The following is a 57,671-nucleotide window of genomic DNA, read 5'->3' on the forward strand; positions in this document are numbered from 1 at the left end:
GGAAGGGCATTTCCTTGGTGTTCAGTCGGTTGCTTTTTCGCTGGTGGGTAAGCGTCATTTCGAATCTGCCGCAAAAATTGCACGTCAAATTGTGCAACAGCATTTAGCGTCTCCGATTCCAACGAATCGGTTATTGAACGTAAACGTGCCTGACTTACCAGCAGAAAACCTGGGCGAAATCGAAGTCACGCGTTTAGGTGCGCGTCATCACGCAGAGAATATGATTAAGCAGAAAGATCCGAGAGGTCATGATATTTATTGGTTAGGGCCTCCAGGAAAAGAGCAAGATGCGGGTGAGGGCACCGACTTTTATGCGATTGAACATGGTCGAGTTTCAATGACGCCTCTGCAAGTTGATCTCACTGCTCATGAATCGCTGCGTGCAATGGATAGTTGGTTAAAGGAAGAGAAGTAATGAGTAACCCACATGCTGACAGGTTGATAGCGTTTCTTATCTCCAGTGGCATCAAAGACCAAAGAGTTCTGGATGCTATCCAACGCTTACCACGAGAAAGCTTTGTCTCTCAAGCGATGATGCACCAAGCCTACGATAACAATGCGTTACCGATTGGTCAGGGACAAACTATTTCTCAACCTTATATTGTTGCTCGTATGACCGAGTTACTCGAACTAGAGCCAACGAGTCACGTACTGGAAATCGGAACGGGTTCCGGTTATCAAACCGCAGTACTGGCGCAAATTGTTGAACATGTATACTCCGTTGAGCGAATTAAATCGTTGCAATGGGAAGCAAAACGCCGTCTGAAACAATTGGATATCTACAATGTTTCAACCAAGCATGCTGATGGGTGGCAAGGCTGGGAAGCTCGTGGTCCTTTCGATGCCATCATTGTTACCGCAGCCGCAGAAGTGATCCCCCAAGCACTTCTCGCACAATTAAAAGATGGCGGTAAGATGGTGATTCCTGTTGGAGATACGGAGCAACAGTTACTAAAAATTGAACGTAAGGGAGATGAATATCTCTCTACTGTTGTGGAAATGGTTCGATTTGTACCTCTGGTTGCGGGTGATTTAGCTTAAGGGTTAGGGATAGGTGAGTAAGTTATTACGTCATATTGGTATTAGCTTTGTGTTTGCTGCAGGACTAGTTGGTTGTGCAGCGCATTCTCCTGCACCTGTCTCTAGCTTAAAGAAAGACTATTCAAGCCTTGAAAGAGGAAGTTACAGAGGGAGTTATTATGAGGTAAAAAAAGGCGATACACTTTACTTCATAGCTTATGTCACAGATAAAGATGTAAATGATCTTGTCCGTTACAATGAGTTAACTCAGCCTTACACCATCTACCCTGGACAGAGGCTAAAACTTTGGGCTCCGAAATATGTCGCCCCTAAATATGGCCAAAAAGTTGAACCCGTTGTGGTTCCTGTTGTTACGACGCCACCAGCCCCAGTGACGAAAACATCAACAGCCTCTAAACCGAAAACTTCAAGTAAAAACTCTAGTCAAAAACCTACAGAGACCAAGCCTAAAGTCGTACAAAAACAGCCTCCAAAGAAGGTTGAACAATCGAAAACAAAGGAGTATGTTGGTTCAAAAGATAACCAAGAAGTGAAGCAAAAATCGCCAGTTACCACGGCGAAGAGTGATAAAGTTTCTAAGTGGTTGTGGCCAACAAAAGGGAGAGTAATCAAGAACTTTTCGGCGGGAGAACAGGGAAATAAAGGTATCGACATCGCAGGACAGCGTGGTCAACCTATCGTTTCAACCGCAGCCGGCACCGTTGTTTATTCAGGCAATGCGCTACGAGGTTATGGCAACTTAATTATAGTAAAGCATAACGACAATTATTTAAGCGCCTATGCACATAATGACAAACTGCTGGTATCAGAAGGACAAAGTGTAAAAAGCGGACAGAAAATCGCCACCATGGGTAGTTCCGGTGCTAAATCAGTCAAGCTACACTTTGAAATTCGCTATCAAGGTAAATCGGTGAATCCAAAACGCTATTTGCCTTAAAACTTTGAAAAACAACTTGCGACATCATTTAGCGACATATTGAGTTGTCATGTCTTGCTAACTCGCCAGGGGGAGGCGTTATGAGTATCAGCAACACAGTAACCAAAGTTGAAGAGTTTGCATTTGACAATGCGTCAGTGAAGACCATTGATAACGAACTCGAAAAATCATCATCCACAGAAAGCAAAACGGCTGCGCGTGAAGAATTTGACGCGAGCAGTAAAAGCTTAGACGCAACTCAGTTGTATCTAGGTGAAATTGGCTTCTCACCTCTACTTACTGCCGAAGAAGAAGTGCTTTATGCTCGACGAGCTCTGCGTGGCGACGAAGCGGCACGTAAACGTATGATCGAAAGTAACCTACGTTTGGTGGTCAAGATCTCTCGTCGATACAGTAATCGCGGCCTAGCACTACTCGATCTGATTGAAGAAGGTAACCTTGGTTTGATCCGTGCGGTCGAGAAGTTCGATCCAGAGCGTGGTTTCCGCTTCTCTACTTATGCGACCTGGTGGATCCGACAAACGATCGAACGTGCGTTGATGAACCAAACTCGTACGATCCGTCTACCTATTCATGTCGTGAAAGAGCTGAACATTTATCTGCGTACTGCGCGTGAACTTTCTCAGAAGCTCGATCACGAACCTACCGCAGAAGAAATTGCTGCTCAGTTAGATATTCCAGTCGAAGATGTAAGCAAAATGCTACGTCTCAATGAGCGTATCAGTTCTGTCGACACGCCAATCGGTGGTGCGGTGAAAAAGCGCTGTTGGATATTATTCCCGACGCAAACAACTCCGATCCAGAAGTCTCGACTCAAGATGACGATATCAAATCATCGCTGATTCATTGGTTAGAAGAGTTGAATCCAAAACAGAAAGAAGTACTTGCACGACGTTTTGGTCTTCTAGGCTATGAGCCTTCGACGCTTGAAGAAGTTGGTCGAGAGATTGGTTTGACACGTGAGCGTGTACGTCAAATCCAAGTAGAAGGTTTACGTCGTCTTCGTGAGGTTTTAATCAAGCAAGGTTTGAATATGGAAAACTTATTTAACGTCGAAGATGATTAAATAATCCGTACTTCAGTAGATATGCAAAAGGCTATGGTTATCCATAGCCTTTTTTCTTTTGTGCTCGCTTAAGTGAATCGATTTAAAGCATCTTCTTCAAACGATACAACTCTTCAAGTGCTTGGCGTGGAGTCAAATCATCAGGATCAATACCAGATAAGGCTTGTTCGATCTCGCTAGGTTCTGGAATTAGACTCAATTGGTTAGCCACATCTACTGCACTTGGACGTGGTGCGTCACTGTTTTGCCCTAGTTGCTCTAGCTGAGATAGTTTGTTACGCGCATTTTTGATGACCGTTTTTGGTACGCCGGCTAAGCCCGCAACAGCTAGGCCGTAAGACTTACTTGCCGCACCTTCTTGAACTGCGTGCATAAAGGCAATGCTGTCACCATGTTCTACGGCATCCAAGTGAACGTTCGCTAAGTTTGGCAGTTGGTTTGGCAACTCTGTCAATTCGAAGTAGTGAGTTGCAAATAGTGTCATCGCACCAATTTGCGTTGCGAGCCATTCCGCACTTGCCCAAGCTAAAGAGAGGCCATCGTAAGTACTGGTACCACGACCGATTTCATCCATTAGCACTAAACTGTTTTTAGTCGCATTATGCAGAATATTAGCGGTTTCCGTCATTTCTACCATGAAGGTTGAACGACCAGATGCAAGATCATCTGACGCGCCAATACGAGTAAATATACGATCTAAAGAACCAATTTGTGCAGATTCTGCAGGTACATAAGAGCCGATATGTGCCATCAATGCAATCAGCGCAGTTTGACGCATGTAGGTGGATTTACCACCCATGTTTGGACCGGTGATGATCAACATCTTACGAGCTGGGTTAAGCTCTATTGGGTTAGCAATGAACGGTTCTGTTGTTACTTGCTCTACGACTGGGTGACGACCCGCTTGAATGTGAATGCCAGCGTCTTTCACAAGCGTTGGTCGGCAGTAATCCAACGAATCTGCACGCTCTGCTAGGTTTTGTAGTACATCCAGTTGAGACAGAGCAGAAGCTAAATTCTGCAGCTTCTCCAGATTTGGCATCAATAGATCAAACAGTTCTTCCCACAGCTGTTTCTCAAGTGCTAACGCTTTAGATTTCGAATTAAGTACTTTGTCTTCGTGCTCTTTGAGCTCTGGGATGATATAGCGTTCGGCATTTTTGAGTGTTTGGCGACGCACATAGTGCGGTGGAACCAAATGGCTCTGGCCACGGCTCACTTGAATAAAGAAGCCATGTACGTTGTTGTAGCCGACTTTAAGCGTATCGATGCCGTGTCGTTCACGCTCATCTCGCTCAAGCTGCTCAAGGTATTCTGTTGCACCGTCTGCTAATTTGCGCCATTCATCGAGCTCGGCATTATAGCCTTCAGCGATCACACCACCATCACGAATAACAACCGGCGGATTTTCTTTAATTGCACGCTCTAACAGAGCACATACTTCGTCAATCGGAGCTGCGTATTGCGCCAGTTTTGCTAGATATGGATGGGTCAAAGAAGCGGTTACAGATTCTAGCTCTGGTAGCTGCTGCATGGCATTGCGAAGTCTAGCCATATCGCGAGGGCGAGCAGAGCGTAGTGCAAGGCGTGCTAAGATACGTTCAATATCACCAATTTGTTTTAACGTTGGTTGAAGATCGGCAAACAGCGCTTGTTCTTTAATCTCACCAATCGCATCAAGACGATTGTTTAACGTTTCAATGCAACGCATAGGCTGATGTAGCCAACGCTTCAGCATTCGGCTGCCCATCGGCGTCGCACAATGGTCGAGTACCGCAGCGAGTGTGTTATCGGTTCCACCTGCTAGATTTTGAGTAATTTCCAGGTTGCGTCGGGTAGCGGCATCAAGGATGACGGATTGGTCCTGATGATCAAACGTTAAAGAGCGAATATGAGGCAAAGCAGTGCGTTGCGTATCTTTCACATACTGGATCAAACAACCAGCAGCACATAACCCTAAGGACGCACGTTCTACGCCAAAACCAACCAGATCTTTAGTGCCAAACTGTTGATTGAGTTGTTGCTTAGCCGTATCAAGCTCAAATTCCCATACTGGGCGACGACGGTTACCGTTGCGGCTCGCCATTAAATGTACAGGTTCAAAATCTTCTGGGAATAGTAGCTCACGTGGTGCGGTACGCTGAAGCTCGGCTGTCATCGCTTCTTCGGTTTCTGGTTCTGTCAGTTGGAAGCGACCAGAAGTGACATCCAGCGTCGCATAACCGAACTTACCGTTGTGATGGTAAATGGCTGCGATTAAGTTATCGACACGCTCAGAAAGCAGTGCTTCATCCGTCACAGTACCTGGTGTCACGATACGCACAACTTTACGTTCTACCGGACCTTTGCTGGTGGCTGGATCACCAATTTGTTCGCAGATTGCGACTGATTCACCAAGCTGAACAAGTTTTGCTAGATAGCCTTCTACTGCGTGAAATGGCACTCCCGCCATAGGAATAGGCTCTCCAGCTGACGAACCGCGCTTAGTTAGCGAAATATCAAGCAGTTGGGACGCTCGCTTTGCATCATCGTAAAAGAGTTCGTAGAAATCGCCCATGCGGTAGAACAGCAAAATCTCAGGGTTCTCAGCTTTTAGCTTGAGGTATTGCTGCATCATCGGAGTGTGTTTTTGTTCAGCTTTCACAGGTAAGTTCTTTTGTTTATTTCCGTAGCGGCTTAGGATACGTGAATCCCTATCAAGTAAAAAGAGACAAAGGGCATTTTGGCTATGGAAAAAACAACAAAATTGAGCGCAGATTTAGGCGCATTATTGGCTAAACAAGGGCATGTTTTAACGACGGCAGAATCATGCACGGGTGGTGGTGTAGCAACCGCCATTACTGATATTGCAGGTAGCTCAGGTTGGTTAGATAGAGCTTTTGTCACTTACAGCAACGAAGCCAAAATGGAAATGCTGGGTGTGAGAGTGGAAACCTTAGAGCAACATGGTGCCGTGAGTGAGCCCGTTGTGATTGAAATGGTGCAAGGTGCGCTTCAACACTCGAATGCCACTATTGGGGTTTCCATCAGTGGTGTTGCTGGACCGGGAGGAGGCAGTGATGAAAAGCCGGTTGGAACCGTCTGCTTTGCTTTTGCGGATAAGCACGACTGGCTCTTTGTTGAGACCATGCATTTTTCTGGTTACAGGGCGGAAGTTCGTCAACAAGCGGTGATGCATGCATTGACTCGATTGCATCAACATTTAATTTAGAATTTCTTACACTGTCTTAGCCCAGAATTGATAAGGGTTAGAGCCAATCCTTAGAAGCAGTGAACTAAATTTTTTCTATACAGGTATAGACACTGTATGAATCAACAGTATAATAACTTTCATTGCTGAGCAGGTTAGCTGCTTAAGAAAAATGAATTACTATTCGTCGCCCAAAGAAGATGAATAAATCGGAGAAAGTAATGGACGAGAACAAACAGAAAGCGCTCGCCGCTGCGCTAGGTCAAATTGAAAAGCAATTCGGTAAAGGCTCTATCATGCGCCTTGGTGATAACCGAGCAATGGACGTAGAAACCATCTCAACAGGCTCTCTTTCTCTTGATATCGCTTTGGGTGCAGGTGGTCTGCCAATGGGTCGTATCGTAGAAGTCTACGGTCCAGAATCTTCAGGTAAAACAACACTAACGCTTGAGCTTATCGCTGCTGCGCAACGTGAAGGTAAAACTTGTGCGTTTATCGATGCAGAGCACGCTCTGGATCCTGTCTACGCGAAGAAACTTGGTGTTGATATCGATGCGCTCTTGGTTTCTCAGCCAGACACTGGTGAGCAAGCACTAGAGATTTGTGATGCACTAGCTCGCTCTGGCGCTATCGACGTAATGGTTGTTGACTCAGTTGCGGCGCTAACACCAAAAGCAGAAATTGAAGGCGAAATGGGCGACAGCCACATGGGTCTTCAAGCACGTATGCTTTCTCAAGCGATGCGTAAGCTAACAGGTAACCTAAAACAGTCTAACTGTATGTGTATCTTTATCAACCAAATCCGTATGAAGATTGGTGTGATGTTCGGTAACCCAGAAACGACCACGGGTGGTAACGCACTTAAATTCTACGCTTCTGTTCGTCTTGATATTCGTCGTACTGGCGCAATCAAAGAAGGTGACGAAGTCGTTGGTAACGAAACTCGCATCAAAGTGGTTAAGAACAAGATTGCTGCACCGTTTAAAGAAGCCAATACGCAAATCATGTACGGTCAAGGCTTTAACCGCGAAGGTGAGCTGGTAGATCTAGGTGTGAAGCACAAGCTGGTTGAAAAGGCTGGTGCTTGGTACAGCTACCAAGGCGATAAGATTGGTCAAGGTAAAGCGAACGCGTGCAACTACCTACGTGAGCATCCTGAAGTGGCTAAAACTATCGATACTAAATTGCGTGAAATGTTGTTAGCGCCAGCCCTTGCGGAAGCTCCTGAAGCAGGCGAGGCGCCTGAGCAAGCTGGAGAGTTTTAATCCCTTCACAGATTAAAAAGTGATAAAGCCCTGCAATGCGGGGCTTTGTTGTATCTATTGACATCAAAAATCGAATCATCACAAAGGCCATTGAGAGTCTGTACAGCAAAAATACCTTTAGGATCACCATGTACCAAAAGCGCCAGACACCAACATTATCGAGCAAAGAGGCGGCTATCCAACTGCTTAGCCGTCGCGATCATGGTCAGTATGAGCTGTACCAAAAACTGTCGATGAAAGGCTATGAAGCATCAGACATCGAAATCGCGATTAATTTTTGCTTAGACCATAACTATTTAGATGATTTACGTTATGCGAAGAGCCAAATTCGGCAGCATGTATACAAAGGACATGGAGAGCGTCGAATTCGCCAAGAGTTAAACCAGAAACGTGTTGCGGAATCGGTGATTGAGCAAGCCATGGCTGAAGAACCGCAAGACTGGTTTGAACTTGCTAAGCAGGCGGCAGAAAAGAAATTCAAAGGCGTCAAAGCCAAGGACCAAAAAGAATACGCAAAACAAGTCCGTTTTCTACAATACCGAGGCTACAGTTTCGACCAAATTAGCTATGCGCTTGCCTTTGAAGACCAAGATTAGCGTTGATCCAATTGCGCTGATTTTTGTTTTGCTTCAAATTTTTTCTTCTGCTCCCTCTTTTCCTCAAGAAAACTAGTCTCAGCTGTTTGCATGATCTACAATACGGCAAAATTCTAACTCGACTATTTTCAGGAAGAGCTGCATGTACATGAGCACTGACGAGGTTCGTAACGCGTTCCTCAAGTTCTTTGAAAGCAAAGGACACCAAATCGTAGAAAGTTCATCGTTAGTTCCACATAACGACCCAACCCTGCTGTTCACAAACGCAGGTATGAACCAATTTAAAGATTGTTTCTTAGGCTTAGAAAAACGAGCCTATACTCGAGCGACTACGGCTCAGCGTTGTGTACGTGCTGGTGGTAAACACAACGACCTGGAAAATGTTGGCTTTACCGCTCGTCACCACACATTCTTTGAAATGCTAGGCAACTTCAGCTTTGGCGACTACTTCAAAGAAGATGCGATTTCATTTGCTTGGGAATTCCTAACCGAAGTTCTTAAACTGCCTGCGGATCGTCTATTGGTAACCGTTTACGAAACCGATGACGAAGCATTCGACATCTGGAACAAAAAAGTTGGCGTGCCTGCTGATCGTATCGTGCGCATTGGTGACAAAGAAGGTGGCAAGCCTTACGAGTCTGATAACTTCTGGCAAATGGGCGACACTGGTCCTTGTGGTCCATGTACTGAAATCTTCTACGATCACGGTGAACACATCTGGGGTGGTCGTCCTGGCACGCCTGAAGAAGATGGTGACCGTTTCATCGAGATCTGGAACAACGTATTCATGCAGTTCAACCGTCACGCAGACGGCACTATGGAACCGCTACCAAAACCATCGGTAGATACTGGTATGGGTATCGAGCGTATCTCTGCAATCATGCAAGGCGTTCACTCAAACTACGAAATCGATGTATTCCAAACTCTTATCAAAGCAGCGGCTGAAGTCATTGGTTATGAAGATCTATCGAACCAATCGCTACGCGTTATTGCTGACCACATCCGTTCATGTTCATTCTTGATTGTTGATGGTGTGATGCCTTCAAACGAAGGTCGTGGTTACGTACTACGTCGTATCATTCGTCGTGCCGTACGTCATGGTAACAAGCTAGGTGCACAAGGTGCATTCTTCTATAAGCTTGTTGGCGTATTAGCAGAAGTAATGGGTACAGCAGGCGAAGAGCTGAAGCGTCAACAAGCAGTGGTTGAAAAAGTGCTGCGTATCGAAGAAGAAAACTTCGGTCGTACACTTGAGCGCGGTATGGTAATTCTTAACGAAGCATTAGATAACCTAGATGGCAAAGTGCTAGACGGCGAAACGGTATTCAAGCTTTACGATACTTACGGCTTCCCAGCAGACCTCACTAACGACGTTGCACGTGAGCGTGAGTTCGCGATCGACGAAGAGGGTTTCGAAAAAGCGATGGAAGAGCAGCGTCAACGTGCGCGTGAAGCTGGTCAATTCGGTACAGATTATAACGCAGCAATCAAAGTTGATACGCAAACAGAATTCTGTGGTTACACAGGTACTAAAGGTTCTAGTTCAGTCGCTGCGATGTTTGTTGAAGGCAACGAAGTAGATTCACTATCTGCAGGCGATAAAGCCATCATCGTGCTTGGTGAAACGCCATTCTACGCAGAGTCAGGCGGTCAGTGTGGTGACGCTGGTGAAATCCGTACTGAGTCTGGTGTATTCCGCGTTGAGGACACTCAAAAACTCGGTAACGCAATTGCACACCACGGTGTAATGGCAGAAGGCGTTCTAGCGAAAGGCGACGAAGTAGCAACTATCGTTGACGCAGAGCGTCGCGCAGCTATCTCTCTTAACCACTCAGCGACGCACTTGCTACACGCAGCACTACGCCAAGTTCTTGGTGAGCACGTAACGCAGAAAGGCTCATTGGTGAAGGCAGACAACCTACGTTTCGACTTCTCGCATCTAGAAGCCGTAACCGCAGCAGAGTTGAAAGAAGTTGAGCGCCTAGTTAACGCGCAAATCCGTCGTAACCACACGATTGAAACCAACGTGATGGATATTGAGTCTGCTAAGAAGAAAGGCGCAATGGCATTGTTTGGTGAGAAGTACGATGACGAAGTTCGCGTGCTATCTATGGGCGATTTCTCTACTGAGCTTTGTGGTGGTATTCACGCATCAAGCACGGGTGATATTGGTCTATTCAAAATCACATCAGAAAGCGGTATTGCAGCCGGTATTCGTCGTATTGAAGCGGTAACAGGCGAGGCGGCATTAGACGCTATTGAAGCTCAAAACGCGAAGTACGAAGAGAAACTGGTAGAGTCTGCACAGAAAGCAAAAGCACTAGAAAAAGAAGTGCAGAAGCTAAAAGATAAGATGGCAGCCGCAGAAAGCGCTAACATCATGGGCAAAGCGGTTGAAGTAAATGGCACAAAAGTTCTAGTTGCGGCCCTTGAAGGTGCTGATAGCAAGAACCTGCGTACCATGGTTGATGACATCAAGAATCAAATGGGTTCTGGTGTTGTACTGCTTGCAAACGTAACGGGTGACAAGGTTGGCTTGATTGCTGGTGTGACTAAAGATCTCACTGGTAAAGTAAAAGCAGGTGATCTGGTTAAAATGGTTGCAGAGCAAGTCGGTGGTAAGGGCGGTGGTCGTCCAGACATGGCTCAAGCCGGTGGTACTGATGTTTCAGCACTACCAGAGGCAATCAAAACAGTTCAGCCTTGGCTAGAAGAGCGTTTATAAGCTCTTAACTAATAAAATTACGCTCAATCAAGTTTCTTTGATTGAGCGTAATTTTTTTTAGCAACCAAGTGGTTTAATTGACCAAAAGTTAACCGAGTCATTTAAGCTGCTTGGTTTTTGTTGTAACTACTGCTTATATAATTTTTCTCAAAGGAAATATTTAAGATGTAAGCAGTTCTAAAGAGACTTCGGTCTTGGGAAGGTGAAGACTGGTGAAAAAGCCCCTTATCGTGCAAAAGTTTGGCGGAACCTCTGTGGGTTCAATTGAAAGAATCCACCAAGTCGCTGAACACATCATTAAGGCGAAAAATGATGGCAATCAAGTTGTTGTTGTCGTGTCTGCAATGTCAGGCGAAACAAACAGACTGATGGATCTCGCTAAACAGATAGATAGCGTACCTACAGCTCGAGAACTTGATGTTTTGCTCTCTGCTGGTGAGCAAGTGTCAATGGCACTGTTAGCCATGACTTTGAATAAAATGGGTCATGCTGCGCGCTCGCTTACCGGAGCACAGGCGAATATTGTGACGGATAATCAACACAATGACGCAACGATTAAACACATTGATACCACGACAATTATGGGATTGCTTGAGCAAGACCAAATCGTGATTGTTGCGGGCTTTCAAGGTGTGAATGAGAACGGGGATATCACCACATTAGGTCGAGGTGGCTCAGATACGAGCGCTGTGGCACTGGCGGGCGCATTGCGCGCTGACGAGTGTCAAATCTTTACCGACGTTGATGGTATTTATACTTGTGACCCACGTGTAGTGAAAAATGCGCGCAAATTGGCGGTTATCGATTTTCCTTCAATGGAAGCGATGGCAAGCCGAGGCGCAAAAGTATTACATTTACCTTCAGTGCAATTTGCATGGAAGAATAATGTGCCACTACGCGTGCTTTCGACATTTGATGTTAATGAAGGCAGTTTGGTAAAGGGGGAGTCAGGCAATCAAGCCGTCTCTGGTATAGCCATTCAACGTGACCTTGCCATTATCGAAGTCGATAAAGAACATTTATCTAGTGCTACAAAACAATGTCAGATGTTGGGTATAGACATTTGGAATGTGATCGAGGAAGCAGAACGGGCAGGTATCATGATAAAACAAGATGCATGTGCCAAGTTCGATCTGGTGTTCAGCGACAAAATCCGTAATAGTGAAGTGGTAAGCCTGTTGACCGCAGTGGGGCTTGAGGCCAATGGAATGGTAGAGCACGCATGCGATTTGTTGGCAAAGCGAGATATTGAGATCAATTTCAGCGCAACGAATGCACTCACTATGATGCTAGTTTTAGCACCCGAATGTGTGGATACAGCAGCAAACATTCTGCATGATGCTTACATTACGTCTAGTGAAGCATTAAACATTCAACAAAAACATGCCTTTTTAGGCTGATTTTCGCTAACAAGGTAGTTTACGAAAATATAACTTTTGTTGGATAATAGCTTTGTAGCAAGAAAATTTAGAGATTACTCAAGGAGCAAAGAATGCTAATTTTGACTCGCCGCGTAGGCGAAACACTGATGATTGGTGATGAAGTGACTGTAACTGTACTAGGTGTGAAAGGTAACCAAGTACGTATCGGCGTTAACGCTCCGAAAGAGGTTTCAGTTCACCGTGAAGAAATCTACATGCGCATTCAAGCTGAAAAAGGCAATGGCAACGTTGCTTCAGGTAACTACTAAGTCGCTCCTGTTTACAGAGCTTAGTTTGAATGAAAAAGGCTAACCGAAGGGTTGGCCTTTTTAGTCTTTAATGTTTTTGAAGATTTGCGGAAACCATTGTGTTGAGTGTGGCTGTGAATCCGTCAATATTGTTGAATCGCACACCAGGAAGTTGTTTGAAAATAAATGTCTTTTTTTCAGAGAAGACTCTCTTTTTTTCATCATAATAGAGTGGTAAAGTTCGTTTAATAGTCACTTTGATTAAATCAGCAACGGTTAAGTCAGTTTCGTGGATTTTTTCAAAGAAAGTGTTTGACATATTTTCGGTAAAACGTAATATGTGCCTCCGCAAGACGGTGAGGTGGCCGAGAGGCTGAAGGCGCTCCCCTGCTAAGGGAGTATACGGTTTATCCCGTATCGAGGGTTCGAATCCCTCCCTCACCGCCATTCTTGCAATGTTGAAAAATCAACAAAAAAGTGCGTCCTTAGCTCAGCTGGATAGAGTACCTGGCTACGAACCAGGCGGTCGGAGGTTCGAATCCTCCAGGACGCGCCATATCTCTTTTGAGATATAACAATGAAAACGGTGAGGTGGCCGAGAGGCTGAAGGCGCTCCCCTGCTAAGGGAGTATACGGTTTATCCCGTATCGAGGGTTCGAATCCCTCCTTCACCGCCATTCATTGACTGGCCCGATGGCCTTTTTTTTGTTTCGTAAGAAATGAATGTGATTTGCTTCACAACTTCCTAGCAAGAAGATCTGCGCGTCCTTAGCTCAGCTGGATAGAGTACCTGGCTACGAACCAGGCGGTCGGAGGTTCGAATCCTCCAGGACGCGCCACTTATTAAAGGGTATTGCCCTGATATTGACGAAAGTTGATGTCGAAAACTGCGCGTCCTTAGCTCAGCTGGATAGAGTACCTGGCTACGAACCAGGCGGTCGGAGGTTCGAATCCTCCAGGACGCGCCACTTATTAAAGGGTAATGCCCTGATGTTGACGAAAGTTGATATCAAAAACTGCGCGTCCTTAGCTCAGCTGGATAGAGTACCTGGCTACGAACCAGGCGGTCGGAGGTTCGAATCCTCCAGGACGCGCCACTTATTAAAGGGTAATGCCCTGATGTTGACGAAAGTTGATATCAAAAACTGCGCGTCCTTAGCTCAGCTGGATAGAGTACCTGGCTACGAACCAGGCGGTCGGAGGTTCGAATCCTCCAGGACGCGCCACTTATTAAAGGGTATTGCCCTGATATTGATGAAAGTTGATATCGAAAACTGCGCGTCCTTAGCTCAGCTGGATAGAGTACCTGGCTACGAACCAGGCGGTCGGAGGTTCGAATCCTCCAGGACGCGCCACTTATTAAAGGGTAATGCCCTGATGTTGACGAAAGTTGATATCGAAAACTGCGCGTCCTTAGCTCAGCTGGATAGAGTACCTGGCTACGAACCAGGCGGTCGGAGGTTCGAATCCTCCAGGACGCGCCACTTATTAAAGGGTATTGCCCTGATATTGATGAAAGTTGATATCGAAAACTGCGCGTCCTTAGCTCAGCTGGATAGAGTACCTGGCTACGAACCAGGCGGTCGGAGGTTCGAATCCTCCAGGACGCGCCATTTACTGAAAAAGCCTCGCAATTGCGAGGCTTTTTTGTATCTGGACATCAGGAACTATAGCCTAGAGTTGTTAGAGGCGAGGTCCTTCTTTTCCAAAAGCGAATATGTGCTTATCTAAGCAATTTGGAATAAAGTTTCTGCTGTAGTTTGTGAATCTATCCTTACTATCTCTCCTGTATATTGATTTCCGTTTCCTTCACTTCAATTGTTTAAATGTAACTTCTTTGTTTTTTATTTGTTTATTAATTGTTGTTTAATGACATCCTTTTGTTTCTATTAGCTTTTATGTGTAAATCTCGATTTGGTTTTGAAATCCAAATCGCAGTTTTTATTTATGTCCTCCTTTACTCTGTTCGTAAGGAGATAGCAGATTCGCAGTAATTATTTTGTCATGAACTGTGATCTGGGTAGTGAATAAATAATCATTTATCAGGATTATTACAAACCTTCCTTAAACAAAATTGACAAAATTTAACCAATCGAGATAATCCATTGGTCGGGATTTGACGCTATTAAAGTCCTGCACGTTGTCAGGATGACAAAGAAAGGAAGCAACATGACTAATATAGGAAGCCTGCTAGTAGATGCGGCCACCCTGATGCTAACGGGGATGGCGGTCGTATTTATTTTCCTCACTACTCTTGTTTATCTCGTTCGGCTAATGTCGAAATTGGTACCAGAAGAAGTACCAGAGCCGATCGCAGCACCAAAAACAAATACTAATATTCAATCAACCTCTTCAGCTGTTAGTCCACAAGTAGTGGCGGCGATCTCGGCTGCGATTCATAAACATCGCGCCTCATTCGCGAAGTAGCCGAACCAGGATTAAAAAGGAGTTTAAGAGCATGTCTAAACCACTAGCTATTACAGATGTGGTCCTTCGTGATGCCCATCAATCACTATTTGCCACGCGTATGCGTATTGAGGATATGCTGCCTATCGCAGCTGAGTTGGATAAGGTTGGTTACTGGTCTCTAGAGACTTGGGGTGGCGCAACGTTTGATTCTTGTATTCGATTCTTAGGGGAAGACCCTTGGGAGCGTTTGCGTGAGCTGAAAAAAGCGATGCCCAATACGCCAATGCAAATGCTACTGCGTGGTCAAAACCTTTTAGGATACCGCCATTATGCCGATGACGTAGTAGAGAAGTTCGTTGAACGCGCGCATGCTAATGGTATGGACGTGTTCCGTATCTTTGATGCAATGAATGACGTGCGAAACTTCCAGAAGGCCGTAAAAGCAACGGTCGATGTTGGCGCACATGCTCAAGGTACGCTGTCTTACACAACAAGCCCTGTACATAACGCAGACACTTGGGTTGACTTGGCAAAACGCCTAGAGGATTTAGGTTGTCATTCACTGTGTATTAAAGATATGTCTGGCTTACTCAAGCCTTATGAAGCGGAAGAGCTTATCACGCGTATCAAAGCGTCTTGTGATGTGCCATTAGCACTTCATTGTCACGCGACGACAGGCTTGTCTACTGCGACAGCGGTAAAAGCAGTTGAAGCTGGTATTGATATTCTCGATACAGCGATTTCTTCAATGAGTTGTACCTATGGTCACACACCGACTGAAACGGTAGTCGCGATGCTAGAAGGAACCGAGCGAGATACGAATTTGAAGCTCGAGCAACTAGAACCTATCGCCGCGTATTTCCGTGAAGTACGTAAGAAGTACGCGAAGTGGGAAGGTCAGTTGAAAGGTGTAGACTCTCGCATCCTGATTGCTCAAGTGCCTGGCGGCATGCTGACTAACATGGAAGGCCAGTTGAAAGAACAGGGCGCGGCGGATCGCATTGATGAAGTCTTAGAAGAGATTCCTCGTGTACGCGAAGATCTTGGTTTCATTCCATTGGTGACTCCAACTTCGCAGATCGTCGGAACGCAAGCGGTGATTAACGTGCTTACTGGCGAGCGCTATAAGAGCATTACTAAGGAAACCGCTGGTCTATTGAAAGGCGAATATGGTCAAGCGCCAGCCGAGTTAAATGCAGAGCTGCAAGCTCAAGTACTTGATGGCAAAGAGCCTATTACTTGTCGTCCTGCCGATTTGCTTGAGCCTGAAATGGAGACGCTTACTGTTGATCTGATGGAGAAAGCGAAATCAGAAGGTATTAAGCTAGCAAGTGAGCGTGTTGATGATGTACTTACTTATGCGCTTTTCCCTCAAGTTGGTCTCAAGTTCCTTAAGAATCGTGAAAACCCAGAAGCATTTGAACCTGCACCAACGCTAGAAGCCGCGAAGCCTGCCGTACCTGCGGCGCAACCAGCAACTGGCGGCGTAGAAACTTATAGCGTACGTGTTGACGGACAGGTGTATGAGGTGGAAGTTGGTCCTCAAGGCGAGCTAACCTCTGTCGCTCCTTCTGCGGCGCCTGCAAAATCGACGGCACCTAGCGCTCCTTCTAGCGCTTCTGCTGAAGCGGTGCCTGCTCCTCTTGCCGGTAACATCTTTAAAGTGAATGTTCAGCCTGGTGCTGAAGTGGCTGAAGGCGATGTACTACTGATTCTTGAAGCAATGAAGATGGAAACAGAAGTGCGTGCGGCGCGTGGTGGTGTGGTTCAAGAGTTGAACGTTAAAGAAGGCGATGCTGTCACAGTAGGTGCGCCTCTGCTGAGCCTGGCGTAAGGGAGTATCATGGACGGATTGTTAACCCTTTGGGCAGAAACTGGGATCGCTAACTTCGAGTTCGGCCAAATCTGTATGATGCTGGTTGGTTGTACCTTGCTGTTTTTGGCAATCAAAAAAGGCTTTGAACCTTTACTGTTATTGCCGATTGGTTTTGGTGCTATCTTGGCGAATATTCCAAATGCTGGCTTTACTGAGCCTGGCGGCTTGCTCTACTACGTTTACTACATTGGGATTGAATCGGGTGTGTTCCCGTTGTTGATCTTCATGGGGGTGGGTGCGATGACCGACTTTGGTGCTTTGATCGCAAACCCAAAAACGTTGTGGCTAGGTGCGGCAGCTCAGTTTGGTATTTTTGCGACGCTGTTTGGCGCTATTTTGCTCAACTATGTACCTGGCATGGAGTTCTCCATGGCGGATGCATCGTCTATCGCTATCATCGGTGGTGCGGATGGCCCAACGGCGATTTTCTTAGCAAGTAAGTTATCACCAGATTTGCTTGGTGCGATTGCTGTAGCCGCGTATAGCTACATGGCTTTAGTGCCAATCATTCAGCCGCCAATCATGAAGGCGCTAACCACTAAGGAAGAACGTGAGATTCAAATGGCGCAACTGCGTCACGTGGGTAAATGGGAAAAGGTATTGTTCCCGATGGCAGTATTACTCATGACGATTCTTTTCCTACCTTCAGCAACGCCTCTTGTCGGTATGTTCTGTCTTGGTAACTTAATGCGTGAAGCGGGTGTGGTCGATCGTCTATCGAAAACCGCACAAAATGAGCTGATCAACATCGTGACGATCTTCTTGGGCTTAGGGGTTGGCTCGAAGCTGCAAGCGGATCAATTCCTGAACTTAGAAACATTAGGCATTCTAGGGCTTGGTGCGGTTGCGTTTAGTATTGGCACGGGTGCTGGTGTGCTAATGGCTAAGTTGCTGAACAAGTTCTCAAAAGAAGACATCAACCCACTTATTGGTGCGGCCGGCGTTTCTGCGGTACCAATGGCCGCGCGTGTGGTGAACAAGGTCGGCTTACAAGCTAACCCGCAAAACTTCTTGTTGATGCATGCGATGGGACCAAACGTTGCAGGAGTATTGGGATCAGCGGTTGCAGCTGGTATCTTGCTAGCACTTGTCGGCTAGTCATTACCGAAAATGGAATGATCAACCAATTTACAAAATCACGATTAACTTCGGTTAACAAAATGGTTTATAGTCAAAGGGATGCTTTCGCATCCCTTTTTGTTTTCTTGCAGGGAATGGTTTATGGAACACAAACAGATCGTTATCACTGAATTTGGTGATGCCAACGTACTCGCGATTCAACATGCTTCTACACCATCACCACAGCCTGGTGAAGTCTTAGTAAAAGTCGCTTTTTCAGGCGTAAATCCTATTGATGTTAAAACTCGAGCCGGACTCGGTTGGGCAGCTGCGCAGAACAAGGATAATTTACCTTGGGTACCAGGTTACGACATCTCAGGAAAAGTCGTGTCCAGTGGAGAGGGGGCGTCGCGTTTTAATGATGGTGATGAGGTGGCTGGATTTATCGGTTTCCCAGTCCGAGGCGGTGGGTACAGTCAGTACGTATGTGTTCCAGAAGCTGAGTTAAGTCATGTTCCCAGTTCAGTTACTTTAGAGGCAGCAGCAGCATTACCGTTGGCTGGCCAAACTGCGGCACAAGCACTCAGCAAAGCCAATGTGACAGAAAACGATCGCGTACTTATCCTCGCTGGAGCCGGTGGCGTTGGACACCTAGCGGTACAAATCGCGATCGCGACTAAAGCGGAAGTCTTTACAACCTGCAGTGAACGAAATTTAGACTACCTGGCTACCCTTGGCGCTCATGCAGTGAACTATCAATTTGCACCAGTGTCAGAACGTGTTGAAGACGTTGATGTTTTGATTGATTTAGTAGGTGGAGATGCCGCGTTAGATGCGCTTAAATGCCTGAAAGACGGTGCGAGAGTCATCACCGTTCCAACCATCACGGCTGAGCTGATTTGTGAAAAAGCCAAACTCCTAGGCTTTGAAGCTAACGGCATGTTGGTTGAGCCAGATCCAGCGCAATTAGATACCTTGTTGTACATGGTTGGCGTTGGTTTACTGAAGACTGAAATTCAACAGGTTTATCCGATGAGCGATGTGATTGCTGCTCACCAGCAAGTTGAATCAGGAAGAACCAGAGGCAAGGTGTTGCTTGATATGACATGCTAGAAGCATTTAATACGAGCTTTGAAAGTTTAGCGCTTTGGTTTTCAGATTCAGCATTATGGGTGCTTTTCATGACCGGTTTTCTCAGTGCCACTTTGTTACCTGGTGGTTCTGAGGCGGGCTTAGTTGCCACTCTCTCATTAAATCAATATTCCGTTTCGTCAATTATTATGGTCGCCACTATCGGCAATACGCTTGGTGGCTTAACAAATTATTGGCTTGGCTTGTGGATTCCTAACAAAGCGCAAGAAGAAAAGCACGGTCATACCGCATTAAACTGGCTGTCTAAGTATGGCTATTGGGGATTGTTTTTTAGCTGGTTACCCATAATTGGAGACCCGCTGTGTTTAGCCGCAGGGTGGCTGAGAATGAAGTTTCTGCCTTGCGTGATTTTAATATTTTTAGGAAAGGCTGCCAGGTATAGCTTACTTGCGGCTATCTATCTCGGATTATTTTAAGGAAAGTACATGAAGATGTTTTGGGTTGGCGCGTGCTCACTGTTAGTGATCACGGGCTGTGCATCAAATACGCCAGTTTCATCACTGCCGGAAGGGGTAACTTTCGTCGAGTCATCGAAAGCGGAAGAAGGCAAAGTTAAGATTCCATACCAAAAGTATAAACTTGATAATGGCTTAACGGTGATCTTAGCTCCTGAAGATTCCGACCCATTGGTCCATGTGGATGTGACTTACCATGTTGGTTCGGCTCGTGAAGAAGTGGGTAAGTCTGGTTTTGCGCATTTCTTTGAGCACATGATGTTCCAAGGTTCAGAGAACGTTGGTGACCAAGAGCACTTCAGAATCATCACAGAGGCTGGCGGCACGTTAAATGGTACAACAAACCGCGATCGTACTAACTACTTTGAAACTGTCCCGGCTAACCAGCTAGAGAAAATGCTGTGGTTAGAGTCTGACCGTATGGGCTTTTTGCTGGATGCGGTTTCTCAACGCAAATTTGAAATTCAGCGTTCAACTGTAAAAAATGAGCGAGCTCAGCGTTACGATAATCGTCCTTATGGCTTAATTTGGGAGCGTATGTCTGAAGCGCTATATCCTGAAGGTCATCCGTATTCGTGGCAAACTATTGGTTATGTTGAAGATCTTGATCGTGTTGATGTGAACGATCTCAAAGCGTTTTTCTTACGTTGGTATGGCCCAAACAATGCGACTATCACTATCGGTGGGGACTTAGACGTTGAACAAACTCTTGAGTGGGTAAATAAGTACTTCGGTTCGATTCCTCGTGGGCCAGAGGTTGAAAATGCGCCGAAACAACCTGCAAAACTGCAAGAAGACAAATACATCACGCTAGAAGATCGCATTCAACAACCGATGGTGATGATCGCGTGGCCAACAACTTACAACGGCGAAGAAAGCCAAGCGTCTCTCGATACGCTATCTGAAGTGCTAGGTGGCGGTACAAACAGCGTGCTCTACCAAGACTTAGTCAAGACTCAAAAAGCCGTCGATGCGGGCTCATTCCATGACTGTGCAGAACTGGCGTGTAACTTTTACGTTTATGCAATGGGTGATTCAGGGGACAAAGGCGATCTATCAAAACTGTACGACGAGCTTTTACAGTCACTCAATCAGTTTGCTGAAAAAGGCGTGACAGAAGATCGCCTTGAACAATTGAAGGGTAAGGCGGAAGCGGATGCTATCTTTGCATTAGAAAGTGTTAAAGGCAAAGTAACGCAGTTGGCATCCAACGAGACATTCTTCGGCGATCCTGATCGTCTTGAGCAACAGCTTGAGCAGATCCGCGCAGTGACGCCTGCATCGGTAGAAAAAGCGTATACGGATTTTATCCAAGGTAAGAACAAAGTGACCCTAAGCGTGGTACCAAAAGGAAAAACTGACCTTGTCGTAAAACCAGCGACCTTTGTGACGCCAAAGCGTACGCTACCACAATACGAGAAGATCACTGATGATCAATTGGCGTATCGTCGTGCGACCGATAACTTCGATCGCTCTGTGCAACCGCCTGTAGGGGAGCCAGTGAAAGCGACGATGCCTGAGTTGTACGAGCTTCATTTTAATAATGGCTCGGAGCTGCTTGGCGCGGTTAGCGATGAAACACCAACGGTCATGATGCAGTTTAGTTTACCTGCGGGAACACGTTTTGTTGAAAAGGGCAAAGAAGGTCTTGCCCAATTGACCGCCGCAATGTTGCAAGAAGGCACAACGAAACGTAGTGTCGAAGAGATTCAAGCTGAGCTCGATAAACTAGGTAGTGTCATCTCCGTGAATGCAACGGGTTACACAACAAACATCAGCGTTTCTGCTTTAGAAAAGAACTTAGAGCCGACGTTGAAAATTGTCGAAGAGATGTTGTTGTCTCCTGCATTTAAGCAAGCAGACTTTGAGCGTGTGAAGATGCAAGCTCTAGAAGGTCTTGTGTATGAGCATCAAAACCCAAGTTGGATGGCATCACAAGCGACTCGCCAAGTGCTCTATGGGGATTCGGTCTTTGCTCGACCAAAAGACGGCACGCAAGCAGGTGTCAGTGCACTAACGTTGGATGATGTCCGTGAATTCTACTCGAAGCATTACACGCCACAAAGTGCGCAAATCGTCGTTGTTGGTGACATTGAACAACAGGAAATTGAACAGCAACTGACGTTCTGGAAAAACTGGCAGGATGAAGCTGCGCCATTGTATGCACCGCAAAGCATCGCTGCATTAGGTGAGCAAAAGATCCATCTTGTTGATAAACCAGGTGCACCACAAAGTGTGGTCATGATGGTTCGTCAGGGTATGCCTTACGATGCAACGGGCGATTTTTACCTAAGCCAACTGGCAAACTTCAACTTAGCTGGAAACTTCAATAGCCGCATTAACCAAAACCTACGTGAAGACAAGGGTTACACATACGGCGCTTACGGCTACTTCTCTGGAAATCCAGAAACTGGCTCGGTTGTTTTCACCGCGCAAGTACGAGCGGATGCAACGGTTGCTTCTATCATTGAGATGGAAAATGAGCTAAATGAATACTCGCAGTCAGGAATTACTGATGAAGAGATGAAATTTATGCGTCAAGCGGTCGGTCAAAAAGATGCACTGAAATATGAAACGCCAACACAAAAAGCGGAACTCATCAGTGATATTCTTAAGTACAACCTCGATCAAGATTACTTGCAGCAAAGAAACGCTATCGTAGAAAAAGTCGATAAGCAGACTTTGAATGCACTGGCTCAAAAGTGGTTTGATCCAAATGACTATCAAATTATCGTCGTTGGTGATGCTAAATCACTGCGTCCTCAATTAGAAAAGTTGGGGAAAGACGTAGAAGAGCTTGAAATCATTCGATAGAGTACACATTTAATAGCGGAGAAACGTTTCTCCGCTATTCATCTAGATAAGCGACTTTTCGTGGGTTATTTATCTAGATGCATTAAATATCAATAACTTAGCTTACGCTTGTCCTTTGTGATAAGTGTCCTGCTCCCAATATAAGCGAACCTCATTTTGACTGATTTTGCTGCGCGACTAAAAAAAGTTGCATCAAACCCCGAAGTATTTAAGCAGTTTGGACGCGGTGTTGAGCGAGAAACTTTGCGCTATCGTCAGGATGGACATCTAGCAACAACACCTCATCCAGAGGGGTTAGGCTCAGCGTTCACAAACCAATGGATCACGACTGATTTTTCTGAATCATTGTTAGAGTTCATTACTCCTGTGTCACATGAAATTCCAGAACTGATGGCACAACTGAAAGATATCCATCACTTCACGCAGACAAAAATGGGTGAAGAAAAGATGTGGCCTCTTTCTATGCCATGTTATGTTGGCTCGGAAGAGGATATTCAGCTTGCTCAGTACGGCTCTTCGAATGCAGCAAAAATGAAAACCCTGTACCGAGAAGGCCTAAAACGCCGCTATGGCAGCCTGATGCAAATCATTTCAGGTGTGCATTTTAACTTCTCGTTCCCTGAGACATTTTGGGATGCGCTATACGGCGAGCAAGATGAACAAGCCCGCCAAGATGCTAAGTCTGATGCCTACTTTGCGCTGATCCGTAACTATTACCGTTTTGGTTGGATGATTCCGTATTTCTTCGGTGCATCGCCAGCGTTATGCGGCTCTTTTATTCAAGGTCGTGAAACCGATCTGCCATTCGAAAAAATTGGCGGCACTTTGTATTTGCCGAAATCGACGTCTTTGCGTTTGAGCGATCTGGGCTACACCAATAGTGCGCAAAGTGTACTGAAAATTGGCTTTAACAGCATTGATCAGTATCTGGATGGTTTGAGCGATGCGATTCGTCACCCATCAGAAGAGTTTGCGAAAATAGGCGTCAAAGTGGACGGTGAATACCGCCAGCTTAATTCCAATATTTTACAAATTGAGAACGAGCTATACGCTCCAATTCGCCCGAAACGCGTGTCGAAAAGTGGTGAGAAGCCTTCAGATGCGTTACGACGCGGTGGGGTTGAGTACATTGAAGTTCGCTCTCTAGACGTTAACCCATTCAGCGCAGTGGGGTTGGATGAAGAGCAAGTACGATTCCTTGATCTCTTCCTGACTTGGGCGGCCTTGTCAGACTCGGATCCAATGGACAACTGTGAATTAGAGTGTTGGCGCGACAACTGGAACAAAGTCATTGTTTCTGGTCGTGAAAAAGGGCTAATGCTTCAAATTGGTTGCCAAGGTGAACGTCTATCTCTGCAAGATTGGGCGCATCGAGTGTTTGTCGAGCTGCGTCAGATAGCACAGCAAATGGATATGGCTGCTGGTGGCAGTGCATACCAAGATGTGTGTAATAAACTCGAGACATGGATTGATAACCCAGAACTAACGATTTCAGGTCAACTATTAGAGCTGACGAAAGAGCTTGGTGGGTTAGGTAAAGTCGGCTGTGCGCTTGGCATGAAGTACCGCGAGGAAAATCTAGCTCACGGTTATCAGTACTACTCGCAAGATACGATGGAAACGGAAGTGGCGTCGTCAGTAGAAAAGCAAAAGCGAGCGGAACAAAGTGACACGCTATCTTTTGATGATTTTTTGGAAGATTACTTTGCTTATCTGAAGCAGTAGTGAATAGGTAAAGGTTGGGTGGGATTGAACATTAAACCGTTAGTAGTATCGGTACTCGGAAGCATGTTACTTGCAGGTTGTGCCACGGCACCGCCAAAGCAGCAGAATAATTTATGTGAGATATTTCGAGAGAAATCCGGCTGGTATGATGATGCCAAAGATATGGAAGAAAAGTGGGGAACCCCCATTCATGTCGCTATGGCTATCATTAAACAAGAAAGCAGCTTTCGGCACGATGCGAAACCACCCAAAGACTATTTATTGGGATTTATCCCTTGGGGACGAGTTAGCAGTGCGTATGGTTACGCTCAAGCTCAAGATCCTGCTTGGGAAGATTTCCAAGATGCGACGGGGCAGGGCGGTTCTCGTACCAACTTTGATGATTCAATGATGTTTGTCGGTTGGTATACTCACGAAACGAGGCGCCAACTAGGGATTTCGTTATGGGACCCATACAGTCAATATCTGGCTTATCATGAAGGTCGAGGTGGGTACAAGCGAGGTACTTATAAGCGAAAGCCTAGTTTGATCAAAGTCGCTCGACGTGTTGAACAAACTGCAAAAACTTATGGCTGGCAGCTGAAGCAATGTCGTCAGGAATTGGAAGACAACAGCAGCTGGTTCTTTTAACCCACAGCCTGTTTATGTGCTGTAGGGATGAATGACATTTATCCAGTACCGAGAGGTATTGGAGTTACAATCAGGAGAGATGTAATGCCTTTACTCGATAGTTTTACCGTGGACCACACTCGCATGAATGCACCGGCAGTGCGAGTGGCGAAGACCATGCAGACCCCAAAAGGGGACACGATTACTGTCTTCGATTTACGCTTTACCGCGCCAAACAAAGACATCCTTTCTGAAAAAGGTATCCATACACTAGAGCACCTTTATGCAGGTTTTATGCGCAATCACCTAAACAGCGATTCTGTTGAGATCATCGATATTTCGCCTATGGGTTGCCGCACGGGCTTTTACATGAGCCTGATTGGCACTCCATCAGAGCAGCAAGTAGCGGATGCTTGGATTGCGGCCATGGAAGACGTACTAAAGGTAGAAAGCCAGAACAAGATCCCTGAACTCAACGAATACCAATGTGGCACGGCAGCGATGCACTCTTTAGAAGAAGCACAACAGATCGCGAAGAGCATTTTGGATGCTGGTGTATCGGTGAACAAAAATGATGAACTTGCTTTGCCTGAATCGATGCTAAAAGAGCTGCGCATCGACTAGTTGCTAAAAAACTTATCAAGAAGCATATTTATCCAGAACTAAAAAGAGCCTGACATGATCAGGCTCTTTTCTTTTTATTTCTTATCGTGAGTTGTAGATAGAGGCTATTTTTTCTTTTTAGGATAAACACGAACGAGCTTGATGCGGTTTTCTTCAATCTCAACAAGCTCCATTGGATGACCAGCCACTCTCACGCTTAAATGGCTCTCTGGAATATCTTCCAGGTGCTCCAAAATAAGACCGTTTAACGTTCTTGGGCCATCCGTTGGTAAATCCCATTTCAGGCCTTTATTGATATCTCGGATATTGGTGCTGCCTTCAATGAGGAAGCTTCCGTCACCTTGAGGACTGATTTCATCAGAAAGGCTTGGAGAAATCGAGGTCGTGAATTCGCCAATGATCTCTTCCAGAATATCTTCCAATGTCACCAAGCCAATAATGTCGCCATACTCATCAACAATCAGACCAATACGCTGTTTGTTGCGTTGGAACTTTAACATTTGCACGTTCAGTGGCGTGCCTTCCGGGATGTAATAGACTTCATCCGCAGCACGTAATAGCGTCTCTTTATTGAACTCGTTTTTTTCCAGCATCAGGCGGTAAGCTTCACGCAGGCGCAGCATGCCAACCACTTCATCAATTTGGTCACGATAAAAAACAATGCGTCCATGTGGTGAGTGGGTAAGCTGACGAACGATGGATTTCCAGTCATCATTAATATCGATACCGGTAATCTCATTGCGTGGCACCATGATGTCGTTCACAGTGACGTGTTCAAGATCCAAAATAGACACCAACATGTCTTGGTGTCGGCGAGGGATCAATCCGCCAGCTTCGTTTACTACGGTACGCAGCTCATCGGAACTAAGATGGTCTTCTACCGAGTGATCGGCTTTTACGCCAAGTAAACGAATAAAGCCATTCGTAATAAAGTTAACGAGCATCACCAAAGGCGATAGTAACTTCATCAATATGGTCAGTAGTATACTGCTCGCGTAAGACACGCGTTCAGGGTACAGCGCTGCAATTGTTTTTGGGGTAACTTCAGCAAAAACCAATACAACCATAGTCAGTGCACCGGTTGCGATGGCGACACCTAAATCACCATACAAACGCATACCAATAATGGTCGCGATAGCGGACGCGAGAATATTAACGAGGTTGTTGCCGATAAGAATAAGACCAATCAAACGATCTGGACGGTCTAATAGCCTTTCGACTCGCTTAGCGCCTTTATGCCCATTTTTGGCTAAGTGCTTTAAGCGATAACGGTTCAGAGACATCATCCCTGTTTCTGAGCCGGAAAAGTAACCTGATATGACGATAAGACACGCGAGTAGCGCAAACAAGATACCCGTAGAGATGTCGTCCAAAACGTTGCTGTTCCTTGTAAGTATTGGGTTATATAACGGTTGAGTAAGTCCGTTAAGTCAAAGGGTTAAGGCGTACTGTATTTTATCTAGCCTAAAATATAAAGGATAGGAGCCCTAGAGCTCCTTAATTCAAGATGATTTCTTTCACAAAGCGACTGCCAAAATACGCCAGAGTTAACAGCGTTGCCCCTGCGACAGCGAACCAAGTAACTTTTCTACCACGCCAACCTTTTTGATAATGACCCCAAAGCAGTATTGAGTACACAACCCAAGCGATGAAAGAAAGAATGCCTTTATGCGCTTTACCTTGAGCAAACATATCCTGCACAAAGACAAAGCCAGTAATGAGCGTGCCAGTTAACAATAAATTACCGATCAAAATAATTTTGAATAGCTGACGCTCTACCATTAATAAAGGCGGCAGGTTTGGGTTAATCGCCAAAGATTTTTTTGTTTTCAGTTTGTGATCTAACCAAGCCAGCTGAAGTGCGTAGAGTGCACCGATAGTTAAAGTTGCGTATGAGAACAGCGCAAAAGAAATGTGAATGAGTAGCTTAGGGTCATTCTCTAGGTGCTTGATAAACGTGCTTGGCAAAAATGTGGCAGCAGATAAATTGATGGCAGCAAAGCTATAAACGACAGGCAATAAAAACCACAACCGATTTTTCAACATAGCAAGGCTCATGACCAGAGAAATAATAAAACTGATCAAAGAGGCTACGTTGAGAATACTAAGGTTTTGACCTGCACCATCAAAAATCAGATCACTCAAAATCCACGCATGAAAAACAAGCGCACAGGCAGCACTAGCAAACACTGTTTTTGCTTTGATTCCTGACTGCTGTGAGAGTCCGGGTATGATGGTCGCAATCGCCAAAACATAAAGTATGGCGGCCGCGATGGCTATTAAGCTATCCATGAATCCTAAATATTATTGTGCACAATGAGGAAATTATACCTTGCATTACACTTTGGGGCTACGTTATATCCGACATCAATCGTGAGAGATGAGATATTGAAATTAATAAGTTACCGCACCATATAGAAATAGAGACAAGAATAGAGCAGCGGTACGGGTATGACTCAGACCTTGGCTAATGTATACTCACACTAATTAATCGCCATTTTAGCGAAGAGACAAAGATGTTTGAGAATTTAACGGATCGATTATCCAAAACGCTGAAAAATATCAGTGGCAAAGGTCGTCTGACCGAAGACAACATTAAAGAGACCCTACGTGAAGTACGAATGGCCTTACTTGAAGCTGACGTTGCGCTTCCGGTTGTTCGTGAATTTGTTAACCGCGTTAAAGAAAAAGCGGTAGGTGTAGAAGTTTCTAAATCTCTGACTCCTGGTCAGGAATTTATCAAGATCGTTCAAACAGAACTTGAAGCCGTAATGGGTGAGTCGAATGAGGCTCTAAACCTTGCCGCTCAACCACCTGCTGTGCTTCTTATGGCGGGTCTACAAGGTGCGGGTAAAACCACATCGGTAGGTAAGCTATCTAAGCTTTTAAAAGAACGTGACAAGAAGAAAGTCTTGGTTGTGTCTGCCGACGTTTACCGCCCTGCGGCAATCAAGCAGCTTGAAACGCTGGCATCAGACATCGGTGTTGACTTCTTCCCATCATCACCAGATCAGAAGCCTATTGATATCGCCAATGCAGCGATTGACCATGCGAAGAAAAAATTCTACGACGTATTGATTGTCGATACCGCAGGTCGCTTGGCGATTGATGAAGAGATGATGGGGGAGATCAAAGATCTTCACGCAGCTATCAACCCAGTAGAAACGCTATTTGTTGTTGACGCTATGACGGGTCAAGACGCAGCAAATACAGCAAAAGCCTTTGGCGATGCGCTACCTCTTACCGGTGTGGTTCTAACTAAAGTTGATGGTGATGCTCGTGGTGGTGCGGCACTGTCAGTACGCCATGTAACGGGCAAACCAATCAAATTCTTGGGTGTCGGTGAAAAAACTGACGCGCTAGAACCGTTCCATCCAGATCGTGTTGCTTCACGTATTCTTGGTATGGGTGACGTTCTGTCTTTAATTGAAGACCTACAACGCAACGTTGACCAAGAAAAAGCAGAAAAGCTGGCGAAGAAGTTCAAAGAGAAGAAAGGTTTCGACCTTGAAGATTTCCGTGAACAGCTAGGCCAGATGCAAAACATGGGCGGCATGATGGGCATGATGGATAAGCTTCCTGGCATGTCTCAGCTACCAGACAATGTGAAAGACAAAGTCGATGACAAGATGTTCAAACAGATGGAAGCGATCATCAGCTCCATGACAATGAAAGAACGTCAACGCCCAGAGATTATCAAAGGCTCGCGCAAGAAGCGTATTGCGGCTGGTTCTGGTGTGCAGGTTCAAGACGTAAACCGCTTACTAAAACAGTTCACCCAAATGCAGAAGATGATGAAAAAGATGCAAAAAGGTGGCATGAAAGGCATGATGCGCAACATGCAAGGCATGATGGGCGGCATGGGTGGAGGCGGTGGTTTCAACCCATTTGGTCGTTAATTAATCGATCACGCATAGATTCAGGGTGTTAGGTACGTCACAAACTTTAAATTCAATTTATGTTGGTGAAAAAGTAACTAAAGTCCTTGCATTGCTCCGGGAGAAGAGTAAAATTCCGGAGCTTTATTTTGGCACGAGACCCCAAACTATTTAATTTCTTGAATGGTTTTTGGGGTTAATTTTATTTTTGAGAAAGCAAAGAGGACGACATGGTAACCATTCGTTTGGCACGTCACGGCGCTAAAAAGCGTCCATTTTATCAAATCGTAGTAGCGGACAGCCGCAACGCTGCAACTGGCCGTTTCATCGAGAAAGTTGGTTTCTTCAACCCAACTGCTAAAGGTCAAGAAGAAGGTCTACGTCTAGACCTAGACCGCGTTAACCACTGGGTTGGTCAAGGCGCTTCTGTATCTGACCGCGTTGCTAAGCTAGTTAAAGACGCTCAAAAAGCGGCTTAATTTTTTACTTGAAAAGTAGAAACTAGTTTATGTCGATGAAAGGTAAAGAAACAATGAGCAACGAAAAGATTGTTGTAGGCAAGTTTGGTGCTACTTACGGCATTCGAGGTTGGCTTAAGGTTTTTTCCTACACAGACAATGCTGAAAGCATTTTCGATTACAGCCCTTGGTATATTAACCAAAAGGGCAAGTGGGTTGAGTACAAAGTAGAAAGCTGGAAGCGCCATAACAAAGGTATGGTGGCTAAGCTGGAAGGCATGGATGTTCGTGAAGACGCGCATCTAATGACGAACTTTGAAATTGCTATTGACCCTGCGGTACTTCCTGAATTGTCAGAAGATGAGTTCTACTGGCGCGAATTGTTTGGGATGCAAGTTGTAACCACTAAAGGTTACGATCTAGGTGTCGTTACTGACATGCTAGAAACTGGCTCAAACGATGTTCTGGTTGTTAAAGCAAATCTTAAAGATGCTTTCGGGCAGAAGGAACGATTAATCCCGTTCCTTGAAGAGCAAGTGATCATTAATGTTGATCGCGAAGCTCAACGGATCGAAGTTGACTGGGATCCTGGATTCTAATTTCCAAAATTACAGAGCGAGATAAACATGTGGGTTGGCGTTATTAGCCTTTTTCCAGAAATGTTCCGTTCTGTTACTGATTTTGGAGTAACAGGTCAAGCGGTTAAAAAAGGTCTTTTGTCGATTGAGACTTGGAATCCTAGAGATTTTACTCACGACAAACATCGCACTGTCGATGACCGACCTTACGGTGGTGGCCCTGGTATGTTAATGATGGTTCAGCCTTTGCGCGATGCCATTCATACCGCGAAAGCAGCCTCACCGGGCAAGACGAAAGTCATCTACCTTTCTCCTCAAGGTCGCAAGCTCGACCAGAAAGGAGTGGAAGAACTGGCAACGAATGAGAACTTGCTTCTGATTTGTGGTCGTTATGAAGGGGTAGATGAGCGCATCATTCAATCTGAAGTCGACGAAGAATGGTCGATTGGTGATTTTGTGATGACGGGTGGTGAGATACCAGCCATGACGTTAATCGACTCTGTCTCTCGGTTTGTTCCGGGTGTACTAGGGGATTTCGCGTCAGCAGAAGAAGACTCTTTTGCAAATGGCTTGTTAGATTGCCCTCACTATACGCGTCCAGAAGTATTGGATGACAAAGAGGTACCAGCGGTACTGATGTCAGGCAATCACAAGGACATTCGTCAATGGCGACTAAAACAGTCGCTGGGCCGAACTTGGCTAAGAAGACCAGAGCTCCTGGAAAACCTAGCTCTGACTGACGAACAGGAACAATTACTTGCTGAGTTCATTAGTGAACATAACGCAAAGTAACCTAATTTATTTAGTATCAGTTTATTCTAGGAATTTAAAAAATGAGTAACATCATCAAAGCTCTTGAAGAAGAGCAAATGAAATCAGACCTACCTAAATTTGCACCAGGTGACACTGTTGTAGTTCAAGTTAAGGTAAAAGAAGGTGACCGTGAGCGTCTACAGGCTTTCGAAGGCGTTGTAATCGCAATCCGTAACCGTGGTCTACACTCTGCTTTCACTGTACGTAAAATCTCTAACGGTGAAGGTGTTGAGCGTACGTTCCAAACACACTCTCCAATCGTTGATAGCATCGAAGTTAAACGCCGTGGTGCAGTACGTCGTGCCAAGTTGTACTACCTACGTGAGCGTTCTGGTAAGTCTGCTCGTATCAAAGAGAAACTTGCTAAGAAGTAATGCTATAACTAGCGTTCTCATCTTAAACGGAGTCCTTTTAGGGCTCCGTTTTTTTATTTGTGTAATTAGCTTGCTCGTTTTCTTTTCATCCGACCTGAACTGCCGATGCTCATGCACTGGCATATACTCCGCGCCTCTGCCTTGCTCGAATAAAAATAGCTTTGCTAGGTCATCAAAATAGTCAGAGTTGAAAAGGGGTGAATGAATACCGATTGCAGACCGCAATGGTTAAAATTCATCATTCTGGATAGCGAAGAAGTAGCGGGATTCAGAATCTACTAGCCGAAAGCACTAGTGTTTAAGTCGTCAACTTCAGAAGTGTCCTTACTGTGAGTGGATTCCTGATGTCGCTATGGTTCCTCGGAATGATGGCAAATGATGACCAAAGATTACAGGGCTCTGCGGTTAAAATTCGTCACTCTGGACAGCGACGAAGGAGCGTGATTCAGATTCCCCAAGAAGGAGCCTAGGATATTCCCTTACCCTAGGCCTCAATTTAATACTGGTCTTCAGACCAGCCATCACTGTCGGACATATCGGGGGCGCCTGGGATGGTGTTTTCTTCATCTGCCCATTCACCAAAATCAATCATTTGGCATTGTTTACTGCAGAAAGGGCGATGAGGACTTTGTTCTCCCCATTCTACGTCGGCGCCACATTGTGGGCATTGAACGATGGTAATTTTAGACATAGTTGAGCGTCCCATTACTAATTGGTGTTAAAGGGTAGTATACCTAAATGAATTCAAGATGGCTTATTCAACGCGCTATTGCTGCTACGAAATTTTATCCAATATAAGCGCAATAAAGCGTTGAATTTTAGATTGTGGGGGGTGAGGCTTAGTGTCGCCTTAGCTGCACACAGCAAGTTCAAACTCAATATCTTGTGTGCACGCTTGACCGTTTTCAAACGACATAAACTTGATCGCAAAGCGGTTTTTATGGCCAGAAATCATAGGATAAACGCCATATTCCATTGGGATGTGAAGTCTTAGAATATTAGCTTCATCAGCGTCACTTTGGAAGAAACCCGCACGACCGATTTGAGCTTTAAAATGTCCGGTCTCTCTAGTGAGCTTTAACCACAATGAAAGCGCATCAGACAAGGGCCTTAAGCTTGCTTGCCACTGCTGCGCATCATGCTTTTTGCGTTCAATAGGTAGGTGAAGCCAGTAATGTAACGCTGGCAAATCAAAACAGCATGAACCACCCGGTAGATTAAAGCGTTGGCGGATAGAGCTTAAGAAGCGATCTTCTTTTAGTGCTTGACCAAAACGCTCTGCACCCATCAGTTGGCTATGAACGACATCTATCTCTTGTAGTAGGGTATTTAATGCGTCTTGATCGACGCCATCAACATTTAGCCAATGGCGGTACGACAGCCGTTGTTTCTCTAGATCTTTGGCCAGTTCACTTTTCAACTGGATCTGTTCGAAGATTTCAACCATATCGAATAACGCACGGAAAAACAGTTGGTACTGGTGATTTTCGCTAAACCCAGAGGCCAAGTGAGCCTGACGCAGCAGAGACTCCACTCTTAGATAAATACGAGTTTTCTCATTTAACGGATGTTCAAATTTGTGCGTGGTCATCGACATAAGCCTTTGTGAGTTTCGTTCCTATTTTCGCAGATTTTTCTTACACATGGCTAGGTACTTTTCGTGCAAATCTGTGATTTGAAGCAAAAGATCTGGGTCACTTGGATTATTCTTAACCACATCGTCTGCAAGCGTGAGTCTTTGCTCTCTTGATGCTTGAGAGGCAAGGATAGCGCGAGCTTGTTCTTCACTCACATTGTCTCGTTTCATCGTGCGAGATATCTGTGTATTCGGTTCTACATCGACGACAAGAACTCGATCACACAAACTGTCTAGCTTGTTTTCTACGAGCAACGGCACCACAAGTAACGCATACTCTGAGGTGACTTGCTGCAAATCTTCGATCATCTTTTCACGAATTATCGGGTGCAACAGTGCGTTGAGCCATGCTTTTTCATCTGAGTTTGAAAAGATTTTCTCTCTCAGCTTTGCGCGATCTAAAGTTTGGTCTTCACGAACGATATCGTGACCAAAATGTTCAATAATCGCGTTTAGGCCGGGAGTACCTGGCTCGACAACTTCTCTTGCTACAATGTCGGCATCGACGATATCGATTTTAAATTGTTGTTTGAACAGATTCGCGACGGTTGTTTTTCCACTAGCGATACCACCTGTTAAACCAATAACCAAAGCCATTTACACTCCTAGAACTGAAGTAAAGTACCAGTTTAAAATCTGCTCGCCCCAAATTAAGCTTATCCAACCAGCAATTGCTAAGTAAGGACCGAAAGGAAAAGCTTTTTCAATTCCCTGTTTTTGCAAGCGTAGTTGAATGATGCCAAATACGATGCCAACCACAGAAGAAAGTAGAATGATCATCGGCAGTGACTGCCAGCCCAGCCAAGCCCCTAGTGCTGCGAGTAGTTTAAAATCACCATATCCCATTCCTTCTTTACCAGTAAGTAGCTTAAAGCCCCAGTAAACGGACCAGAGACATAGGTAACCAGCAATAGCACCAATGACAGAATCTTGTAGAGTAACAGGACTTATTTCGACTAATGCTAAGGCAATGCCAGCCCAAGTTAATGGTAATGTTAATTGGTCAGGTAACAACATCGTATCGAGATCGATAAATGTTGCGGCGATTAAGATAAAAGTGAAAAAGAGTAGGGCAACGGTAAAGTAACTAAAACCAAAGTGGTAAGCGACAAAGCCTGAGCAGAACGCAGTGAGCAGTTCAATCAGTGGATAGCGTGCGCTAATGGCTGTCTGACAGTTGTGGCATTTGCCTTTTAAAAGCAGCCAGCTAATCACAGGGACGTTGTCTCGAATACGTATCGGCGTTGCGCACTTCTGACAGGAGGAGCGTGGGACGCTCAAGGTCAGCACTTCTTTAGGAGGTTCTATTTTGTATTCAGGAAATGACTCGGCACATTCGTGTCGCCATTCTAGTTCCATGATTTTAGGTAGTCGATAAATAACCACATTGAGGAAGCTACCCACGATCAGACCGAAGATGGTGGCAAACACAACGAATAGCCAAGGGTAGTACTGGAATACTTCCATATTTGTCTCTTGAGCGATGAGTGAAATCAGCAAGATGCTGTTTTAAAGGAGTTAACAACTCATTCTAGCCCAATACACTCATTAAGTTAAAGATTGGCAAGTACATTGCTGTCACTAATCCGCCAACAACGATGCCTAAAAAAACGATAATTAGCGGCTCTAGAATTTTACTAAGGTTGTCGACGGTGTTATCGACTTCAAACTCGTAGATCGTTGCAACTTTATTGAGCATATCGTCAAGTCGACCAGACTCTTCACCGATCATGACCATTTGTAACACTAATTCAGGGAACACATTACAGTTACGCATGGCAACATACATTGGCATACCTGCGGCGGTATCACGGTAAACTTCTTCTATGGCGAGTTGATAGTGTAAGTTTCCTGAGGTTTTTGATGTGGTTTTTAAACTGGTTAGAATTGGAATACCCGCTGTAAAGCTTGTGGCGAGTGTTCGACTAAATTTGGCGATAGCGGCTTTTGATAATACAGGGCCCAGAACAGGAAATTTAAGCACAGAGCGGTTGAGCATTAAGCGAAAAGAATCTGAACGCTTAGAGAGGATTCTCGCCGAGATGAATAGACTGATAGAGCCTAGTGCTATAAAGGGGCTCCAGTTTTGTGTCCAGGCGGAAAGATCCAACACTTGCCTGGTAAACCAAGGTAAGTCAGCACCAAAACCAACAAACATTTTTTCGAACTCGGGAATGACTTTGGTGAGCATGATAAACGACACGCCTAACGCTACTAGCACTACCATGGCTGGGTAAATCAGTGCTTTGATCACTTTCGCACGAAGCTGCTCATTTTTTTCTCGGTAGGTGGCTAAGCGCTCGAACACTTCCGCTAAGTTACCGGATTGCTCACCTGTTGCGATAAGGTCGGTATAGAGTGGGTCAAAGTGTTCACTTGCAGTGCGCATGGCTTTTGACATGGGCGTACCGGCTTCAACGGCGCGTGTCACGCTCATCAAAATGGATTTCATCTCTGCTTTTTTATGGTTTTCTGAGACCAATTTTAAAGCCTGAACTAAGGGCACACCAGTTATCAACATCGTCGAAATCTGACGGGTGAACACCGTGATGTCTCTGCCTTTCACGCGATGGCTGAGTTTAGTGAGAAACGAGATACTGCTTTTCTTTAACTTCTTGATCTTGATGTGCTGTGCGTCTAGACGCTCGCGTACTTCAATTTCTGTCATCGCGAGAGTTTGTCCAGACGTCTTTTTGCCTGAACTGTTGATGCCTTTCCAGCGGAAGTTTTTAAGTTGTGGTGTAGTGGTTTTCATAGAGGAGACTGCTGATTAAAGGATTAAAAATAAAGTACGCGCTGTAGTTCACTAAAACTTGTGATCCCTTGTTTGAGTTTTTCTATGCCCGACATTTGTAACGTGCTCATACCATTTGCGATGGCGAGTTTTTCTAGTTCATGTACCGACGCGCCTTTAATAAGCGCTTCGGAAAGAAATTCATCAAAGCGCATCACTTCATAAATCCCCGTTCGGCCGGAATAACCATGGGTACACTCATTGCATCCATCGGGATTGGCTTTAAAAATGTTGTCGCTTGCTTGAATTCCGAGATGTTGTAGCTGAACGGTAAGCTCTTGTGATTGTTTGCAGTGCGAGCACAGTTTACGGGCTAAGCGCTGGGCAATAATCAAACTAAGAGATGAGGCCAAGTTAAAGCTTTCTACGCCCATGTTTGATAAACGAATAACCGTTTCAGCCGCAGAATTGGTATGCAAGGTTGAAAGTACTAAGTGACCGGTTTGCGATGCTTTTATGGCGATTTCCGCAGTGTCTAAGTCACGAATCTCACCGACCATGACCACATCGGGGTCTTGACGAAGAAAAGAGCGTAACGCCTCTGCGAAGCCAAAGCCGATCTTGGGTTGTACTTGTACTTGGTTAATGCCCGATAAGTTAATTTCTACCGGGTCTTCTGCTGTGGAAATGTTGATTTCTGGCTTATTGAGAATACTCAATCCAGTGTACAGAGAAACGGTTTTTCCGCTCCCGGTTGGCCCTGTCATCAGAATCATGCCTTGTGGGCGACGCAGCGCATCCAAGTACAATTGTTTTTGTTGTTTGCTATAACCAAGCTTGTCGATATCCAATGACGCAGAGCTGCTGTCGAGCAGTCGTAGTACAATTTTCTCTCCAAATAGAGTAGGTAGCGTGGATACACGCATATCAATTGCGGTGTCTTGATTCAACTTGAGCTTAATACGCCCATCTTGTGGTAAACGTCGCTCTGCAATATCAAGTTTAGAGAGGATTTTGATACGAGCGGATAAGCGGCGACTTAAGTGGCTTGGTGGCTGCTGTGTTTCAATTAAGATGCCATCACAGCGTAGGCGAACGCGGTACATCTTTTCATAAGGCTCAAAGTGGATATCGGATGCGCCTTTGCGCACAGCGTCCAACAGAATTTGGTTTATGTAACGGCTAACAGGAGACTCATCTTGGCTCAAGTCTTCAATGTTGTCGATTTCATCTGCGCCCACGTCAACCAGACTGGCTAACTCTTCTTGGTTGATCTCTTTTAATCCAGACTTTTCTTGCCCAAGTGCTCGGCCATATAAGCGCCGAATCGCAGCGGTCAGCTCGCGAAAATCAGCGAGAACAAGCTCTACTTGCAACCCTGTCGCAAAACGAAAGTCATCTTCTGCTTGTTGGTTCGTCGGGTCGGCAACGGCTAATAACAAAGTTGAAGGCGTGCGCTGGAGTGGGAGTGCGTTATGTCGAGTGATTAATTCACGTAGACCGAGTTGTTGACAAAGCGAAGCGTACTCATACTGAGATAACTCGGGCTGACTCAAACCAAAGAGAGAACTTAAGTGATCAGCTAGCTCGCTTGATGTTAATAATCCAGAACTGAGTAAAGCTTCCGGCATTGAAATGCCAGAAGCTTTGACTTGCTCAAGCAACGATTCTTCTTGGGAAAAGGTCAGTATTCCTGCTTGGCGAAGAACGGTTGAGAGGTTTCTAGACATAATACCTAGACTTAAGGTGTTCCAACATTTCGTTCACAGCCCTTTAAATCATCAGCTAGCATAGTTACCGGTATATCATGCTCACACTTCCACCCTGCACCTGTTCTTGTATACGTAACAACTTGCCCGTTCAAAGTAGCTTCAGCACCGTAAGTAAACGTCGTTGTGCCCTCAGTTTGTACATCACCATCCTTAACAAACGCCAGCGTACCCATCGCACTCATATCTGTAGCGGCACCAAAATCAGCCGCTTGGCCGTCCTCAGGAAATGAGCCTTCTTCTTGAATATACATATCAATATTGGTGAGAAGAGCTCTCGGAATACTCACCCCTGCGTTAGCTTCTGTTTTTATTACATAGCTCTTATATGCAGGTACTGCCAAAGCGCTTAGAATTCCAATAATCCCAACCACAATCATTAATTCAATCAGGGTGAAACCCTGTTGTTTTTTTTGTTTACTGTTTTTCATTTTTAACCCTTAATTAATAATGCTCTTGCATTAGCGAAAGATTATGGAGAGTTAAGGCGAGTTGAAAATGGGGAAGAGATGGGCTCTCGAGTGAGATAAAACTCTTTGGTAGAAAGTTGCATATTGCATGCAGAGTTTTGCGAGTAGTACTATTTTTTAATGGATAAAAAGAAAGGGCCTATTGGCCCTTTTTAATGATGAGTTACTCACAACTCACTGAGTTAGTTGAAGTAATTTGAGATTTGTTGCTTTTATTATTTGAAGCGCATCGAAAGATCCATCGCTTTTAAATGCTTAGTCAACGCGCCTACCGAAATGTAATCGACACCGGTTTCTGCGTATTCTGCGATGGTCTCTAGCGTAATGTTCCCTGAGTTCTCTAAAGCGGCACGACCTGCGTTAATCGCTACGGCTTCACGCATCATTTCTTTCGTGAAGTTATCTAGCATGATGATGTCGGCACCGGCGTCTATCGCTTGTTTCAACTCTTCTAAGCTTTCCGTTTCTACTTCTACTGGCTTGCCCGGGTTAAGCTCTTTCGCTTTTTGGATGGCTTGAGTGATGCCACCACAAGCAATAATGTGGTTTTCTTTAATGAGGTAAGCATCGAACACGCCGATGCGATGGTTAAAGCCACCACCGCATGTCACGGCGTATTTTAGTGCGCTACGCAGACCAGGAATGGTTTTGCGTGTGTCTAGTAGACGACACTCAGTATGCGCGATTTTTTCAGCGTACTCTGCGGTAACTGTTGCGCAGCCAGACAGCGTTTGGATGAAGTTCATTGCGTTACGCTCACCAGTTAACAAGTCACGAGCAGGGCCTGTCAGCGTACAAAGGGTTTGGTTAGGTTCGACTTTATCGCCGTCCTTTACGTGCCATTCAATGCTGACCTTACCACCGAGCTGTTTAAAAACTTCATCAGCCCATGCTTGACCACAGAACACACCATGCTCACGAGTAATAATCGTTGCGGTATTAACCGCCTCGGCAGGGATCAAAGATGCAGTAATGTCGTTATCTGCGTCGACACTGCCACCTAGATCTTCTTTTAAGGTATCAGCGACAGAGCGAGTGATCTCTAAAGGGAGTTGTTGTTTAAGGTATTCTAGGCGTTCTTGAATGTTGTGTGTGTTCTTCATCGCAAATCTTGTCTTGAAAGGGAGATGGCAACGGATGATACTCTCCGGTGTCAATAATTTCAGCAGTTAATTTGCAAAGAAGAGAGGTTGATATGCGCCCAATTATCGAGAATGGCTGGCTGACACAGGCAAAGCATGTTCCGTCACCATTTTTTGATGCCCGCTCTGATATAAACGACATCTCTCTGCTGGTGGTACACAACATCAGTTTGCCTCCTGGGCAGTTTGGTGGACCATATATAGAAGACTTCTTCACTGGCAAGCTAGACCCAAACGCACATCCATTTTTTGAAGTTATTCACAAAATGGGCGTTTCTGCACATTGCTTGATTAAGAGAAACGGCGAGGTTGTTCAATTTGTTTCTTTTCTCGATAGAGCATGGCATGCCGGTCAATCCAGTTTCGCGGGCAGGGAGCGTTGTAATGACTATTCCATTGGTATCGAGCTTGAAGGGACAGAATTTACTGCCTACACAGAAGCGCAATATCAATCACTTGCAAAGATCACTGAGGTAATTATGCAGTCTTATCCCCACATCACCCTGCCACGAATTACCGGTCATCAATATATTGCGCCCTTGAGAAAAAGCGATCCTGGTCTAAGCTTTGATTGGGTGAAATATAGACAGCTTATACAGCGTTGATTTGTAGCGAAAGTGTAAATTCAAAAAAGCGAAATAAATAAGGCATACGATCAGGTATGCCTTTTTTTGATACCAGAAATATTAATGATTGTTAAAAGTTAACTACACTTTTACGCTCGTATACGCCGTTTTGGTGAAGAAATAGACTGATAATTTTGTCATTTTCTGTATTTCTTTTCCAAAATTGCTAGCACGTCGACTTCCCATTTGTATGCTTTATGTAATTGGTCATACCAATTCTATTGCTGTTTTAACAGTCGATTGTTATCAGAGTGTTGGAAGTAAGCTCGTTCTATGATTTAGGTCAATTTTCGGCTGGACAGTGGCGTTTTAATTATGTTAATTTCTGCACCAACTTAAAATTGGTATTACCAATTACCTGCAAGAGTAGAAGAACAATAAATTATGGCTTATCAAAGGATTCGTCAGCCAAAACTCTCTGATGTTATCGAACAAGAGTTAGAAAGGTTGATAGTGGAAGGAACATTGTCTCCGGGGCAACAACTGCCTCCAGAGCGTGAACTGGCAAGACAGTTCGATGTGTCTCGTCCTTCAGTCCGAGAAGCCATTCAACGCTTAGAAGCGAAGCGTTTGTTAACTCGTCGCCAAGGTGGCGGAACATTCGTAAGTGAGAATATCTGGAAGAGCTTTTCAGATCCCTTGTTGAATTTGTTGTCTAGTCATTCTGAAACCCAGCTTGATGTGCTTGAGTCTCGTCATGCAATGGAAGGAATTTCAGCTTACTTTGCAGCTTTACGTGGTACCGAAGAAGATTTTGCGCGTATTCAAGGTTGCCTTGAACGCATTAGCCAAGAGCAAGCAAACAACGATATCGAAGCTGAATCTGCGGAAGTAATGCAATTTTTGATCGCTTTGACCGAAGCCGCGCACAACGTGGTTTTGTTGCACATTGTTCGAAGCTTAGCACCTTTGCTTGAGCAAAATATTCTACAAAATTTTAAATTACTACGTCGCCGCCCAGAAGCGGTCGAGAAAGTCAGTAAACACCGAGCCAATATCGTGGATGCGATTGTTTCTGGTCAGCCTGAAAAGGCGCGAGAAATGTCCCACTCGCACTTGGCTTACATCGAAGAAACATTGTTGGATTTGACTCGAGAAGAGTCTCGACGAGAGCGTTCTCTGCGTCGAATTCAGCAGGGTAACGACTCGTAAGAGCGTTACTTAAATAAGTAGATCCAACCAACAGAAGGATAGATCGCCATGTCTGATATGAAGCATGACGTAGATGCACTGGAAACTCAAGAATGGCTACAAGCGCTTGAGTCAGTTGTACGTGAAGAAGGTCTAGAGCGTGCTCAATTCCTATTAGAGCAAGTTCTAGACAAAGCACGTCTAGACGGTGTTGATATGCCAACAGGTATCACAACTAACTACATCAACACGATTCCTGCAGACCAAGAACCAGCATACCCAGGTGACACAACACTTGAGCGTCGTATTCGCTCAATTATTCGTTGGAACGCTATCATGATCGTTCTACGTGCATCTAAGAAAGACCTAGAGCTAGGCGGCCACATGGCGTCTTTCCAGTCTTCTGCTGCGTTCTACGAAACATGTTTCAACCACTTCTTCCGTGCGCCGAACGAGAAGGACGGTGGCGACCTAGTTTACTACCAAGGTCACATTTCACCAGGTATCTACTCACGTGCATTCGTTGAAGGTCGTCTAACTGAAGAGCAGCTAGACAACTTCCGTCAAGAAGTAGACGGCAAAGGTATTCCTTCATACCCGCACCCTAAACTGATGCCTGAATTCTGGCAGTTCCCGACAGTATCGATGGGCCTAGGTCCAATCGCTTCTATCTACCAAGCTCGTTTCCTTAAGTACCTAGAAGGCCGTGGTCTGAAAGATACTTCAGAGCAGCGCGTTTACGCGTTCCTAGGTGACGGTGAGATGGATGAACCAGAATCACGTGGTGCTATCTCTTTCGCTGCGCGTGAGAAACTAGACAACCTATGTTTCCTAATCAACTGTAACCTACAGCGTCTAGATGGCCCTGTAATGGGTAACGGTAAGATCATTCAAGAACTTGAAGGTCTGTTCAAAGGTGCTGGTTGGAACGTAGTGAAGGTAATCTGGGGTAACAACTGGGATTCACTACTAGCTAAAGATACTTCTGGTAAGCTTCTACAGCTTATGAACGAAACGATCGATGGCGACTACCAAACATTCAAATCAAAAGATGGCGCGTACGTACGTGAGCACTTCTTTGGTAAGTACCCAGAGACAGCGGCACTTGTTGCTGACATGACTGATGACGAAATCTTCGCACTTAAGCGTGGTGGTCACGAGTCTTCTAAGCTATACGCGGCATACAAAAACGCGGCAGAAACTAAAGGTCGTCCAACAGTAATCCTAGCTAAGACTGTTAAAGGTTACGGCATGGGTGAAGCGGCTGAAGGTAAGAACATCGCGCACCAAGTTAAGAAGATGGACATGACTCACGTACTACACCTACGTGATCGTCTAGGTCTACAAGACATCCTAACTGACGAAGCTGTGAAAGAACTTCCGTACCTGAAACTTGAAGAAGGTTCAAAAGAGTACGAATACCTACACGCTCGTCGTAAAGCGCTACACGGCTACACACCACAGCGTCTACCAAAATTCACTCAAGAATTCATCGTTCCTGAGCTAGAAGAATTCAAGCCACTACTAGAAGAACAGAAGCGTGATATCTCTTCTACTATGGCATTCGTACGTGCGCTAAACGTTCTACTTAAGAACAAGAACATTGGTAAGAATATCGTTCCTATCATTGCTGACGAAGCGCGTACATTCGGTATGGAAGGTCTGTTCCGTCAAATCGGTATCTACAACCCGCACGGCCAAACTTACACACCGGAAGACCGTGGCGTTGTTTCTTACTACAAAGAAGCGACTTCAGGTCAGGTTCTACAAGAAGGTATCAACGAGCTAGGTGCTATGTCTTCATGGGTTGCTGCTGCGACTTCATACTCGACAAACGACCTACCAATGATCCCGTTCTACATCTACTACTCAATGTTCGGCTTCCAACGTGTTGGCGACATGGCGTGGATGGCTGGTGACCAACAAGCACGTGGTTTCCTACTAGGTGCAACTGCGGGTCGTACAACGTTGAACGGTGAAGGTCTACAGCACGAAGACGGTCACTCGCACATTTTGGCGGGTACGGTTCCTAACTGTATTTCTTACGACCCAACATTCGCGTACGAAGTAGCAGTAATCATGCAAGACGGTATCCGTCGCATGTACGGTCCAGAACAAGAAAACGTGTTCTACTACCTAACGCTAATGAACGAAAACTACGCAATGCCAGCAATGCCAGAAGGCGCTGAAGAAGGCATCCGTAAAGGTATCTACAAGCTAGAAACTTACACTGGCGACAAAGCGAAAGTTCAGCTAATGAGCTCTGGTACTATCATGAATGAAGTACGTAAAGCAGCTCAAATCCTAAGCGAAGATTACGGTGTTGCTTCTGATGTTTACTCTGTAACGTCATTCAACGAACTAACTCGCGATGGTCAAGATGCAGAGCGTTTCAACATGCTTCACCCAGAAGCGGAAGCGAAAGTACCTTACATCCAAACAGTAATGGGTACTGAGCCTGCAATCGCAGCAACTGACTACATGAAGAACTACGCAGAGCAGGTTCGTGCATACATTCCTGCTGAGTCTTTCAAAGTTCTTGGTACTGATGGCTTCGGTCGTTCAGACAGCCGTGAAAACCTACGTCGTCACTTCGAAGTGAACGCAGGTTACGTAGTAGTAGCAGCGCTAACTGAACTAGCGAAACGTGGCGAAGTTGAGAAATCTGTAGTTGCAGAAGCAATTAAGAAATTCGACATCGACACAGAGAAAACAAACCCGCTATACGCTTAATTAAGAAGGTAGATAAGAAATGGCAATCGAAATTAATGTACCAGACATCGGTGCGGATGAGGTTGAAGTTACTGAGATTCTTGTAAGCGTTGGCGACAAGGTTGAAGAAGAGCAGTCTCTGATCACAGTTGAAGGCGATAAAGCTTCTATGGAAGTTCCTGCTTCTCAAGCGGGTATCGTTAAAGAAATCAAAGTTGCAGAAGGCGACAAGGTTTCTACTGGTTCTCTAATCATGATTTTCGAAGCCGAGGGTGCAGCTGGAGCTGCACCTGCTCCTGCGGCAGAAGCAGCTCCAGCAGCAGCTCCAGCTCCAGCAGCAGCGGCAGCAGAACTAAAAGAAGTTCACGTACCAGACATCGGTGGTGATGAAGTAGAAGTTACTGAAATCATGGTTGCCGTTGGTGACAGCATCGAAGAAGAGCAATCTCTTCTAACTGTTGAAGGCGACAAAGCTTCTATGGAAGTTCCAGCGCCATTCGCAGGTACGCTAAAAGAGATCAAAGTTGCAGCTGGCGATAAAGTATCGACTGGCTCACTTATCATGGTATTCGAAACAGCAGGTTCAGGCGCTCCAGTAGCACCAGCGGCAGCTGAAGCTCCTGCGGCAGCAGCTCCAGCAGCGTCTGCGGCAAAAGAAGTGAACGTTCCAGATATCGGCGGCGACGAAGTTGAAGTTACTGAGATCATGGTTGCCGTTGGCGACACAGTGGAAGAAGAGCAATCTCTAATCACTGTTGAAGGTGACAAAGCTTCTATGGAAGTTCCTGCACCATTTGCTGGTACGGTTAAAGAAATCAAGATTGCAGCTGGCGACAAAGTGTCTACTGGCTCACTAATCATGGTATTCGAAGTGGCGGGCGCAGCTCCAGCTCCAGCAGCGGCTCCAGCTCCAGCAGCGGCTCCAGCTCAAGCAGCAGCACCTGCCGCTCCGGCTCCTAAAGCAGAAGCTCCAGCGGCAGCAGCTCCAGCAGCGACTGGCGATTTCAAAGAAAACGACGAGTACGCTCACGCGTCTCCAGTTGTTCGTCGTCTAGCGCGTGAATTTGGCGTTAACCTATCTAAGGTTAAGGGTTCTGGTCGTAAGAGCCGTATCCTAAAAGAAGACGTTCAAGCTTACGTGAAAGATGCACTTAAGCGTCTTGAGTCTGGTGCAGGTGCAGCAGCATCTGGCAAAGGCGACGGCGCGGCTCTTGGTCTACTACCATGGCCAAAAGTGGACTTCAGCAAGTTTGGTGAGACAGAAGTTCAACCGCTATCTCGCATTAAGAAGATCTCTGGTGCAAACCTACACCGTAACTGGGTAATGATCCCGCACGTTACACAGTGGGATAACGCAGACATCACGGCTCTTGAAGCATTCCGTAAAGAGCAAAACGCGATTGAAGCGAAGAAAGACACTGGCATGAAGATCACGCCACTTGTGTTCATCATGAAAGCGGTAGCTAAAGCGCTTGAAGCGTTCCCAGCGTTCAACTCTTCTCTATCAGAAGACGGTGAGAGCCTAATTCTGAAGAAATACGTGAATGTTGGTATCGCGGTAGATACACCAAATGGTCTAGTTGTTCCTGTATTTAAAGACGTGAACAAGAAAGGCATCTACGAGCTATCTGAAGAGCTAATGGCGGTTTCTAAGAAAGCACGTGCTGGTAAGCTAACTGCGGCTGACATGCAAGGTGGCTGTTTCACTATCTCTAGCCTAGGTGGTATCGGCGGTACTGCGTTTACTCCAATCGTAAACGCGCCAGAAGTTGGTATCCTAGGTGTGTCTAAGTCAGAGATGAAACCGGTATGGAACGGTAAAGAGTTTGAACCGCGTCTACAACTTCCACTATCTCTATCATACGACCACCGTGTGATCGATGGTGCTGAAGGTGCGCGCTTCATCACTTACCTAAACTCATGTCTATCTGACATTCGTCGTCTAGTTCTGTAATAGAAATTAGATGAATGAGAGGCGGCAACTTAGCCGCCTCTGCTAATCATAATTACCGACAATTTGGTTATCAGCCTTGCTTCGTTCAGGGTTTTCACAATCGAATTGTTGTCTAGCTCACAGGCTAAATTGATTTACTTTTCACACCATTAACATCTCTGTAAACTGTTAGCGGTCTGAAAATAACTGTTTAAAACAAATCTCTCTTAAACATAAAAAATCGATACCCACTCAGCCTGTTAGGGATAATGACTACAAGAGGTCAAAATGAGCAAAGAAATTAAAGCCCAAGTTGTTGTACTTGGTTCTGGTCCTGCTGGTTACTCCGCTGCATTCCGTTGTGCGGATTTAGGTCTTGAAACTGTACTAGTTGAACGTTACAGCACGCTTGGCGGTGTATGTCTGAACGTGGGTTGTATCCCATCTAAAGCACTGCTTCACGTTTCTAAAGTAATTGAAGAAGCGAAAGCGATGGCTGACCACGGCGTTGTGTTCGGTGAGCCTCAAACAGACATCAGCAAAATCCGCATCTGGAAAGAAAAAGTTGTTAACCAACTAACTGGCGGCCTAAGCGGCATGGCTAAGATGCGTAACGTAACAGTAGTTAACGGTTACGGTAAGTTCACTGGCCCTAACTCTATCCTTGTAGAAGGCGAAGGTGAGCCAACAGTTGTTAACTTTGACAACGCAATCGTTGCGGCTGGTTCTCGTCCAATCAAACTGCCATTTATCCCGCATGAAGACCCACGTATTTGGGACTCTACTGACGCTCTTGAACTAAAAGAAGTGCCAGAAAAACTGCTTATCATGGGTGGTGGTATCATCGGTCTAGAAATGGGTACGGTTTACCACTCTCTAGGTTCTAAAGTTGAAGTTGTTGAAATGTTTGACCAGGTAATTCCTGCAGCAGACAAAGATATCGTGAAAGTATTTACTAAGCGTATCAAAGACAAGTTCAAGCTAATGCTAGAAACGAAAGTAACAGCAGTTGAAGCAAAAGAAGACGGTATCTACGTTTCAATGGAAGGCAAGAAAGCGCCAGCTGAAGCTGAGCGTTACGATGCGGTTCTAGTAGCTATCGGTCGTGTACCAAATGGTAAGCTAATCGACGGTGAAAAAGCGGGTCTAGAAATTGACGAGCGTGGCTTCATCAACGTTGATAAGCAAATGCGTACTAACGTTCCTCACATCTTCGCGATCGGTGATATCGTTGGTCAACCAATGCTTGCTCACAAAGGTGTGCATGAAGGTCACGTAGCTGCTGAAGTTATCTCTGGTAAGAAGCACTACTTCGACCCTAAAGTTATCCCTTCAATTGCGTACACTGAGCCAGAAGTAGCTTGGGTTGGTAAGACTGAAAAAGAAGCGAAAGAAGAAGGCATCAAGTACGAAGTGGCGACATTCCCATGGGCAGCATCAGGTCGTGCAATCGCATCTGACTGTGCAGACGGTATGACTAAGCTAATCTTCGACAAAGAAACTCACCGCGTAATCGGTGGTGCTATCGTTGGTACTAACGGTGGTGAACTACTTGGTGAAATCGGCCTTGCAATTGAGATGGGCTGTGATGCAGAAGATATCGCTCTGACTATCCACGCTCACCCAACTCTACACGAGTCTGTAGGTCTAGCTGCTGAAGTATTTGAAGGTTCAATCACTGACCTGCCAAACAAAAAAGCAGTTAAGAAGAAGTAAGCTTTTTCTGACTTAATGATAGAAACCGCTGCATTGCAGCGGTTTTTTTATGTTTGTTAGGTAGGAATATAAACTTGTGCTCGGCTGACAGCAGACAATAAAAAGCCCACCAAACGGTGGGCTGACATATATTGCGAGTTAAGCTTTAGTGTTCACGGTTGTAAATGCAAAGCATGTCTAAGTATGAACTAACAAGGTGCTTAAGTTCCGCTTCACTTTTTGCACGGTTCGCTTGGACAAACAGTGAGTAACAAATACCGTGGAACAAGTTTGCCAAGTGTTCTGAATCGTGCTGATCACACACTTCGCCACGTTCAATCGCTTTAATGAACATGTTTTGTACCAGCAACTGGTTAGTACGGTTAGTTGAAACAAACAATGGCCATACTTCGTCACGTGTTGAAGCACTCCACTCGAACCAAACTTTTAGCCAGTGACAATCTTGGCTGACAAGCTCGATCATCGCATTAGTAATATTGGCGATGTTTTCACGCGCGTGTAGGTCTAAGTCAATGTTATCCGATAGGAAGTTCGAGAACTGACGTACGACGTGATTGAGTACTTCATCCACTAAGTCTTCACGAGTCGGGAAGTAGTTAAAAACGGTCGCCACAGAAACTTGAGCAATTTCTGCGATATCTGCATGACCACCACGACCGATGCCGCGGCGCGCAAACACTTCCAATGCGATTTCCATTAACTGTTGCTTACGCTTAATCGGGGAAAGCCTAGTTCTAGGTCTCTTTGCAATTGAGTCCATATCCATTTTCCTTGCCATTTGAGTTGATATTGGGGGTAACCCCCTAATTGATTATTTTAATAGTTGCTTAAAGCAGTGATGAGTGTAATGGTGCATATCAACAAGGTCAACATCTGTAGAACAATTTATATACAGTAATGTCATTATTATTGATAAAATTAGCTATGAACTTTATAAAACTAAGACCTTCTTCCAAGATTTTTTGGCAACAGGATGTGACTTTCAACCCAATGAACGTGGTGATACACTACACGCCGTAAGATTAGGTGATCGTTTGCGTGCGACTTACCTCAACCCACAAATTAGATTGAGCACAGTATGAAACATACAATAGAAGTCATGATTTCTGAGCAAGAAGTTCAGGAACGAGTTCGTGAATTAGGCAAACAAATTACAGAGCGTTATCAAGGTAGTGAAGATCTTGTGTTGGTAGGCTTATTGCGTGGCTCATTTGTATTTATGGCAGACTTGGCACGTGCTATCGAACTGACTCACCAAGTTGATTTTATGACAGCGTCAAGCTACGGCAACACAATGGAAAGTTCACGTGACGTTCGTATCTTGAAAGATTTGGATGATGACATCAAGGGCAAAGACATTTTGCTTGTTGAAGACATCATTGATACAGGTAACACACTAAATAAAATCCGTGAGATCTTATCACTGCGTGAGCCGAAGTCTATCGCGATTTGTACGCTCCTAGATAAACCATCTCGTCGTGAAGTGAATGTTCCTGTGGATTGGATTGGTTTTGAAATCCCAGATGAGTTTGTCGTTGGTGTGGGTATTGATTACGCGCAGAAATACCGCCACTTACCATACATCGGTAAAGTTGTACCTCAAGAATAATCATTGAGAGCAGCATTAAAAATATAAAAAAACGCCCATCTCAGATGGGCGTTTTTTGTTCAATTTTTAGATGTAGCTTAGCGACAAAGCAGCTTGTTGTCTGTATTTAGAATCGTCGAAAGGGCTTTCTGATAAGACGCTTCTACGGTTTCCTTAGAGTTAGAACGAATGCCTAAGTACTCTAAACGACCATCTTCAATGCCGTATACCACGCCATGAATTTCAACATCTTGCCCACGCTCCCAAGCGTTTTGCAGGATGGTTGAGTTACCCAAGTTGTACACTTGCTCTGCGACATTAAGCTCGCCTAGTTTATCCGCTCGATCTTGCTGCGGCATTTGATCTAGGTAAGTGCGGTGTTTGAAATAGATATCTCTGATATGTAACAGCCAATTATTAATAAGACCTAGCTTAGGGTTATCAATGGCAGCGTTTACGCCACCACAGCCATAGTGTCCACAGACAATGATGTGCTTAACCTTAAGAACGTCTACGGCGTATTGAACGACGGACAGACAGTTGAGATCAGTATGGATGACTTGGTTTGCAACATTCCGATGAACGAATAGTTCACCCGAGTATAGTCCGGTTAGTCGCTCGGCAGGGACACGGCTATCAGAACAGCCAATCCAGAGAAAATCGGGCTTTTGACCCTCTGCGAGTTTTGCGAAGTATTCAGGTCGATCAGATTTGATCTCTTGAGACCATTTTGAATTGTTTTCAAATAACTGTTTAATTTCCGGCATCTTGCAAACTACTTCCCTTAAAAGACAAAAGCGCTGCCGCTTATATGAACATGCAAGCGATCAGTGTTGTAACTATACACAATGTTACAATTTCGATCCCGTTAAATATTCGTCAGACAGGACTCATCTGACTAGTTTTCATCAATAAAAACGTAAAATTAGGCCTAATTATTTGTGGTGTGAATTTAGCCTTAATCTATTTATGGTTTAAATTTTCGCCTGGCTCGTTAAAGTAATGACATTTTACTTTTTAAAATTGAATGCAGGGAAATCAGCAGTGTTCGGTAGTCGTTTTGAAGATATTAATTTCAAAGGGGATGTATTTGGCGGGGTAACCACGGCGATTATCTCTCTTCCTTTGGCGTTAGCGTTCGGTGTTGCATCCGGTGCAGGGGCAGAAGCAGGCCTCTGGGGCGCAATAATGGTCGGTTTGTTTGCTTCGTTGTTTGGTGGTTCTAATACGTTAATATCAGAACCAACAGGGCCAATGACGGTAATCATGACCGCTGTGTTAACCAGTATGATGGCGAAGTATCCAGAAACGGGCATGGCCATGACCTTCACGGTTGTTATGATGGCTGGCGCGTTCCAAATCCTATTAGGGACGTTAAAACTGGGTAAATACGTTACCTTGATGCCTTATAGCGTGATTTCGGGCTTTATGTCAGGGATTGGCGTGATTCTTATCATTTTGCAGCTATCACCTTTGATGGGGCATGCTGCTCCTTCTGGAGGAGTGCTCGGAACATTATCTGCTTTGCCGGAGACCATTTCTAACCTTAAGTTCAGTGAACTGTTTTTAGGTCTACTAACTTTGGGTATTCTCTTTTTCTTCCCTAAGCAGTATCGAAAATATGTACCAGCGCAACTCGTGGCGTTGGTTGCGGTGACTTTGTTGTCTGTGATGCTCTTCGATACGGAAGATATTCGTCGTATCGGTGAAATCCCGGCAGGATTGCCTTCTCTCGTTGCGCCTCATATTGATCCAGATATGTTTGTTGAGATGGTTATTGATGCGTTGGTGCTCGGCACCTTAGGTTGTATCGATACTTTGTTGACGGCGGTTATCGGTGACTCCTTGACTCGTAAAGAGCACGACTCAGACAAAGAACTGCGAGGCCAAGGTCTTGCCAACATGATCTCAGGCTTGTTCGGTGCACTACCTGGCGCGGGCGCAACGATGGGCACGGTGACTAACATTCAAGTTGGGGCTCGTTCGCCATTGTCCGGTGTGATTCGTGCACTTATGCTTGCATTGGTCGTATTGGTTGCTGGTGGATTAACGGAGCCGATCCCAATGGCTGTGTTGGCTGGCATTGCAGTATATGTCGGCTTTAACATTTTGGATTGGAGTTTTATTCAACGAGCACACAAGGTTAGCTTTTCCGGAATGGCGGTAATGTATGGCGTTATGTTGCTCACAGTGTTTGTTGATCTTATCGTTGCCGTGGGCTTGGGCGTCTTTATTTCCAACATTATTATCATTGAGCGTCTGAGCCGAGAACAGGCGAGGCAAGTGAAAGCGATCAGTGACGCGGATGAAGACGATGTGCCGCTAACTGACAGCGAGCGTGGCTTGCTGGATCGCGCCAATGGCAAAGTACTGTTCTTTTATCTTTCGGGTCCAATGATCTTCAGTGTTTCTAAAGCCATTTCACGCCAGCACTCCAGTATTTCGGATTATGATGTGATGATTCTCGATCTTACCGATGTACCTATGATTGATGTTACTGTCGGTTTAGCGTTAGAAAACGCGATTAAAGATGCGCTCGATGCTAATTGTGCCGTGTATTTGTTGTGTCCAAATGAGCGCACGCGAGAACAGCTAGAAAAGTTCCACGTCATTGATCTTGTCCCGAATGACAATATGTACCAATTCCGTTATGAAGCATTAAATGCGGCGGTAGCACATGTCGAGGCGGACCAGTATCAGCGTATAACGGCGTAATCACTCTGATCGTTAAAAACGCAACAGCACTTTGTTGCGTTTTTTGTTCCCTAACTTTTGCCTTACTTGCAGATAACCTTTACGTTGATAAGGACTATATTTCCAATATTATCGAAAGGTTTAATTGTAATCATCGTTATTCAACGATAAACTGATGGACCTCCAGTACAATACCCAAGGCGATTTCGTAGTAAACCGCTGATAAACATCGAGTCGGTATTAGTAATCACAAACAAACGGCAATCACGACCTTATGTACGCATTAGAAATTGAACAGCTGCGCAAGACGTATGCAGGTGGCTTTGAGGCGTTAAAAGGTATTAGTCTCCAAGTGAAAAAGGGTGACTTCTACGCGCTTCTGGGTCCCAATGGTGCAGGAAAATCGACCACGATTGGCATCATCTCCTCCTTAGTGAACAAAACTTCTGGGACGACGAAAGTTTTCGGTTATGACATTGATACCGACCTTGAATTGGCCAAACAGAATTTAGGCTTGGTGCCACAAGAGTTCAACTTCAATCAGTTTGAAACTGTTGAACAAATCGTGATGCAGCAAGCGGGCTATTACGGTGTGTCTAAAGTATTAGCCAAAGAACGAGCTGAAAAGTACCTGAAAAAACTCGATTTATGGGAAAAACGTAAAGAGCGTGCCCGTAATTTATCTGGCGGGATGAAGCGCCGTTTGATGATCGCCCGAGCTTTGATGCACGAACCGCAGTTGCTCATTTTGGATGAACCAACGGCTGGGGTGGACATTGAACTACGCCGCTCAATGTGGGAATTTCTGAAAGAGATCAACCAAGAGCAAGGGATTACGATTATTTTGACGACGCACTACCTCGAAGAAGCGGAGATGCTGTGTCGAAATATCGGCATTATCAACCGGGGTGAGTTGATTGAAAACACCACCATGAAGGCGTTGCTAGGTAAGTTAAGCGTCGAGACATTTATCCTAGACATTGAATCTGAAGGCGAGGTGCCTGAGCTTGAAGGCGTCAATCGACAAAGTATTGTTGATGGCTCTTTAGAGATAGAGCTAGATAAAAGCCAAGGATTGAATTCAGTGTTCAGTCAGTTAACAGAGCATGGTATTAAAGTTCTTTCAATGCGTAACAAAGCCAACCGACTGGAAGAGTTGTTTGTCAGCATTGTAAGAGAAGGGAGTAAGTAAATGTACGGTTTATATTGGACGGCATTTCGTAGCTTGCTGAGCAAAGAGATCACCCGTTTTACGCGTATTTGGGTGCAAACTTTAGTACCGCCAGCTATCACAATGACACTGTACTTCATTATTTTCGGTAATCTTATTGGCTCTCGAATCGGTGAGATGAGCGGCTTTAGCTACATGGAGTACATAGTTCCAGGTTTGATCATGATGTCGGTGATCACCAATTCATACTCGAATGTGGCGTCTTCGTTCTTTAGTGCAAAACTACAGAAGAACATTGAAGAGCTGCTGGTGGCACCGGTGCCAAATTACGTGATTATTGCTGGATACGTAATGGGCGGTGTGACTCGAGGTTTGTTAGTAGGCGCTATTGTTACCTGTGTGTCTCTATTGTTTGTGGATCTGCAAGTTGAACACTGGGGCATTATTGTTGCAACCGTCTTCATGACATCCGTTGTATTTGCTCTAGGCGGGTTGATCAATGCGGTCTATGCAAAAACGTTTGATGATATTTCGATCATTCCTACATTTGTGTTGACCCCGTTAACCTACTTGGGGGGTGTTTTTTATTCCATCAGCTTACTGCCTGAATTTTGGCAAGGTGTCTCTAAGATTAACCCAATCGTCTACATGGTGAATGCGTTCCGTTATGGTTTTTTAGGCGTATCGGATGTGGGTATTGTCACTTCATTCAGTGTGCTTGCGGTGTTTGTGTTAGCGTTGTATGCCGTTGCTCATTACTTAGTAACGAAAGGTATTGGGCTAAGAAGCTAAGACTCTCCCACACAACAAAGAGCAGCGAATCATGCTGCTCTTTGGCATGCATAACAATACACTCCCATACAATCTTTCGGTTTTTATCATGTTAGGTTTCAATCATTTGTAATAAATGAGTGATCCTATGAATATTGTCCCGCCGCCGCCTTTCTCCTATCAGTTACTTAAGCCCAAATATTGGTCTGTATGGCTGGCATTTGGATCTTTAGCGATTCTTGTTAATGTACTGCCATACATAGTATTGCGAATCTTAGGTAGAAGCATCGGTTGTGTTGCGATGCATGTAATGAAGCGCCGACACAAGATCGCTCTGCGTAATCTCCAGCTGTGTTTCCCTGATTTTACGGACTGGCAATGTAAGGACGTAGTACGAAAAAACTTTCAATATACGGGAATGGCGATCATCGAAACGGGGATCGCCTGGTTTTGGCCAGATTGGCGGATACGTCGGATAACCTCTATTGTTGGAAAAGATCGTTTACTCGCTGAGGAAAAGAATGGCCGTGGTGTGTTGGTGGTGTGCAGTCACCATTTAAACTTGGAGATAACCGCTCGTATTTTTAGCCAGTTTGCCAAAGGTTATGGCGTTTATCGCCCAAATTCGAACCCTGCTTATGAGTTTATTCAACATCGAGGTCGAACTCGTTTTGGGCATCAAATGATTGATCGAAAAGACGTTAAATCAATGCTCAAAGTTCTGAAAAATGGTCATCGACTTTGGTATTTGCCCGACCATGATTATGGCGTCAGCCATTCTGTTTTTGCGCCATTCTTTGCTGTTGAACAAGCCGCGAGTACCGTGGGATCTAGTGTGCTTATTGACGCAACAAATTGTGCGGTCATATCTGGCGTCACAGTGAGCAAGAATCACCATTACACGTTATATATTGGAAAAGATATCAGTGAGCGTTTCGAGAGGCGTAATGCGATTAAAGCGGCAAGTATCTTGAACCAAGAGCTTGAGAAAATGATAAAACGTGATATTCCAGCGTGGATGTGGCTGCACAAGCGGTTTAAAACACGCCCTGAAGGGTTAGATTGCGTCTATACGTAGAAAATAAAAAAGGTCGACTAAGAGTCGACCTTTTTACGTCTTGATGGCTCAGAGCTTACTCTGCGCTCTCTGAGTTTGTATTACTAGACTCTGCTTCTTCCTTCGCTTCGACGACCATATCTACCGTTTGGTTATCGATAAGACGAGCTTTGCCTAAGAACGCAGACATCAGAATGACGGCTTGTGTCGTTTCTGGTGTGATCACTTGTAATGTACGAGCATCACGAATGAAGATCTCATCAGGGTGCAAACCTGCAGCTCGCAGTTGGTCGCTCGCATCTTCGATGATCGATGCGTAGTCATCACGGCCGCCACGAATGGCACTGCTGATCCAACGCATTGTACGAGCAAGTACTGGCGCACGTTGACGTTCGTCAAGTGTAAGCAGACCATTACGTGAGCTCATTGCTAAACCGTCCATTTCACGTACGGTTGGTACACCGATGATTTCAATGTCCATCGCAAGATCGACAACCATCTTGCGGATAACCGCAAGTTGTTGAAAATCTTTCTCACCGAAACAGGCCACATCTGGCTGAACGATGTTAAATAGCTTGTTTACGATGGTTGTGACGCCACGGAAATGACCAGGGCGTGAAGCCCCTTCTAAAATAGTCGATAGACCCGGAACATCAACAAACGTTTGTTTATCAAGCCCTTCAGGATAGATAACTTCTGGTGTCGGCGTAAATACCACATCGACCCCTTCAGAGGTTAACTTGCTTAAGTCTTCCTCTAGCGTACGCGGGTAATTATTTAAATCGTCTGCACGATCAAACTGCATCGGATTAACAAAGATGCTTACGACAACGATATCAGCGTATTCGCGTGCTTTACGCACTAAAGTTAAGTGACCTTCGTGAAGGTTGCCCATGGTTGGGACAAACGCAATTTTACGACCTTCACGTTTAAAGGTTTTAAGGTGTTCACGAACTGCTGAGATTTCCGCAAAAGTTTGCATGCATTTATCCTCTAGGCAATGGTATGAGCGTCGTCTGGGAATACACCGTTGGCTACATCTTCAATGTATTTAGCAACGGCTTTGCGCATATCACCTGTTTCAGCAAGAAAGTTTTTGGAGAATTTCGGCATGTAGTTGGCAGAGATACCGAACATATCATGCATCACGAGAATTTGACCATCTGTCACGTTACCAGCTCCAATACCGATAACAGGCACGTCGAGCACTTGCGTAATACGCTCAGCAAGCTCAGCAGGCACGCACTCTAGTAAGACGATTTGAGCGCCTGCTTCTTGCAGTGCTAACGCATCTTTCACCATGCGGTCCGCTTTTTCTTGATCGCGACCTTGAACTTTGTAACCACCAAAAATATTCACGGCTTGAGGAGTTAAACCAAGGTGAGCACAAACTGGAACCGAGCGTTCAGTGAGCATTTTTACAGTGTCGACTAGCCAGTCACCACCTTCAATTTTCACCATATTGGCACCCGCACGCATCAGTGTAGCCGCATTTTCGCAAGCTTGCTCTGGCGTGGTGTAGCTCATGAATGGCATGTCAGCCATCAACAAACAATTTGGGCTACCTGCGCGTACGCAACGAGTATGGTAAGCGATATCATCGACCGTTACTGGCAGAGTATCGTTGTGACCTTGCAAAACCATACCTAGAGAATCACCAACAAGAAGTACTGGCATTTCTTGGCTTTCAAACAGTTGGGCAAAGCTCGCATCATAAGCGGTTGAAGTAGCAAATTTACGACCTTCTTGCTTCCACTTGATTAGGTCGTTGATGGTCATTTTTTTCATGGTTTTATCCTTACTAGGAGTTGGCTATGACTGCCAGATACTGAGGCCGTTTCTATCTACTTGTTCCAGTAGTTTAGAGACCTCGGTCCCATCGGGGAGTTGTAAACTTGGTGCAATTTCCGCAAGAGGGTAGAGTACGAATTCACGCTCTTTCATTCCATAATGAGGAACGATCAGCCTCTCGGAATTAATCACCTCATTGCCATAAAGCACAATGTCGAGGTCCAAGGTTCTTGGTCCCCAACGTTCGTCTTTACGGACACGCCCTTGTTCTTGCTCAATGGCTTGTGTGCAATCGAGCAACTCAAGAGGCGTCAAACTGGTGTTAATCGACACAACCGCATTGATGTAATCCGGTTGGTTTTGTGGTCCCATTGGCGTGCTGCTGTATAGCGAAGAAGCCTGAACAAATTCTGATTTAGGCAGCGTTTTTAACGCTTCAATCGCTTGCTTCGCTTGGCTGACAGGATCAGCCAAGTTACTGCCTACCGCAATGTACGCTGTGATCATGACTTAGGCTTACTCTTTTTCTTGCGATAGGTTTTACGGCGGCGCTGACCACTCTTCGGTGATTGACCGTCTAGGTCGGCAGCCATTGCTTGACGCATTTCTCGGCCTGCATTTTGGAAAGTTTCCCACCACTTGGCAAGCTTCTGAGTGTCACCACCTTCAATTTCACCGCGCATTTCAAGAAAATCAAAGCCAGCTCTAAATTTATTGAGCTCCATAAGACGGAATGCACGTTTACCGTTACGTCGAGGAAGGCGCAGCTGCAGCTGCCAAATCTCGCGAATGGTTGCGGTGTGGCGTCTTGGAATGGCAATTGTACGAACTTGTTCATCAAGAATGATGTTACTCGCTTCCATAATAGCGTCGTAATGGCCTAGGTTGCGCTCTTCCATCAGTTCATCGGCTTTCGCACACAGTGGGTACCACAGCATTGCAGCAAACATAAATGCTGGATTGATGCGTTTCCCATCTTCGATGCGCATGTCGGTAGAATCTAGGACAAGATCCAACATCTGCTCAGTGTGAGAGGAGTAATCTTCTGTAAAGTGCGCTGCAATCGTCGGGAATAGTTGCTGGAATAGGTTGTACTCACGCAGTAGGTGGTAGGTTTCTAAGCCATGACCGGATTGCAATAATTTGAGTGACTCTTCAAAAAGACGCGCTGACGGAATGTCACCGAGCAACGGTGCCATGTGTTCGATTGGCGCCGCGGTGTCTTCTTCAATATCAAAGTCCAGTTTTACCGCGAAGCGAACTGCACGCAACATACGTACTGGATCTTCACGGTAGCGTGTTTCTGGATCGCCAATCAGTCGAATGAGGCGATCTTCTAAATCCTCAATACCACGTGCGTAGTCGTGAATCGAGTAATCCGCGATGTTGTAGTACATCGAGTTAATCGTGAAATCAC

Annotated in this window: 50 protein-coding genes, 10 tRNA genes and 1 pseudogene (2 of these 61 cut by a window edge); 44 read left to right on the forward strand and 17 right to left on the reverse strand. The window is 45.3% G+C overall.

Annotation, left to right across the window (positions count from 1 at the left end; all coding sequences use genetic code 11):
- The 4 genes and pseudogenes from surE to rpoS form a co-directional block, all read left to right on the forward strand.
- Positions 1-415: the 3' portion of a 5'/3'-nucleotidase SurE gene (surE, locus tag ACZ5ZC_RS19940; RefSeq protein WP_005393882.1), read on the forward strand. The gene continues 362 nt to the left of window position 1, outside the view; only the last 415 of its 777 coding nucleotides appear in the window; its start codon lies beyond the left edge, outside the window; the stop codon is at positions 413-415.
- A complete protein-coding gene (locus ACZ5ZC_RS19945; RefSeq protein WP_317387975.1) occupies positions 415-1,041 on the forward strand; it encodes a protein-L-isoaspartate(D-aspartate) O-methyltransferase in 627 nt (208 codons plus the stop codon). Before surE ends, ACZ5ZC_RS19945 begins: the two co-directional genes overlap by 1 nt.
- 13 nt (positions 1,042-1,054) lie before the next feature.
- The gene (locus ACZ5ZC_RS19950) at positions 1,055-1,978 is read left to right on the forward strand and encodes a peptidoglycan DD-metalloendopeptidase family protein (RefSeq protein WP_464932216.1); all 924 of its coding nucleotides are present in this window, start codon (positions 1,055-1,057) and stop codon (positions 1,976-1,978) included.
- Between the two features lie 80 nt (positions 1,979-2,058).
- Positions 2,059-3,044 (forward strand): annotated as a pseudogene (rpoS, locus tag ACZ5ZC_RS19955) (RNA polymerase sigma factor RpoS).
- Between the two features lie 82 nt (positions 3,045-3,126).
- Here rpoS and mutS read toward each other — a convergent pair.
- Positions 3,127-5,688, reverse strand: coding sequence for a DNA mismatch repair protein MutS (gene mutS / locus ACZ5ZC_RS19960; RefSeq protein WP_464932217.1), 2,562 nt, complete (start codon positions 5,686-5,688; stop codon positions 3,127-3,129).
- A gap of 84 nt (positions 5,689-5,772) precedes the next feature.
- Here mutS and pncC point away from each other — a divergent pair, with 84 nt between their 5' ends.
- The 25 genes from pncC to luxS all read left to right on the forward strand — a co-directional run bounded on the left by pncC (position 5,773) and on the right by luxS (position 25,212).
- Positions 5,773-6,255, forward strand: a complete 483-nt coding sequence (gene pncC, locus ACZ5ZC_RS19965; RefSeq protein ID WP_054868079.1) for a nicotinamide-nucleotide amidase — start codon at positions 5,773-5,775, stop codon at positions 6,253-6,255.
- 200 nt (positions 6,256-6,455) lie between these two features.
- Positions 6,456-7,499, forward strand: a complete 1,044-nt coding sequence (recA, locus tag ACZ5ZC_RS19970; RefSeq protein ID WP_054868078.1) for a recombinase RecA — start codon at positions 6,456-6,458, stop codon at positions 7,497-7,499.
- A 128-nt stretch (positions 7,500-7,627) separates the two neighbouring features.
- Positions 7,628-8,095, forward strand: coding sequence for a recombination regulator RecX (gene recX, locus ACZ5ZC_RS19975; protein WP_005393871.1), 468 nt, complete (start codon positions 7,628-7,630; stop codon positions 8,093-8,095).
- A gap of 142 nt (positions 8,096-8,237) precedes the next feature.
- Positions 8,238-10,820: an alanine--tRNA ligase gene (gene alaS, locus ACZ5ZC_RS19980; protein ID WP_464932218.1), complete on the forward strand. Its 2,583-nt coding sequence runs from the start codon at positions 8,238-8,240 to the stop codon at positions 10,818-10,820.
- 212 nt (positions 10,821-11,032) lie between these two features.
- Positions 11,033-12,220: an aspartate kinase gene (locus ACZ5ZC_RS19985; RefSeq protein ID WP_005393869.1), complete on the forward strand. Its 1,188-nt coding sequence runs from the start codon at positions 11,033-11,035 to the stop codon at positions 12,218-12,220.
- A gap of 92 nt (positions 12,221-12,312) precedes the next feature.
- A complete protein-coding gene (gene csrA / locus ACZ5ZC_RS19990) occupies positions 12,313-12,510 on the forward strand; it encodes a carbon storage regulator CsrA (protein WP_004415691.1) in 198 nt (65 codons plus the stop codon).
- Between the two features lie 334 nt (positions 12,511-12,844).
- Positions 12,845-12,936, forward strand: a tRNA-Ser gene (locus ACZ5ZC_RS19995).
- A gap of 32 nt (positions 12,937-12,968) precedes the next feature.
- Positions 12,969-13,045 (forward strand) — tRNA-Arg (locus ACZ5ZC_RS20000).
- Positions 13,046-13,074: 29 nt separating this feature from the next.
- A tRNA-Ser gene (locus tag ACZ5ZC_RS20005) sits at positions 13,075-13,166 on the forward strand.
- 85 nt (positions 13,167-13,251) lie between these two features.
- Positions 13,252-13,328: transfer RNA gene (locus ACZ5ZC_RS20010), tRNA-Arg, on the forward strand.
- A 52-nt stretch (positions 13,329-13,380) separates the two neighbouring features.
- Positions 13,381-13,457 (forward strand) — tRNA-Arg (locus ACZ5ZC_RS20015).
- Between the two features lie 52 nt (positions 13,458-13,509).
- A tRNA-Arg gene (locus ACZ5ZC_RS20020) sits at positions 13,510-13,586 on the forward strand.
- Positions 13,587-13,638: 52 nt separating this feature from the next.
- A tRNA-Arg gene (locus tag ACZ5ZC_RS20025) sits at positions 13,639-13,715 on the forward strand.
- 52 nt (positions 13,716-13,767) lie between these two features.
- Positions 13,768-13,844 (forward strand) — tRNA-Arg (locus ACZ5ZC_RS20030).
- Positions 13,845-13,896: 52 nt separating this feature from the next.
- Positions 13,897-13,973 (forward strand) — tRNA-Arg (locus ACZ5ZC_RS20035).
- A gap of 52 nt (positions 13,974-14,025) precedes the next feature.
- Positions 14,026-14,102: transfer RNA gene (locus tag ACZ5ZC_RS20040), tRNA-Arg, on the forward strand.
- 556 nt (positions 14,103-14,658) lie between these two features.
- Positions 14,659-14,916 carry an oxaloacetate decarboxylase subunit gamma gene (locus ACZ5ZC_RS20045; protein WP_464932219.1) on the forward strand — a complete coding sequence of 86 codons (258 nt, stop codon included), beginning with the start codon at positions 14,659-14,661 and terminating at the stop codon, positions 14,914-14,916.
- Positions 14,917-14,947: 31 nt separating this feature from the next.
- Positions 14,948-16,732, forward strand: coding sequence for a sodium-extruding oxaloacetate decarboxylase subunit alpha (oadA, locus tag ACZ5ZC_RS20050; protein ID WP_464932220.1), 1,785 nt, complete (start codon positions 14,948-14,950; stop codon positions 16,730-16,732).
- A 9-nt stretch (positions 16,733-16,741) separates the two neighbouring features.
- A complete protein-coding gene (locus ACZ5ZC_RS20055; protein WP_005396706.1) occupies positions 16,742-17,872 on the forward strand; it encodes a sodium ion-translocating decarboxylase subunit beta in 1,131 nt (376 codons plus the stop codon).
- A 123-nt stretch (positions 17,873-17,995) separates the two neighbouring features.
- Positions 17,996-18,946 carry an NADP-dependent oxidoreductase gene (locus ACZ5ZC_RS20060; RefSeq protein WP_243328163.1) on the forward strand — a complete coding sequence of 317 codons (951 nt, stop codon included), beginning with the start codon at positions 17,996-17,998 and terminating at the stop codon, positions 18,944-18,946.
- Positions 18,940-19,401: a YqaA family protein gene (locus tag ACZ5ZC_RS20065; RefSeq protein WP_193447909.1), complete on the forward strand. Its 462-nt coding sequence runs from the start codon at positions 18,940-18,942 to the stop codon at positions 19,399-19,401. The genes ACZ5ZC_RS20060 and ACZ5ZC_RS20065 overlap by 7 nt, the downstream gene beginning before the upstream one ends.
- 9 nt (positions 19,402-19,410) lie before the next feature.
- Positions 19,411-22,254 (forward strand): M16 family metallopeptidase, encoded by a 2,844-nt coding sequence (locus tag ACZ5ZC_RS20070; protein ID WP_464932221.1) that lies wholly within the window; start codon positions 19,411-19,413, stop codon positions 22,252-22,254.
- A gap of 156 nt (positions 22,255-22,410) precedes the next feature.
- Entirely contained in the window at positions 22,411-23,979 is a 1,569-nt protein-coding gene (gene gshA, locus ACZ5ZC_RS20075; protein ID WP_464932222.1) for a glutamate--cysteine ligase, read from the forward strand.
- Positions 23,980-24,042: 63 nt separating this feature from the next.
- Positions 24,043-24,609 carry a transglycosylase SLT domain-containing protein gene (locus ACZ5ZC_RS20080; RefSeq protein WP_226977501.1) on the forward strand — a complete coding sequence of 189 codons (567 nt, stop codon included), beginning with the start codon at positions 24,043-24,045 and terminating at the stop codon, positions 24,607-24,609.
- 84 nt (positions 24,610-24,693) lie between these two features.
- On the forward strand, positions 24,694-25,212 hold the full coding sequence (luxS, locus tag ACZ5ZC_RS20085) for an S-ribosylhomocysteine lyase (RefSeq protein WP_005396698.1): 519 nt from the start codon (positions 24,694-24,696) through the stop codon (positions 25,210-25,212).
- A 104-nt stretch (positions 25,213-25,316) separates the two neighbouring features.
- On the opposite strand, the gene ACZ5ZC_RS20090 is transcribed toward luxS, so the two are convergent.
- On the reverse strand, positions 25,317-26,585 hold the full coding sequence (locus ACZ5ZC_RS20090) for an HlyC/CorC family transporter (RefSeq protein WP_005396696.1): 1,269 nt from the start codon (positions 26,583-26,585) through the stop codon (positions 25,317-25,319).
- A 124-nt stretch (positions 26,586-26,709) separates the two neighbouring features.
- Positions 26,710-27,504, reverse strand: a complete 795-nt coding sequence (locus ACZ5ZC_RS20095) for a cytochrome C assembly family protein (RefSeq protein WP_167426247.1) — start codon at positions 27,502-27,504, stop codon at positions 26,710-26,712.
- A gap of 224 nt (positions 27,505-27,728) precedes the next feature.
- Here ACZ5ZC_RS20095 and ffh point away from each other — a divergent pair, with 224 nt between their 5' ends.
- The 5 genes from ffh (at position 27,729) to rplS (ending at position 31,313) form a co-directional block, all read left to right on the forward strand.
- Positions 27,729-29,111 carry a signal recognition particle protein gene (gene ffh, locus ACZ5ZC_RS20100; RefSeq protein ID WP_005385423.1) on the forward strand — a complete coding sequence of 461 codons (1,383 nt, stop codon included), beginning with the start codon at positions 27,729-27,731 and terminating at the stop codon, positions 29,109-29,111.
- 209 nt (positions 29,112-29,320) lie between these two features.
- Positions 29,321-29,569, forward strand: coding sequence for a 30S ribosomal protein S16 (gene rpsP, locus ACZ5ZC_RS20105; protein WP_005379962.1), 249 nt, complete (start codon positions 29,321-29,323; stop codon positions 29,567-29,569).
- A 29-nt stretch (positions 29,570-29,598) separates the two neighbouring features.
- Positions 29,599-30,147 carry a ribosome maturation factor RimM gene (gene rimM / locus ACZ5ZC_RS20110; RefSeq protein ID WP_005379964.1) on the forward strand — a complete coding sequence of 183 codons (549 nt, stop codon included), beginning with the start codon at positions 29,599-29,601 and terminating at the stop codon, positions 30,145-30,147.
- A 27-nt stretch (positions 30,148-30,174) separates the two neighbouring features.
- Positions 30,175-30,918, forward strand: coding sequence for a tRNA (guanosine(37)-N1)-methyltransferase TrmD (gene trmD, locus ACZ5ZC_RS20115; protein WP_005425529.1), 744 nt, complete (start codon positions 30,175-30,177; stop codon positions 30,916-30,918).
- A 41-nt stretch (positions 30,919-30,959) separates the two neighbouring features.
- Entirely contained in the window at positions 30,960-31,313 is a 354-nt protein-coding gene (gene rplS / locus ACZ5ZC_RS20120; RefSeq protein ID WP_005379971.1) for a 50S ribosomal protein L19, read from the forward strand.
- Positions 31,314-31,809: 496 nt separating this feature from the next.
- Here the strand turns inward: rplS and yacG are convergent, their stop codons facing one another.
- From yacG to nadC, 8 genes are all read right to left on the reverse strand, one after another.
- On the reverse strand, positions 31,810-32,004 hold the full coding sequence (yacG, locus tag ACZ5ZC_RS20125; protein WP_005396692.1) for a DNA gyrase inhibitor YacG: 195 nt from the start codon (positions 32,002-32,004) through the stop codon (positions 31,810-31,812).
- A gap of 159 nt (positions 32,005-32,163) precedes the next feature.
- Positions 32,164-32,904 carry a cell division protein ZapD gene (gene zapD, locus ACZ5ZC_RS20130; RefSeq protein WP_005396691.1) on the reverse strand — a complete coding sequence of 247 codons (741 nt, stop codon included), beginning with the start codon at positions 32,902-32,904 and terminating at the stop codon, positions 32,164-32,166.
- 27 nt (positions 32,905-32,931) lie between these two features.
- Positions 32,932-33,546: a dephospho-CoA kinase gene (gene coaE / locus ACZ5ZC_RS20135; protein ID WP_048625972.1), complete on the reverse strand. Its 615-nt coding sequence runs from the start codon at positions 33,544-33,546 to the stop codon at positions 32,932-32,934.
- Positions 33,547-34,416, reverse strand: coding sequence for a prepilin peptidase (locus ACZ5ZC_RS20140; protein WP_464932223.1), 870 nt, complete (start codon positions 34,414-34,416; stop codon positions 33,547-33,549).
- A 64-nt stretch (positions 34,417-34,480) separates the two neighbouring features.
- Positions 34,481-35,704, reverse strand: coding sequence for a type II secretion system F family protein (locus ACZ5ZC_RS20145; RefSeq protein WP_074191781.1), 1,224 nt, complete (start codon positions 35,702-35,704; stop codon positions 34,481-34,483).
- 23 nt (positions 35,705-35,727) lie between these two features.
- Entirely contained in the window at positions 35,728-37,413 is a 1,686-nt protein-coding gene (pilB, locus tag ACZ5ZC_RS20150; protein WP_464932224.1) for a type IV-A pilus assembly ATPase PilB, read from the reverse strand.
- 11 nt (positions 37,414-37,424) lie between these two features.
- Positions 37,425-37,883 (reverse strand): pilin, encoded by a 459-nt coding sequence (locus ACZ5ZC_RS20155; protein ID WP_464932225.1) that lies wholly within the window; start codon positions 37,881-37,883, stop codon positions 37,425-37,427.
- A gap of 254 nt (positions 37,884-38,137) precedes the next feature.
- Positions 38,138-39,025, reverse strand: coding sequence for a carboxylating nicotinate-nucleotide diphosphorylase (nadC, locus tag ACZ5ZC_RS20160; protein WP_054867115.1), 888 nt, complete (start codon positions 39,023-39,025; stop codon positions 38,138-38,140).
- 92 nt (positions 39,026-39,117) lie between these two features.
- Here nadC and ampD point away from each other — a divergent pair, with 92 nt between their 5' ends.
- From ampD to lpdA, 5 genes are all read left to right on the forward strand, one after another.
- Complete coding sequence (gene ampD, locus ACZ5ZC_RS20165) at positions 39,118-39,669, forward strand: 1,6-anhydro-N-acetylmuramyl-L-alanine amidase AmpD (protein WP_464932226.1); 552 nt, start codon at positions 39,118-39,120, stop codon at positions 39,667-39,669.
- A 405-nt stretch (positions 39,670-40,074) separates the two neighbouring features.
- Positions 40,075-40,842 carry a pyruvate dehydrogenase complex transcriptional repressor PdhR gene (gene pdhR / locus ACZ5ZC_RS20170; protein ID WP_005396680.1) on the forward strand — a complete coding sequence of 256 codons (768 nt, stop codon included), beginning with the start codon at positions 40,075-40,077 and terminating at the stop codon, positions 40,840-40,842.
- Between the two features lie 48 nt (positions 40,843-40,890).
- Entirely contained in the window at positions 40,891-43,554 is a 2,664-nt protein-coding gene (gene aceE / locus ACZ5ZC_RS20175) for a pyruvate dehydrogenase (acetyl-transferring), homodimeric type (RefSeq protein WP_005396679.1), read from the forward strand.
- 19 nt (positions 43,555-43,573) lie between these two features.
- Entirely contained in the window at positions 43,574-45,487 is a 1,914-nt protein-coding gene (gene aceF, locus ACZ5ZC_RS20180; protein WP_464932227.1) for a pyruvate dehydrogenase complex dihydrolipoyllysine-residue acetyltransferase, read from the forward strand.
- A gap of 267 nt (positions 45,488-45,754) precedes the next feature.
- Entirely contained in the window at positions 45,755-47,182 is a 1,428-nt protein-coding gene (gene lpdA, locus ACZ5ZC_RS20185; RefSeq protein ID WP_005379993.1) for a dihydrolipoyl dehydrogenase, read from the forward strand.
- A 145-nt stretch (positions 47,183-47,327) separates the two neighbouring features.
- Here lpdA and opaR read toward each other — a convergent pair whose 3' ends face one another.
- Positions 47,328-47,942 carry a transcriptional regulator OpaR gene (opaR, locus tag ACZ5ZC_RS20190; RefSeq protein ID WP_031780576.1) on the reverse strand — a complete coding sequence of 205 codons (615 nt, stop codon included), beginning with the start codon at positions 47,940-47,942 and terminating at the stop codon, positions 47,328-47,330.
- 318 nt (positions 47,943-48,260) lie between these two features.
- Here opaR and hpt point away from each other — a divergent pair, with 318 nt between their 5' ends.
- Positions 48,261-48,791 (forward strand): hypoxanthine phosphoribosyltransferase, encoded by a 531-nt coding sequence (gene hpt, locus ACZ5ZC_RS20195; protein WP_005379995.1) that lies wholly within the window; start codon positions 48,261-48,263, stop codon positions 48,789-48,791.
- Between the two features lie 77 nt (positions 48,792-48,868).
- Here hpt and can read toward each other — a convergent pair whose 3' ends face one another.
- On the reverse strand, positions 48,869-49,537 hold the full coding sequence (gene can, locus ACZ5ZC_RS20200) for a carbonate dehydratase (RefSeq protein ID WP_005379996.1): 669 nt from the start codon (positions 49,535-49,537) through the stop codon (positions 48,869-48,871).
- Positions 49,538-49,814: 277 nt separating this feature from the next.
- Here can and ACZ5ZC_RS20205 point away from each other — a divergent pair, with 277 nt between their 5' ends.
- From ACZ5ZC_RS20205 to ACZ5ZC_RS20220, 4 genes are all read left to right on the forward strand, one after another.
- Positions 49,815-51,485: a SulP family inorganic anion transporter gene (locus ACZ5ZC_RS20205; RefSeq protein ID WP_046875129.1), complete on the forward strand. Its 1,671-nt coding sequence runs from the start codon at positions 49,815-49,817 to the stop codon at positions 51,483-51,485.
- Positions 51,486-51,738: 253 nt separating this feature from the next.
- Positions 51,739-52,656 carry an ABC transporter ATP-binding protein gene (locus ACZ5ZC_RS20210; RefSeq protein WP_005396713.1) on the forward strand — a complete coding sequence of 306 codons (918 nt, stop codon included), beginning with the start codon at positions 51,739-51,741 and terminating at the stop codon, positions 52,654-52,656.
- Entirely contained in the window at positions 52,657-53,427 is a 771-nt protein-coding gene (locus tag ACZ5ZC_RS20215; RefSeq protein WP_114323617.1) for an ABC transporter permease, read from the forward strand.
- Positions 53,428-53,554: 127 nt separating this feature from the next.
- A complete protein-coding gene (locus tag ACZ5ZC_RS20220) occupies positions 53,555-54,484 on the forward strand; it encodes a Kdo(2)-lipid IV(A) acyltransferase (RefSeq protein ID WP_054867120.1) in 930 nt (309 codons plus the stop codon).
- A 55-nt stretch (positions 54,485-54,539) separates the two neighbouring features.
- Here ACZ5ZC_RS20220 and panC read toward each other — a convergent pair whose 3' ends face one another.
- The 4 genes in view from panC to pcnB are tightly spaced (at most 24 nt apart) and all read right to left on the reverse strand, a layout consistent with a single transcriptional unit that may run on beyond the window.
- A complete protein-coding gene (gene panC, locus ACZ5ZC_RS20225; RefSeq protein WP_005396717.1) occupies positions 54,540-55,445 on the reverse strand; it encodes a pantoate--beta-alanine ligase in 906 nt (301 codons plus the stop codon).
- An 11-nt stretch (positions 55,446-55,456) separates the two neighbouring features.
- Positions 55,457-56,251, reverse strand: a complete 795-nt coding sequence (gene panB / locus ACZ5ZC_RS20230) for a 3-methyl-2-oxobutanoate hydroxymethyltransferase (protein ID WP_005396718.1) — start codon at positions 56,249-56,251, stop codon at positions 55,457-55,459.
- Between the two features lie 24 nt (positions 56,252-56,275).
- Complete coding sequence (folK, locus tag ACZ5ZC_RS20235; protein ID WP_005396720.1) at positions 56,276-56,761, reverse strand: 2-amino-4-hydroxy-6-hydroxymethyldihydropteridine diphosphokinase; 486 nt, start codon at positions 56,759-56,761, stop codon at positions 56,276-56,278.
- Positions 56,758-57,671, reverse strand: the 3' portion of a protein-coding gene (gene pcnB / locus ACZ5ZC_RS20240) for a polynucleotide adenylyltransferase PcnB (protein ID WP_046875073.1). Its footprint extends 454 nt past the window's final position; only the last 914 of its 1,368 coding nucleotides appear in the window; its start codon lies off the right edge, out of view; the stop codon is at positions 56,758-56,760. The genes folK and pcnB overlap by 4 nt, the downstream gene beginning before the upstream one ends.

This window comes from Vibrio sp. JCM 18905, from assembly GCF_055393305.1.

What these genes read in the sequence shown, in the direction of transcription:
- panB (WP_005396718.1), bottom strand. Translation starts at nt 56,251, where the DNA reads ATGAAAAAAATGACCATCAACGACCTAATCAAGTGGAAGCAAGAAGGT.
- ACZ5ZC_RS20045 (WP_464932219.1), top strand. Translation starts at nt 14,659, where the DNA reads ATGACTAATATAGGAAGCCTGCTAGTAGATGCGGCCACCCTGATGCTA.
- aceE (WP_005396679.1), top strand. Translation starts at nt 40,891, where the DNA reads ATGTCTGATATGAAGCATGACGTAGATGCACTGGAAACTCAAGAATGG.
- ACZ5ZC_RS19945 (WP_317387975.1), top strand. Translation starts at nt 415, where the DNA reads ATGAGTAACCCACATGCTGACAGGTTGATAGCGTTTCTTATCTCCAGT.
- yacG (WP_005396692.1), bottom strand. Translation starts at nt 32,004, where the DNA reads ATGTCTAAAATTACCATCGTTCAATGCCCACAATGTGGCGCCGACGTA.
- recA (WP_054868078.1), top strand. Translation starts at nt 6,456, where the DNA reads ATGGACGAGAACAAACAGAAAGCGCTCGCCGCTGCGCTAGGTCAAATT.
- pdhR (WP_005396680.1), top strand. Translation starts at nt 40,075, where the DNA reads ATGGCTTATCAAAGGATTCGTCAGCCAAAACTCTCTGATGTTATCGAA.
- ACZ5ZC_RS20055 (WP_005396706.1), top strand. Translation starts at nt 16,742, where the DNA reads ATGGACGGATTGTTAACCCTTTGGGCAGAAACTGGGATCGCTAACTTC.
- luxS (WP_005396698.1), top strand. Translation starts at nt 24,694, where the DNA reads ATGCCTTTACTCGATAGTTTTACCGTGGACCACACTCGCATGAATGCA.
- pncC (WP_054868079.1), top strand. Translation starts at nt 5,773, where the DNA reads ATGGAAAAAACAACAAAATTGAGCGCAGATTTAGGCGCATTATTGGCT.
- ffh (WP_005385423.1), top strand. Translation starts at nt 27,729, where the DNA reads ATGTTTGAGAATTTAACGGATCGATTATCCAAAACGCTGAAAAATATC.
- ampD (WP_464932226.1), top strand. Translation starts at nt 39,118, where the DNA reads ATGCGCCCAATTATCGAGAATGGCTGGCTGACACAGGCAAAGCATGTT.
- trmD (WP_005425529.1), top strand. Translation starts at nt 30,175, where the DNA reads ATGTGGGTTGGCGTTATTAGCCTTTTTCCAGAAATGTTCCGTTCTGTT.
- ACZ5ZC_RS20220 (WP_054867120.1), top strand. Translation starts at nt 53,555, where the DNA reads ATGAATATTGTCCCGCCGCCGCCTTTCTCCTATCAGTTACTTAAGCCC.
- alaS (WP_464932218.1), top strand. Translation starts at nt 8,238, where the DNA reads ATGTACATGAGCACTGACGAGGTTCGTAACGCGTTCCTCAAGTTCTTT.
- rimM (WP_005379964.1), top strand. Translation starts at nt 29,599, where the DNA reads ATGTCGATGAAAGGTAAAGAAACAATGAGCAACGAAAAGATTGTTGTA.
- recX (WP_005393871.1), top strand. Translation starts at nt 7,628, where the DNA reads ATGTACCAAAAGCGCCAGACACCAACATTATCGAGCAAAGAGGCGGCT.
- rplS (WP_005379971.1), top strand. Translation starts at nt 30,960, where the DNA reads ATGAGTAACATCATCAAAGCTCTTGAAGAAGAGCAAATGAAATCAGAC.
- ACZ5ZC_RS20155 (WP_464932225.1), bottom strand. Translation starts at nt 37,883, where the DNA reads ATGAAAAACAGTAAACAAAAAAAACAACAGGGTTTCACCCTGATTGAA.
- opaR (WP_031780576.1), bottom strand. Translation starts at nt 47,942, where the DNA reads ATGGACTCAATTGCAAAGAGACCTAGAACTAGGCTTTCCCCGATTAAG.
- ACZ5ZC_RS20080 (WP_226977501.1), top strand. Translation starts at nt 24,043, where the DNA reads ATGTTACTTGCAGGTTGTGCCACGGCACCGCCAAAGCAGCAGAATAAT.
- ACZ5ZC_RS20140 (WP_464932223.1), bottom strand. Translation starts at nt 34,416, where the DNA reads ATGGAAGTATTCCAGTACTACCCTTGGCTATTCGTTGTGTTTGCCACC.
- ACZ5ZC_RS20095 (WP_167426247.1), bottom strand. Translation starts at nt 27,504, where the DNA reads ATGGATAGCTTAATAGCCATCGCGGCCGCCATACTTTATGTTTTGGCG.
- can (WP_005379996.1), bottom strand. Translation starts at nt 49,537, where the DNA reads ATGCCGGAAATTAAACAGTTATTTGAAAACAATTCAAAATGGTCTCAA.
- ACZ5ZC_RS20215 (WP_114323617.1), top strand. Translation starts at nt 52,657, where the DNA reads ATGTACGGTTTATATTGGACGGCATTTCGTAGCTTGCTGAGCAAAGAG.
- folK (WP_005396720.1), bottom strand. Translation starts at nt 56,761, where the DNA reads ATGATCACAGCGTACATTGCGGTAGGCAGTAACTTGGCTGATCCTGTC.
- lpdA (WP_005379993.1), top strand. Translation starts at nt 45,755, where the DNA reads ATGAGCAAAGAAATTAAAGCCCAAGTTGTTGTACTTGGTTCTGGTCCT.
- pilB (WP_464932224.1), bottom strand. Translation starts at nt 37,413, where the DNA reads ATGTCTAGAAACCTCTCAACCGTTCTTCGCCAAGCAGGAATACTGACC.
- ACZ5ZC_RS20060 (WP_243328163.1), top strand. Translation starts at nt 17,996, where the DNA reads ATGGAACACAAACAGATCGTTATCACTGAATTTGGTGATGCCAACGTA.
- hpt (WP_005379995.1), top strand. Translation starts at nt 48,261, where the DNA reads ATGAAACATACAATAGAAGTCATGATTTCTGAGCAAGAAGTTCAGGAA.
- aceF (WP_464932227.1), top strand. Translation starts at nt 43,574, where the DNA reads ATGGCAATCGAAATTAATGTACCAGACATCGGTGCGGATGAGGTTGAA.
- coaE (WP_048625972.1), bottom strand. Translation starts at nt 33,546, where the DNA reads ATGGCTTTGGTTATTGGTTTAACAGGTGGTATCGCTAGTGGAAAAACA.
- rpsP (WP_005379962.1), top strand. Translation starts at nt 29,321, where the DNA reads ATGGTAACCATTCGTTTGGCACGTCACGGCGCTAAAAAGCGTCCATTT.
- ACZ5ZC_RS20145 (WP_074191781.1), bottom strand. Translation starts at nt 35,704, where the DNA reads ATGAAAACCACTACACCACAACTTAAAAACTTCCGCTGGAAAGGCATC.
- ACZ5ZC_RS20210 (WP_005396713.1), top strand. Translation starts at nt 51,739, where the DNA reads ATGTACGCATTAGAAATTGAACAGCTGCGCAAGACGTATGCAGGTGGC.
- csrA (WP_004415691.1), top strand. Translation starts at nt 12,313, where the DNA reads ATGCTAATTTTGACTCGCCGCGTAGGCGAAACACTGATGATTGGTGAT.
- ACZ5ZC_RS20070 (WP_464932221.1), top strand. Translation starts at nt 19,411, where the DNA reads ATGAAGATGTTTTGGGTTGGCGCGTGCTCACTGTTAGTGATCACGGGC.
- oadA (WP_464932220.1), top strand. Translation starts at nt 14,948, where the DNA reads ATGTCTAAACCACTAGCTATTACAGATGTGGTCCTTCGTGATGCCCAT.
- zapD (WP_005396691.1), bottom strand. Translation starts at nt 32,904, where the DNA reads ATGACCACGCACAAATTTGAACATCCGTTAAATGAGAAAACTCGTATT.
- panC (WP_005396717.1), bottom strand. Translation starts at nt 55,445, where the DNA reads ATGCAAACTTTTGCGGAAATCTCAGCAGTTCGTGAACACCTTAAAACC.
- nadC (WP_054867115.1), bottom strand. Translation starts at nt 39,025, where the DNA reads ATGAAGAACACACACAACATTCAAGAACGCCTAGAATACCTTAAACAA.
- ACZ5ZC_RS20065 (WP_193447909.1), top strand. Translation starts at nt 18,940, where the DNA reads ATGCTAGAAGCATTTAATACGAGCTTTGAAAGTTTAGCGCTTTGGTTT.